This is a genomic window from Methanoregula sp. (genome assembly GCF_023227875.1).
Classification (GTDB): Archaea; Halobacteriota; Methanomicrobia; order Methanomicrobiales; family Methanospirillaceae; genus Methanoregula.
Genome location: NZ_JALOCH010000002.1, coordinates 53,747 through 109,826 on the forward strand (window position 1 = coordinate 53,747; position 56,080 = coordinate 109,826).

The 56,080-nt window shown below is 54.8% G+C and carries 58 protein-coding genes (2 of these 58 cut by a window edge); 20 read left to right on the top strand and 38 right to left on the bottom strand.

The genetic code is table 11. The features are described 5' to 3' along the window. Positions 1–392, top strand: the 3' portion of a protein-coding gene (locus M0R30_RS02585) for an isocitrate/isopropylmalate family dehydrogenase (protein ID WP_292542941.1). Its footprint begins 730 nt before the window's first position; only the last 392 of its 1,122 coding nucleotides appear in the window; its start codon lies off the left edge, out of view; its stop codon occupies positions 390–392. A 26-nt stretch (positions 393–418) separates the two neighbouring features. On the opposite strand, the gene M0R30_RS02590 is transcribed toward M0R30_RS02585, so the two are convergent. From M0R30_RS02590 to cfbC, 6 genes are all read right to left on the bottom strand, one after another. After that, on the bottom strand, positions 419–1,048 hold the full coding sequence (locus M0R30_RS02590) for a TMEM175 family protein (RefSeq protein WP_292542942.1): 630 nt from the start codon (positions 1,046–1,048) through the stop codon (positions 419–421). A gap of 85 nt (positions 1,049–1,133) precedes the next feature. Next, positions 1,134–2,072, bottom strand: coding sequence for a PAS domain-containing protein (locus tag M0R30_RS02595; RefSeq protein ID WP_292542945.1), 939 nt, complete (start codon positions 2,070–2,072; stop codon positions 1,134–1,136). 183 nt (positions 2,073–2,255) lie between these two features. Then, positions 2,256–2,666 (bottom strand): hypothetical protein, encoded by a 411-nt coding sequence (locus tag M0R30_RS02600; protein WP_292542947.1) that lies wholly within the window; start codon positions 2,664–2,666, stop codon positions 2,256–2,258. A 120-nt stretch (positions 2,667–2,786) separates the two neighbouring features. After that, positions 2,787–3,908, bottom strand: a complete 1,122-nt coding sequence (locus M0R30_RS02605) for a nitrogenase component 1 (protein WP_292542949.1) — start codon at positions 3,906–3,908, stop codon at positions 2,787–2,789. Beyond that, positions 3,901–4,968 carry a nitrogenase component 1 gene (locus M0R30_RS02610; protein ID WP_292542951.1) on the bottom strand — a complete coding sequence of 356 codons (1,068 nt, stop codon included), beginning with the start codon at positions 4,966–4,968 and terminating at the stop codon, positions 3,901–3,903. The genes M0R30_RS02605 and M0R30_RS02610 overlap by 8 nt, the downstream gene beginning before the upstream one ends. Next, positions 4,955–5,767 (bottom strand): Ni-sirohydrochlorin a,c-diamide reductive cyclase ATP-dependent reductase subunit, encoded by an 813-nt coding sequence (cfbC, locus tag M0R30_RS02615; RefSeq protein WP_292542953.1) that lies wholly within the window; start codon positions 5,765–5,767, stop codon positions 4,955–4,957. Before cfbC ends, M0R30_RS02610 begins: the two co-directional genes overlap by 14 nt. 161 nt (positions 5,768–5,928) lie before the next feature. Between cfbC and M0R30_RS02620 the strand changes: the two genes are divergently transcribed. After that, the gene (locus tag M0R30_RS02620; protein WP_292542956.1) at positions 5,929–6,216 is read left to right on the top strand and encodes a DUF3147 family protein; all 288 of its coding nucleotides are present in this window, start codon (positions 5,929–5,931) and stop codon (positions 6,214–6,216) included. Positions 6,217–6,300: 84 nt separating this feature from the next. Here M0R30_RS02620 and M0R30_RS02625 read toward each other — a convergent pair whose 3' ends face one another. The 10 genes from M0R30_RS02625 to M0R30_RS02670 all read right to left on the bottom strand — a co-directional run bounded on the left by M0R30_RS02625 (position 6,301) and on the right by M0R30_RS02670 (position 16,078). Then, on the bottom strand, positions 6,301–7,758 hold the full coding sequence (locus tag M0R30_RS02625; protein WP_292542958.1) for a potassium transporter TrkG: 1,458 nt from the start codon (positions 7,756–7,758) through the stop codon (positions 6,301–6,303). 80 nt (positions 7,759–7,838) lie between these two features. Then, the gene (locus M0R30_RS02630) at positions 7,839–8,210 is read right to left on the bottom strand and encodes a desulfoferrodoxin (RefSeq protein WP_292542960.1); all 372 of its coding nucleotides are present in this window, start codon (positions 8,208–8,210) and stop codon (positions 7,839–7,841) included. 24 nt (positions 8,211–8,234) lie between these two features. Next, complete coding sequence (locus tag M0R30_RS02635; RefSeq protein WP_292542962.1) at positions 8,235–9,419, bottom strand: FprA family A-type flavoprotein; 1,185 nt, start codon at positions 9,417–9,419, stop codon at positions 8,235–8,237. Positions 9,420–9,425: 6 nt separating this feature from the next. Beyond that, positions 9,426–9,584 (bottom strand): rubredoxin, encoded by a 159-nt coding sequence (locus tag M0R30_RS02640; RefSeq protein ID WP_292542963.1) that lies wholly within the window; start codon positions 9,582–9,584, stop codon positions 9,426–9,428. 406 nt (positions 9,585–9,990) lie between these two features. Beyond that, positions 9,991–10,530, bottom strand: coding sequence for a hypothetical protein (locus M0R30_RS02645; protein ID WP_292542965.1), 540 nt, complete (start codon positions 10,528–10,530; stop codon positions 9,991–9,993). Continuing rightward, positions 10,531–11,796, bottom strand: a complete 1,266-nt coding sequence (locus M0R30_RS02650; RefSeq protein WP_292542967.1) for an AAA family ATPase — start codon at positions 11,794–11,796, stop codon at positions 10,531–10,533. It lies immediately after the preceding gene. A 120-nt stretch (positions 11,797–11,916) separates the two neighbouring features. Continuing rightward, positions 11,917–12,516, bottom strand: coding sequence for a DUF2179 domain-containing protein (locus M0R30_RS02655; protein WP_292542969.1), 600 nt, complete (start codon positions 12,514–12,516; stop codon positions 11,917–11,919). Between the two features lie 129 nt (positions 12,517–12,645). After that, on the bottom strand, positions 12,646–13,482 hold the full coding sequence (locus M0R30_RS02660; protein ID WP_292542973.1) for a hypothetical protein: 837 nt from the start codon (positions 13,480–13,482) through the stop codon (positions 12,646–12,648). A gap of 86 nt (positions 13,483–13,568) precedes the next feature. Next, positions 13,569–14,420, bottom strand: coding sequence for a thiamine pyrophosphate-dependent enzyme (locus M0R30_RS02665; RefSeq protein WP_292542976.1), 852 nt, complete (start codon positions 14,418–14,420; stop codon positions 13,569–13,571). After that, a complete protein-coding gene (locus M0R30_RS02670) occupies positions 14,417–16,078 on the bottom strand; it encodes a 2-oxoacid:acceptor oxidoreductase subunit alpha (RefSeq protein WP_292542979.1) in 1,662 nt (553 codons plus the stop codon). Before M0R30_RS02670 ends, M0R30_RS02665 begins: the two co-directional genes overlap by 4 nt. Before the next feature lie 264 nt (positions 16,079–16,342). On the opposite strand from M0R30_RS02670, the gene M0R30_RS02675 reads away from it, so the two are divergent. Further along, on the top strand, positions 16,343–17,269 hold the full coding sequence (locus M0R30_RS02675) for a HEAT repeat domain-containing protein (protein WP_292542981.1): 927 nt from the start codon (positions 16,343–16,345) through the stop codon (positions 17,267–17,269). 14 nt (positions 17,270–17,283) lie between these two features. On the opposite strand, the gene M0R30_RS02680 is transcribed toward M0R30_RS02675, so the two are convergent. The 5 genes from M0R30_RS02680 to cutA all read right to left on the bottom strand — a co-directional run bounded on the left by M0R30_RS02680 (position 17,284) and on the right by cutA (position 19,719). Then, on the bottom strand, positions 17,284–17,667 hold the full coding sequence (locus M0R30_RS02680) for a response regulator (protein WP_292542983.1): 384 nt from the start codon (positions 17,665–17,667) through the stop codon (positions 17,284–17,286). Positions 17,668–17,819: 152 nt separating this feature from the next. Then, positions 17,820–18,107 (bottom strand): DUF1894 domain-containing protein, encoded by a 288-nt coding sequence (locus M0R30_RS02685; protein WP_292542986.1) that lies wholly within the window; start codon positions 18,105–18,107, stop codon positions 17,820–17,822. Beyond that, positions 18,095–18,568 carry a DUF1890 domain-containing protein gene (locus tag M0R30_RS02690; RefSeq protein WP_292542988.1) on the bottom strand — a complete coding sequence of 158 codons (474 nt, stop codon included), beginning with the start codon at positions 18,566–18,568 and terminating at the stop codon, positions 18,095–18,097. Before M0R30_RS02690 ends, M0R30_RS02685 begins: the two co-directional genes overlap by 13 nt. A gap of 75 nt (positions 18,569–18,643) precedes the next feature. Next, a complete protein-coding gene (fdhD, locus tag M0R30_RS02695) occupies positions 18,644–19,381 on the bottom strand; it encodes a formate dehydrogenase accessory sulfurtransferase FdhD (protein ID WP_292542990.1) in 738 nt (245 codons plus the stop codon). Beyond that, entirely contained in the window at positions 19,378–19,719 is a 342-nt protein-coding gene (gene cutA, locus M0R30_RS02700) for a divalent-cation tolerance protein CutA (RefSeq protein WP_292542994.1), read from the bottom strand. Before cutA ends, fdhD begins: the two co-directional genes overlap by 4 nt. 118 nt (positions 19,720–19,837) lie before the next feature. Here cutA and M0R30_RS02705 point away from each other — a divergent pair, with 118 nt between their 5' ends. From M0R30_RS02705 to M0R30_RS02725, 5 genes are all read left to right on the top strand, one after another. Beyond that, entirely contained in the window at positions 19,838–20,986 is a 1,149-nt protein-coding gene (locus M0R30_RS02705) for an LL-diaminopimelate aminotransferase (RefSeq protein ID WP_292542996.1), read from the top strand. Continuing rightward, on the top strand, positions 20,983–22,275 hold the full coding sequence (gene lysA, locus M0R30_RS02710; protein WP_292542998.1) for a diaminopimelate decarboxylase: 1,293 nt from the start codon (positions 20,983–20,985) through the stop codon (positions 22,273–22,275). Before M0R30_RS02705 ends, lysA begins: the two co-directional genes overlap by 4 nt. Positions 22,276–22,290: 15 nt before the next feature. Beyond that, positions 22,291–23,595 (top strand): nucleic acid-binding protein, encoded by a 1,305-nt coding sequence (locus M0R30_RS02715; protein WP_292543000.1) that lies wholly within the window; start codon positions 22,291–22,293, stop codon positions 23,593–23,595. Positions 23,596–23,677: 82 nt separating this feature from the next. Next, a complete protein-coding gene (gene radA / locus M0R30_RS02720; protein ID WP_292543002.1) occupies positions 23,678–24,655 on the top strand; it encodes a DNA repair and recombination protein RadA in 978 nt (325 codons plus the stop codon). Continuing rightward, positions 24,649–25,347 (top strand): phosphoglycolate phosphatase, encoded by a 699-nt coding sequence (locus M0R30_RS02725; protein WP_292543004.1) that lies wholly within the window; start codon positions 24,649–24,651, stop codon positions 25,345–25,347. Before radA ends, M0R30_RS02725 begins: the two co-directional genes overlap by 7 nt. Here M0R30_RS02725 and M0R30_RS02730 read toward each other — a convergent pair. The 3 genes from M0R30_RS02730 to M0R30_RS02740 form a co-directional block, all read right to left on the bottom strand. Beyond that, a complete protein-coding gene (locus tag M0R30_RS02730; protein ID WP_292543007.1) occupies positions 25,329–25,583 on the bottom strand; it encodes a PRC-barrel domain-containing protein in 255 nt (84 codons plus the stop codon). The two genes, M0R30_RS02725 and M0R30_RS02730, sit on opposite strands and share 19 nt — an antisense overlap. 84 nt (positions 25,584–25,667) lie before the next feature. Then, the gene (locus tag M0R30_RS02735; RefSeq protein WP_292543011.1) at positions 25,668–25,877 is read right to left on the bottom strand and encodes a histone; all 210 of its coding nucleotides are present in this window, start codon (positions 25,875–25,877) and stop codon (positions 25,668–25,670) included. A gap of 53 nt (positions 25,878–25,930) precedes the next feature. After that, complete coding sequence (locus M0R30_RS02740; protein WP_292543014.1) at positions 25,931–26,809, bottom strand: CBS domain-containing protein; 879 nt, start codon at positions 26,807–26,809, stop codon at positions 25,931–25,933. A 65-nt stretch (positions 26,810–26,874) separates the two neighbouring features. Between M0R30_RS02740 and M0R30_RS02745 the strand changes: the two genes are divergently transcribed. The 3 genes from M0R30_RS02745 (at position 26,875) to M0R30_RS02755 (ending at position 30,588) form a co-directional block, all read left to right on the top strand. Beyond that, complete coding sequence (locus M0R30_RS02745; RefSeq protein WP_292543017.1) at positions 26,875–27,945, top strand: GTPase; 1,071 nt, start codon at positions 26,875–26,877, stop codon at positions 27,943–27,945. Positions 27,946–28,370: 425 nt separating this feature from the next. After that, complete coding sequence (locus tag M0R30_RS02750) at positions 28,371–28,874, top strand: hypothetical protein (RefSeq protein WP_292543020.1); 504 nt, start codon at positions 28,371–28,373, stop codon at positions 28,872–28,874. Positions 28,875–30,009: 1,135 nt separating this feature from the next. Continuing rightward, positions 30,010–30,588: a hypothetical protein gene (locus tag M0R30_RS02755; protein WP_292543022.1), complete on the top strand. Its 579-nt coding sequence runs from the start codon at positions 30,010–30,012 to the stop codon at positions 30,586–30,588. Between the two features lie 296 nt (positions 30,589–30,884). Here M0R30_RS02755 and M0R30_RS02760 read toward each other — a convergent pair whose 3' ends face one another. The 5 genes from M0R30_RS02760 to M0R30_RS02780 all read right to left on the bottom strand — a co-directional run bounded on the left by M0R30_RS02760 (position 30,885) and on the right by M0R30_RS02780 (position 38,133). Beyond that, positions 30,885–32,093, bottom strand: a complete 1,209-nt coding sequence (locus M0R30_RS02760; protein ID WP_292543024.1) for a hypothetical protein — start codon at positions 32,091–32,093, stop codon at positions 30,885–30,887. A 5-nt stretch (positions 32,094–32,098) separates the two neighbouring features. Continuing rightward, positions 32,099–32,221 carry a hypothetical protein gene (locus tag M0R30_RS02765; protein ID WP_292543026.1) on the bottom strand — a complete coding sequence of 41 codons (123 nt, stop codon included), beginning with the start codon at positions 32,219–32,221 and terminating at the stop codon, positions 32,099–32,101. A gap of 50 nt (positions 32,222–32,271) precedes the next feature. After that, entirely contained in the window at positions 32,272–32,979 is a 708-nt protein-coding gene (locus M0R30_RS02770; RefSeq protein ID WP_292543028.1) for a hypothetical protein, read from the bottom strand. A gap of 112 nt (positions 32,980–33,091) precedes the next feature. Continuing rightward, positions 33,092–33,799 carry a hypothetical protein gene (locus tag M0R30_RS02775; RefSeq protein ID WP_292543031.1) on the bottom strand — a complete coding sequence of 236 codons (708 nt, stop codon included), beginning with the start codon at positions 33,797–33,799 and terminating at the stop codon, positions 33,092–33,094. 86 nt (positions 33,800–33,885) lie between these two features. Next, positions 33,886–38,133, bottom strand: coding sequence for an RHS repeat-associated core domain-containing protein (locus M0R30_RS02780; protein WP_366513089.1), 4,248 nt, complete (start codon positions 38,131–38,133; stop codon positions 33,886–33,888). A 179-nt stretch (positions 38,134–38,312) separates the two neighbouring features. On the opposite strand from M0R30_RS02780, the gene M0R30_RS02785 reads away from it, so the two are divergent. Next, the gene (locus tag M0R30_RS02785) at positions 38,313–40,121 is read left to right on the top strand and encodes an ABC transporter ATP-binding protein (protein WP_292543035.1); all 1,809 of its coding nucleotides are present in this window, start codon (positions 38,313–38,315) and stop codon (positions 40,119–40,121) included. 1,175 nt (positions 40,122–41,296) lie between these two features. Here M0R30_RS02785 and M0R30_RS02790 read toward each other — a convergent pair. Then, positions 41,297–42,190, bottom strand: a complete 894-nt coding sequence (locus M0R30_RS02790) for a presenilin family intramembrane aspartyl protease PSH (protein ID WP_292543037.1) — start codon at positions 42,188–42,190, stop codon at positions 41,297–41,299. Between the two features lie 71 nt (positions 42,191–42,261). On the opposite strand from M0R30_RS02790, the gene M0R30_RS02795 reads away from it, so the two are divergent. Both M0R30_RS02795 and fen read left to right on the top strand, forming a co-directional pair. Next, entirely contained in the window at positions 42,262–42,576 is a 315-nt protein-coding gene (locus tag M0R30_RS02795) for a hypothetical protein (RefSeq protein WP_292543040.1), read from the top strand. Between the two features lie 24 nt (positions 42,577–42,600). Continuing rightward, positions 42,601–43,602 (top strand): flap endonuclease-1, encoded by a 1,002-nt coding sequence (fen, locus tag M0R30_RS02800; protein WP_292543042.1) that lies wholly within the window; start codon positions 42,601–42,603, stop codon positions 43,600–43,602. A gap of 45 nt (positions 43,603–43,647) precedes the next feature. On the opposite strand, the gene M0R30_RS02805 is transcribed toward fen, so the two are convergent. Further along, on the bottom strand, positions 43,648–44,037 hold the full coding sequence (locus M0R30_RS02805) for a hypothetical protein (protein WP_292543044.1): 390 nt from the start codon (positions 44,035–44,037) through the stop codon (positions 43,648–43,650). A gap of 224 nt (positions 44,038–44,261) precedes the next feature. Here M0R30_RS02805 and M0R30_RS02810 point away from each other — a divergent pair, with 224 nt between their 5' ends. Together M0R30_RS02810 and M0R30_RS02815 are read left to right on the top strand one after the other, a co-directional pair. After that, on the top strand, positions 44,262–45,473 hold the full coding sequence (locus M0R30_RS02810; protein ID WP_292543047.1) for a YcaO-related McrA-glycine thioamidation protein: 1,212 nt from the start codon (positions 44,262–44,264) through the stop codon (positions 45,471–45,473). After that, on the top strand, positions 45,436–46,077 hold the full coding sequence (locus tag M0R30_RS02815; protein ID WP_292543050.1) for a TfuA-related McrA-glycine thioamidation protein: 642 nt from the start codon (positions 45,436–45,438) through the stop codon (positions 46,075–46,077). The genes M0R30_RS02810 and M0R30_RS02815 overlap by 38 nt, the downstream gene beginning before the upstream one ends. Positions 46,078–46,112: 35 nt before the next feature. Here M0R30_RS02815 and M0R30_RS02820 read toward each other — a convergent pair whose 3' ends face one another. The 6 genes from M0R30_RS02820 to M0R30_RS02845 are packed head-to-tail and all read right to left on the bottom strand — an operon-like array spanning position 46,113 to position 51,924. Continuing rightward, complete coding sequence (locus M0R30_RS02820; RefSeq protein ID WP_292543053.1) at positions 46,113–46,709, bottom strand: CDP-alcohol phosphatidyltransferase family protein; 597 nt, start codon at positions 46,707–46,709, stop codon at positions 46,113–46,115. After that, entirely contained in the window at positions 46,709–47,218 is a 510-nt protein-coding gene (locus M0R30_RS02825) for an adenylate kinase family protein (protein ID WP_292543055.1), read from the bottom strand. Before M0R30_RS02825 ends, M0R30_RS02820 begins: the two co-directional genes overlap by 1 nt. Further along, entirely contained in the window at positions 47,215–48,273 is a 1,059-nt protein-coding gene (hisC, locus tag M0R30_RS02830) for a histidinol-phosphate transaminase (RefSeq protein WP_292543058.1), read from the bottom strand. Before hisC ends, M0R30_RS02825 begins: the two co-directional genes overlap by 4 nt. Continuing rightward, positions 48,257–49,387 carry an acetylornithine/succinylornithine family transaminase gene (locus M0R30_RS02835; RefSeq protein WP_292543062.1) on the bottom strand — a complete coding sequence of 377 codons (1,131 nt, stop codon included), beginning with the start codon at positions 49,385–49,387 and terminating at the stop codon, positions 48,257–48,259. Before M0R30_RS02835 ends, hisC begins: the two co-directional genes overlap by 17 nt. Positions 49,388–49,412: 25 nt before the next feature. Next, positions 49,413–50,330, bottom strand: a complete 918-nt coding sequence (guaA, locus tag M0R30_RS02840) for a glutamine-hydrolyzing GMP synthase (RefSeq protein ID WP_292543064.1) — start codon at positions 50,328–50,330, stop codon at positions 49,413–49,415. 13 nt (positions 50,331–50,343) lie between these two features. Continuing rightward, positions 50,344–51,924, bottom strand: coding sequence for a CTP synthase (locus M0R30_RS02845; protein ID WP_292543066.1), 1,581 nt, complete (start codon positions 51,922–51,924; stop codon positions 50,344–50,346). A gap of 181 nt (positions 51,925–52,105) precedes the next feature. Between M0R30_RS02845 and M0R30_RS02850 the strand changes: the two genes are divergently transcribed. Beyond that, a complete protein-coding gene (locus tag M0R30_RS02850; protein ID WP_292543069.1) occupies positions 52,106–52,816 on the top strand; it encodes a tetratricopeptide repeat protein in 711 nt (236 codons plus the stop codon). 4 nt (positions 52,817–52,820) lie between these two features. On the opposite strand, the gene M0R30_RS02855 is transcribed toward M0R30_RS02850, so the two are convergent. Then, positions 52,821–53,237 carry a PaaI family thioesterase gene (locus M0R30_RS02855; RefSeq protein ID WP_292543072.1) on the bottom strand — a complete coding sequence of 139 codons (417 nt, stop codon included), beginning with the start codon at positions 53,235–53,237 and terminating at the stop codon, positions 52,821–52,823. Between the two features lie 84 nt (positions 53,238–53,321). Between M0R30_RS02855 and M0R30_RS02860 the strand changes: the two genes are divergently transcribed. The 3 genes from M0R30_RS02860 to M0R30_RS02870 form a co-directional block, all read left to right on the top strand. Then, positions 53,322–53,552, top strand: a complete 231-nt coding sequence (locus M0R30_RS02860; RefSeq protein WP_292543074.1) for a hypothetical protein — start codon at positions 53,322–53,324, stop codon at positions 53,550–53,552. Positions 53,553–53,694: 142 nt separating this feature from the next. After that, a complete protein-coding gene (locus M0R30_RS02865; protein WP_292543076.1) occupies positions 53,695–54,402 on the top strand; it encodes a dolichyl-phosphate beta-glucosyltransferase in 708 nt (235 codons plus the stop codon). Next, positions 54,399–56,080, top strand: the 5' portion of a protein-coding gene (locus tag M0R30_RS02870) for a hypothetical protein (protein ID WP_292543078.1). Its footprint extends 136 nt past the window's final position; only the first 1,682 of its 1,818 coding nucleotides appear in the window; the start codon lies at positions 54,399–54,401; its stop codon lies off the right edge, out of view. The genes M0R30_RS02865 and M0R30_RS02870 overlap by 4 nt, the downstream gene beginning before the upstream one ends.

The window sequence follows — 56,080 nt, forward strand, 5'->3', positions numbered from 1 at the left end:
TGTGGTTTGTCAAGAACCCTGAGTGGTTCGATGTCGTGGTCACGCCCAACATGTTCGGGGACATCATCACCGACCTCGGCGCCATGATCCAGGGCGGGCTCGGCCTTGCCCCGGGGGGCAATATCAACCCGAAAGGCACCTCGATGTTCGAACCGATCCACGGCTCCGCCCCGAAGTATAAGGGTATGGGCGTGGCAAACCCCATCGCCACCATCTGGGCCGGATCGCTCCTGCTCGACCACATCGGGGAACACGAGGCTGCGGATGCAGTTGTCCGGGCCATCGAGAGGAGCATCAAAGACGGCGTTGTAACAAAGGACCTTGGCGGAAAGGCCGTCAGCACATCAAAGGCCGGCTCATATATCGCCGACTGCGTGAAGAAAGGAAAATAATTCTTTTTTATCCCGTTTCCCGGTCGTTACCGGATAATACGTTCCACGCTGAAAAAGACAACGGGGAGCGTCATGTAGATCGCCGTACTCCAGGTGCTGCCTGCAAGTGCGAGAAGGATCCCGGCAAGAGATACCGCAGGGACGACAAGGTTCCGGGAACTGATTTTCCTGATATATGCCGGTTTCAGCGTGGGTTCAGTGAGCCGGTGATCGCCCGTTGCGTACCACCACTGGGCGGACAGTCCTATACCGATTGCCAGGAGGTTTGCCTCAAACACCATGGCACCGACCGGCACATTGGAAAAATCACCGGAGAACGAGGTTGAAAACGGGAGCAGGGCAACAAACATGAGGGTCACAAGATTGATCCAGGTGAAGACGGTATCAAGGGTCTTTACCGAGTGGAACTGCATATGCTGGCTGAGCCAGAATGCCCCGAGGATCAGGAACGCAAGAACATAGTGAAGGAAATCGGAATGGAGGGCAAGGAGCGTCTGTAGTGCATAGGCATTTGATGAGACCAGGGTTGTCTTATCCGGCAGGTCCAGGCCGATGACAAGGAGTGTCATCGCAAACGCAAAGATGCCGTCGGAAAGCGCTTCCAGCCTGCCTTTCGTGAGATGGGATTCGTTACTCCTCTCCGTTTCTTCAGTCATGTTATCCTTCTCCGTAACTGGATTCTCCCGATCATCCTGCTCGTGTCCTTATCCGGCCCCGTATCGTCCCGGCAGGCCGGGATCGTTATTTTACGTTTTCCGACGCCACCGATGATTCATACTGATCGTCATCCCCGTTCAGGGACTTCGATATGATGGACCGGAAATACCCAAAGGGCCCCTTTGCCTGCCGTCCGCCGACACGTGCCCGGTATTCACTGACCGTCTGGTCGCCGGAAACATCCGTGATGAGGAATTCTGCCTCGGCCTGGCCTTCCTCGACAGCCATCCTGTCGGTGACATCCGTCATCGACCCGACAATCGCGATGGTCTTCCCGTTCTTCACTACCGGCACCTCGTTCACTTCCACCCAGCACTTCTTGCCGCCGCGGGCTGCCATTTCCAGGCGGTAGGGGGGCTCTCTCTTACCGGAGGCAACCGCCCGGATCGTCCGTTCAAGGCCGGATGCATTCAGGGGATGATCGGTGAGGTAATCGGTCCAGGTCCGTTTCCCTTCTCCCGGACGGCAGCCGAGCAGGGTGCGGATCCTCGGGCTGACAAAGACCATTACGTGTTCTGTCGTATGGGAGTAATACATCGGGGCACCGCTTTCAAGGACGAGCATCAGTTCCTGGTCGCGCTTCCGTATCGCTTTCTGCTCGTTCTTGATCGGCGTGATGTCCCTGCCGGTTGCGACAACAGAAACGACCTTTTTGTCATCCTCAAGAACGGACTTCGCCGACCAGCTGATGCAGCGCATCCCTTTATTTGTCTGCAGCCACTGTTCGACAACACAGGCATACGGGGGGCGGAACAGTTTGGTCATCTGCGTAGCGATGACATCAGCGTAACGTTCATCGGTCACCGGCATAAAGATGCTGCCGGACAATTCTTCCCGGGTTTTACCGATAATCTCGCAATAGGCCTTGTTGACGAAAAGGAGACGGCCTTCAAGGTTAAACCTGACGATAAGATCCTGCTGGTTCTCCACAAGATCCCGGTATTCCATATCCGAGGTATCCATTTCTGACCGCCATTACCAGTGCCGGTTCACTCCTGTAGTATGATAGTATAAGGGGGAGTGTGCTCTGCTTATGATCATCTGTTTTGGAACTATTAATGTTGCACGATACTGACGAAAAAAGAGGGATCGGGACCTGCCTTGTGAGGGGAGGGGCAGGTGAGGGAAAGTGCAATAGCCACGGGTTCAGACAGCCGCACTGATCGTCTGCTGGCCTTCTGCTGCCCTGCGGAACCTGGCTGCAGGGGTCTCCGGTATCTTTACAATCGCAACGGAACGCTCCTTTCCGTAGATCACGGCACGGAGCAGGGAGAGGGAGAGGGTGAAATTCCCGGCCTCGAACAGGTCGATATTCAGGGCTTTTCCTGACGCAGAGACATGGGCAAGGCCCCGGGTCAGGCCGAGGTACTCATTCCAGTTACGGGTGAGTTCCTCGACCTGCACGTACATACGTCCCGAGACCGCTTTCACGAGATCGGATTTCCGGATCGCATACCGGTTGCCGAGAATATGCAGTTCAACAATATCATGCAATACGCCCTCGCCGTCAAGGGCCTGTGCCCTTGTCTGCTGGAGATATCCTGCTTTTTCCATCATACACGACCACCTTCTGTCGTATACTGGCGTTGCCGCAGAGAGTATATAATCCCGGGGCGTGGGCGGGGTGAAAGTGATAGACCCGCAGGTATGGGAGTAATTACTGGCAGAATGACCGTATCAGGGCCGTTTGTCGATACAAGCGTTCAGGACATGTTCTACAAAGGAGAGCGTGCCATTGATGCCGGCAAGCGGTGTCGGGTAGAGCCGGACCTGACCACGCAGGGGAGGGATGAGACCCACAAACGCAGCATTGCCAGCTACCGAACGTTCAAACGATGAGCCCACAACCAGATCGGGGTTGTGGGTATGGATGAGATCCTGTACCTTCGAAAGACTCGTTGCTTCGATCATAGGGACGGGAGAATCCCCCGCCACATTACGGGTACCGATACAACAGATCTCGGCATCCAGATAGCGCGTGAGGGTCTCTGCAGCAAACCGGGCATAGGAACTACCGGCAAAGATTGCGGTGGACGGCGGATCGTACCGGTGCAGGAATTTGTCACACGCCTGTACAACCCGCTCCTCCTGTGCATCCAGTTCCGTAAAGACCGGCCTGCAATCCGATCCTTCTATTACCTCATCGATTCGTGTGAACGAAGAGCGGATCTGGTCAAACCCCAGCATTCCCCCGAGGGATTGCCCGACACCGGAAGAGAAATCCTCATTGGTCCCAAGGGTATATGCCGCCGCATGATGCACGCGTTCGAGCCGGTCCTTTGAGAAGATGGTTCCTACCGGGACAGAAGCCATTGCACAGAGTCGTTGTGTCTCCAGTACATTCCCGCAATAAAACGGGTCGAACCGGCAGACGCCATCGATGTTCACACCGGACGTTGCAGGATCCACTGAAGGGGCAAGCATCGCAAGAGCCTTTCTGTACCCGGTCTCGATATCACCGGAAAACCCCGGGCTGTCCACGAGCAGGACATCGTGCTCCTCAAGCATGGACCGGATATCCTCTCCAAGAATGGCAGGAACACAGGTGGTGATCACGGCTATTCTCTTTCCGCTGCCGGAGAGGTTGCCAATCACTTCCCGGAGCCGGTCCTCCGATCCGAAGATGATCTCCTTTTCGAGGATGAACGTTCCCTCTAACGGGGCATGAAGCAGTGTGGTGGGATAATAATAGCACCCGCTGGACCCATGGATCACAACCGTAATACCGTCAAACCCGGCGAGACAGGAAGCCGCACCGGTCATGGCACAGGGCCAGAGCGGATTGTCACACTCAGGCATGGATCGCCCGCCTCCAGCGGTGGAGCATCCGCCGCGTCCCGGCAGTCCCGATTGCGGACCCGACCGGAAGGCTGATACCATTCCCATCAGAACTGACAGGAAGACGCAGTCTCGCGGCCAGTTCTCCGGCAGCCTGGATCTCCTCCACACGATCCAGAACCGCGGCCAGTTCCTCGGTAGCCGGGATCTCCTTAACACAAGGCAGGGTGTGGTCAAGTGAGACCGGCTTGTTCGAAAGGTCAGAAAAGCCGGCAATCATCTCTTCCTGCCGCACGCATTCCCCGGAAACGGCCTCCTGCCCGTCAATACCGCAGGCACCGGCAACTGTCCTGATAAACGAGAGCGTGCCGGAAAGCCCATGGGGGAACGATGGGATATAGGGGGTGCCGAACTGTTCCTTCAGCACCTCTCCGACCGGCACAAGCGAAGGGCTCCGGAGAATATTGAGCCGGGCCGCCCCAAGCAGGGAGAGCTGGCTGAATGTGGTATCGTGGACAAAATGCAGGTTCACATTCAGCCCAAGCAGGGAAAGCAGGCGGGAGATCTCCGCAGAGTTCTCACGGACTTCATATTCAAGGTTCATCTCCCCAATGAGATTGATCCCTCCGGTCGCGGGGCATGGCTCTGCTATGCCCGCAAGGGCAATGAGGGCATTATTCATCCCGTCCTGAAATGACCCCCCGAGAAAACCCGCGGTTGGGATGGGAATAACCGGAACACCGTATTCTTCCGCACAAATCCAACAGGTATCATCTCCGATGGTGTCCACGATACAGGTAGAGAGCACAAAAATGGCACTGACATCCCGTCCCGCTGCATGACGGATGGTTGAACGGAGTGCCTCTTCCCCGCCGAAAATAATCTCGCTCTCCCCGAGGGCTGTTGAGATCAGGGACGGCATGACCATCCGATCGTCATCCAGGCAGATCGCATGCAGCAAAGATGCGTTATGATGACTACACCCTTTGGGGCCGTGCACAACCGTGACCGTGTCGCGGATATGGGAGGTCACCGATATGGCCCCGGTAAGGGTACAGCCTCCGAGCCTAGAAGAATTCACGGGCAAGGGATTCAAGCTCATCGATCTCAAGGGGGGTGGGGATGGTCAGCCGGGTATTTTCCATGATGCGCTCTGCAAGGGAGCGGTAGTGGTCCGCCTGGACCGAGTCCGGGCGGTATTCGATCACGGTCTGCCGGTTCACCTCGGCTTCCTGCACGATATGGTCGCGGGGGATATACTTCACCATGGCACTGTTCACCCGGCGGGCGAACTCGGTCACCAGTTCTTCTTCACGCGGCTGGCCTTTTGCATTGCAGATCACACCGGCAAGCCGGCACTTGCTCTTCACCCGGGACGAGAGCCGCTGGACAGCCTTGCAGATATTGTTGGCTGCGTACAGGGACATCAGTTCCCCGGACGTGACAAGGTAGATCTCCTGTGCATAGCCTTCCCGCATAGGCATTGCAAACCCGCCGCAGACCACGTCCCCGAGCACATCGTAGACAATGACGTCGCCTTCAAGGGCCCCGAACTTTTCGAGCAGCTGGAAGGTAGCGATGATACCGCGTCCCGCACAGCCGACACCGGGCTCGGGCCCTCCCGCTTCCACGCAGCGGACACCGTTGTAACCGGTAAAGACTACATCAGAGAGTGAGACTCCCTCATTGCCACGTTCCCGTACAAGATCCATGACGGTCGGGATGAACCGGCCCTGCATCAGCATCCGGGTGCTGTCCCGCTTGGGGTCGCAGCCGATCTGCATGACCGAGATTCCCCTGCCGGAGAGTGCGGCCGAGAGGTTGGCCGAAGTGGTGGACTTCCCGATCCCGCCTTTCCCGTACAGGGCGATCTGCTTCATTGTCGTACTATGGGGCGGCAATTTATATTAGACCTCCTGATGTTAACAAAAGTACACTTGCGTTGGACCGGCATATCACGGCAGGACAATGAACGGACCGCCTCCATAACCGGAAAAATCAGAGGATATTTAGCGGGAGCAGGGACAATGATCGCAGAACCATGGAATACCTGCAGACGCTCTTCAGATTCATTGCAGGAGGGAGCATCATTGTCGGGGTAACGTACCTGGCACAGCAGGTGAACCCGAAATACGGGGGCATCCTTGCAGCGGCACCCATCATCACCACCATTGCACTTCTCTTCACCTATAATGAAGTCGGAAGGACCGCCACACAGCAGCTGGTCCTCGGGACATTCTTCTTCGCCATCCCTTCGGTTATCTTCATCATATCCCTGTACCTCCTCACGAACCGGCTGTGCTTTCTGGAAAGCCCCGGCGGGGCATAGGGCATCTGGATCATGTCTGTGGTTCTCATCAGCCGGTCCATACCCGTCGTATAACAGGGTGTTCGGACGAGAGGACGAGAGAGATTATTCAGGGCCACGGATCAGGGCCAAGAACAGGATCACGACCGGGATCACTTCCAGCCTCCCGATCCACATCACCAGGATAAAGATCCATTTCGAGATAACGGGCATATCCGGGGAGACATACCCGGTGTTAATACCGCAGGTGGCGAATGCGGAGACCACCTGGAAGACAATTTCTGTCAGGGAGAACGTTGTCAGGTGGTACTGGAGAACCGCAAGGGATGCGATAAAGACGATGACAACCGAAAGGAGGATCACGAGCATGTTCTTTGCGGTCTCCAGCTCCGCGGTCGCCTTCGGGATCACCTTTCCCGCGATCCTGAACGGTACCAGGACCTTCCCGCTTACGTACAACCGCTGGAACCACCACACGAGAGCCCGGATCGCAAAGGCGACCCGGTCAAGTTTGATCCCCCCGGCCGTGCTTCCTGTCGCGCCGCCGACGAAGGTAAGCATGGCAAGGAAGAGCAGGGTGACACCGGCCCATGTCTGGAGATCCACGATCTGGAAGCCGGTGCTTGTCAGGGCTGATACCGCCATGAAGAGCCCCTGCCATAAGGCCTGTGCCGTGTCGAGATCAGAGAAAAAGATCAGGTCATAGGCCAGCACCGCAGTCCCCGCGGCAAGGAACAGGAAGAACAGTTTCACCTGCTTGTCACCAAAGAAGCTCCAGCGGCGATGCTCCAGGATCAGGAAATAGAGTTTGAACGGCAGGGCACCGGCAATCATGATGGGGATAAGCATAATCTCCAGTGCAATGCTGTCGTAGTAGAGGACACCCCCTTCGTGCAGCGTGAACCCCCCGGTCGAGATCGCCGTGAGGGCGAGGTTAACCGATTCCCAGAGTGACAACCCGGTGAACAGTATGAGCCCGATGGCACAGAACGTAAGGACCGCGTAAATCTTCCAGAGAGCCCGGCCAGCAGCAACGATACCGGGCATCAGGGGTTCATCCCGGCTCTCGTTCCGGAATATCTTTGACCGGAAGAGCCCCGTATTGCTGGCAAGGGCAACCGTGAATGCAATAATACCGATACCGCCAACCCACTGCATATAGGAACGCCAGAAGAGGAGCGTGAAGGGGGCGGTGTCAAGCGAGCGGATCATGGAGAATGCGGTGCCGGTCCAGCCGGCCATGCCTTCGAAGACCGCATCGGTGAAATTCATGTTCAGGCCCAGCATGAACGGGATGCCGCTCACCATAGCACAGGCAAACCAGAACAGTGCCACCGAGCACATGGCCGTTGAGAGCCGGTTCCCCTTACCGCTGCGGGGAAGCTTTTTAAGGGCAATACCAGCAATAAAAAAGATGGCCGGCACGGTTGCCATGGGCATAAGCATATGCCACTCGGAGAAGAGTACCGCAATGATCAGGGGAACGCAGGTAACGGGGGCGATGAAGGTGAAGATATCACCGAGATCCGCAATGATCGTGGAGAGATACCCGAGCCGGCCCATCACTATTGGGTTGCCGCTCGTGCTCTATTAGTGTTTGCCCGGTGGACAGAAGAAAAATAGATGGGAAGGAAACGGCACGCTTATGCCTTGTCGGTCCAGAGCCCGTGCACATTGCAGTATGCCCGCACTTTCAGACGGCCATCCGGCACGATGAACTCCGCTTCAGGTTTCTGCCCGGGTTTCAGTCCCTGTACAAAAAGAGAGTCGCCGGAGATTACCTCGATCCACTGGATATAGTGTTTCTCCTCCATCGGGTGGGGGATTGCCCCGAGTTTCACCCGGATCCCCTGTGAGGTCTTTTCAACAACGGGTACATGCTTCTCCTTTCCCGTATCCTCCGTTTTCTCCTTCTGGAGGTTCATGGGTTGGCCGCAGCAGACCAGGGTACCACCGGAAGGGCTGACCACCATGGTTATGTTCCCGCATACTTCACACTTATAGACTTCAAGCATTTTCGTCATATCATGCCTCATAGGTTATAAAATACCGATTTCCTTATGTTTCTTTGCAATATCATCGGCAAGCCGGTTGAGTGCCACGAGAGCCGCTTCATCCGGCAGTCCCTTGATGACCACCGGTTCAAGGACCTCGACTTTCACATGGTCCAGCATCTTTACGATTGTCTCGGCAGCTTTTCCCCCCCATCCGAAGGAACCGATCACCGAGGCAAACCGGACCTTGGGTTTCAGGACATTTGCCAGGTACGTTGCATAGACGATCTGAGGATGGGGCCCGAAGAGCACGGTCGGCGTTGCAACAACGACCGTTGCTGCATCCACGAGGGAATATGCCAGTTCGCCGATATCGGTATGCGTGAGGTTGAAGGGCTTGACATCCACGCCCCGCTGGATGAGCGCTCCGGTGAGGTGGTCGACCATCTTCTGCGTGCTCCCGTGCATGGAGATATACGGCAGGACGACCACGTTCTTCACGTCATCCGAGACCCACTCCGCATAGGCATCGAGGATGAATTTCGGGTTCTTGTTGACCGGGCCATGGCTCGGTGCAATCATGGCAGGGTCCAGATCCCTGACCTTCTGGATATACCCCCTGATGCTGTTCCGGAACGGCATCATGATCTCGGCGTAATACCGTTTTGCCGACCGGTAGGCATCGGCCTCGTTTGTTATGTACAGCTCGCTTGTGGCCTGGTGGAACCCGAAGAGGTCGCAGGGAAAGAGGATCTTATCCTCGACAAGGAACGTGATCTGCGTCTCCGGCCAGTGAGTCCACGGGGTCAGGAAGAACCGGAGGGTCCGGTCTCCAAGCGAGAGTGTATCCCCGTCCTTTACCACCATCACGGATTCCGGAGCAATCTGCAGGAGCGCGACGAGAAGGTCACGGCACTTCTCGTTCGTCACCACCTTTGCCCGGGGGTACATCTCGAGGACCATGGGCAGGGAGCCCGCATGGTCCTGCTCGGCATGGTTGATAACGATGTAATCGATCTGCTCGATACCGAGTTTGATGAGGTTGACGATCAGCTCCTCTTCCTTCTTCGGGTCGACGGTGTCGATCAGGGCGGTTTTTTCACTTCCCCGAACAAGATAGGAATTGTAACTCGTCCCTTCCGGGAGCGGGATCAGCTCGTCAAACAGGCGCCGGTCAAAATCCAGCGCCCCGACCCAGAAAATCCCTTTTGCGATTTCACGTGCAACCATCGTTCCTCACGCCTTTACAAATTTACTCTTGTCGGCAAAACAGACCGGGCATTGCCAGTCATTCTGAAGCTCTTCGAATGCCTTTCCCGGTGGAAGATCTAAACGCGGTTCTCCTTTCTCCGGGTCATACACATGCCCGCTTATCGTACAAACATACCTGTCCATGATTTACCTCTGGTCTTCGGATATTACAGAATTGCGCCCCATATCAAAAATGGTTTCGATAATGCCATTGTGATTCTCTCGCAATGTCGCGGGTGTTGGGGATGTGCGACAAGGACTGTGTCATATCCCGAAATAATTACCCAAAATAATCACGAATATGAGCAAGCCCACCCCCTTCGGGGGTCGCTCGGCCGCCTCGTCGGGGCCTCGCTGGGCAAGATTGTTATTTGAAAACTTTCGAGATTACAAAGGGGGTCAAGGGGGTGCACCCCTTGGGCTGCCTCCCCCTCTGGGGGAGAGAGGGGGTCACCCTCATAATACGAAAAAAACGGGGTACCCGATGAGATTATACCTGGAAGCATTTTTGTGAAATAAATTCGGGATACCACAGTGTGACAGGGACTGTTTATCTGTCCGGATTACCGGCAAGGTAGTAACGGTTGACAAAAAAGTGGAACGACTGGTTCTTCCGTGCCGCCGTTTCAAGGGAGAAGGACTTGAGGATCTCGAACATGAAGTCGATCCGGGAATCGAATTTTTTTGGGATACGGGCATTGAAGTCCTCCTTTGTCAGGTCATCCGTGGACGCCATACCCGTGATGCGCAGTTCGTGCTCCAGGGATCCGGATATCCCGGCATAATACCAGCTCTCGATCTCCCGGATCACGATCACGACACTGTTCCCGTCAAGGTTGCTGAACCGGTAATAGAGGATCTGCTTCTTGTCCCGTACCGAGTGCTCAAAATCGATATCGGCAACGAAAATATAGTCGTTCTTCATCAGGCTGACGCTTTTGAGGAACTTATTCACCTTGTCGCGCTTGATGCAGGCATACGGAACGATCTCGACCGAATCATACCGGGGGGCAAGCAGGGGTTTGATGATACGGCCGAAGAACCGGACATCGTCCTCTCCCTCGACCATGATGAACAGGCGTTTCTTCATTCACATACCCAGCAGGTTCTGGAGGTAGAGTTCCTCAATACCGATCTCGTTTTCAAGAAATGTCCTGACCTCCTCCTTGTCGGCAGGTCGGGAGACCACAGAATACCCCCCGCTGTCGCGGGAGATCAGGAGGATATCGTCAAGGGAGGCATGCTTGACAACTTCCGCACTGTGGGTAGTGACCATGATCTGTTTTTTCGCCGAGGCTTCTTTCATCATGCCCATGATCCGGGCAACAAGGAACGGGTGGATATGGCCCACCGGTTCCTCGATGATGATGAAGGGCTTGTCCTCGAAATAGAGGGCGATGATCAGGGCAAAGATGATGATCGTGCCGTCCGAAAGGGAAGATGCAGGCAGGTCCCGGCTCTTCGCATAGCGTTCGCGGAGGGTAAGGATGAGCGAGACATCCATGAACTTCTGCACCGAGAACTCCTCCACAAAGGGGAGGGTGTCGCGGAGCAGGTTCGAGAACTTGCGTTTCTTCTCCGGGTCATCGATGATCTTCTTCAGGACGAGCGCGAGGTTTCCACCATCGCTTTCAAGCTCCCGTTTCCCCGTTATCACCGCCCCTTTCTTCGGCAGTTTCGGATCGATATCGTACACGGCGATCCGGTCAAAAAACCGGTCGAGGTGAGGGAGCGGGAACCCGAAAACCGTCTCGAGAATGAGGGTCTTCCCGGGAAGGTGAGTGTTGCGGAAGAAGATCGGTATGATCTCATCCTGCGTGAGCGGGCAGCCTTCAGGGACCTGGACCGCATAGTGAACTGCGCCGTTCTCGTTCGAGACCTCGATCTCTCCCCTGCCGATCGGGTTGTCCTCGACAACCGATGCTCCCTCACGCCGGCAGGACGAGACCTCGCAGCCGATCCGGAGCCGGTCCCGGGTGATCGTAAATTCATCCGCCTGCCCGCTGAACCGGAGGGCAAATTCATACGAGGACTCGCAGGCCTTCATCCCAAGGAGGGACGGTGCACCGGGACTGGTCTCGACAACGTCCATCGCGGTGTCCGGAATGTAACTGACCCTGATGACGAGGTCCCGGGTGGTACCGATCTGTGCATTCACGAGGTACTCCGCACCTCCCTGCATCGCAATGGCGTTTACGACCCCGTATGAAGCGATGTCACGCAGGAACCGGAAGATGCTGATGAAATTGGATTTTCCCGCAGCATTCGACCCGATCACGACATTGAACCGGGCAAGGTTAACATCGAGCTCGGAAAAGCTCTTGAAATTTTCCACATGGATCTGCTGGATCGGCATACACATTCCTTACGTCATCGTCACCCTTGTACCCAAAGAAGGTATTGGTCTGGACAGGGAGGACGTACTCGCGGCCATAAAAGCGGGTTTTGCATCGCCAGGGAAACACCAAAACGGACCTCATTTTCCTTTTGGCCGGTAACCCAGTGAATTGATCCAGCGGAAGAAAGCGTGTGAATTTCTTACGGGAAATACCCCTTCAGCAACCGATTTCACATCTTCAACAGAATAGAAAGCGCCGGGATTGAAAGCCTTGATGATATGCACGACATCCGGGAGGTCCTGCCGTTTGATGATGGTAAAGATGACCTTCACTCTGCCTTTGCCGCCTTCTGCATCGATACTTGTCACGCCATATTCGTGAGAGCGAAGGATCCGGAGAAGTCCAGCCGGATCCTCCTTGGTAATGATCCGGACGATTGCGAGGCCCAGGGAGAGTCTCTCTTCAATGGCCATGCCGACAATCGTCCCGGTGGCAAAACCCGCGCCATAGGCGATGTAACAGACGACATTGGTCAGGTTGTTCATCACCTGCCCTATTGCGACCAGCCAGATGATCACTTCGAAAAAACCGATGATCGCAGGGAGGTACTGGATCCCTTTCGACATGAAAATGACCCGGATCGTATCGAGGCTCATGTCGCAGACACGGGCAAGGAAGATCAGGACCGGGACGATGACAAAGGCAAAAACGTCCGGGGTTATGACGGTGTCCAGCATGGATACCTGATATTTTATCCCGTGAGTTAATAGTTTGCGGTGAGGTATTCCGGTACTGTTCTGCCCACTACCGGACGCAGAATCGTAAGGGCCGGATTACAATCCGCGGTTACGGGGAATATCTCGCGATCAGGCAACCGGCACAGGGATCGTTACGTAATGCCGGGAAAGGTACCAGTGGACCAGGGCCAGTACACCGATGGTGAGGAGGGATGCGAGTAAGATAACGGGAAAGGACTGCTGGAGAAGGGAGGGATCCAGCCACCCTGCTGCAAGATATACAAGGCACCCGGTCACGGCCACCGATGCAGCCCAGACATCCCGTACCGCAAAGAAGAAGACTGCCAGAAGGATCCCCGAACAAATATACCAGAACAGCGTGTCCGGTGTGCCGGCATCCGGGAACTGGGCACGGGAGGTCAGCCCGAAGAGGATACCGGTAACAACCACCCCGACCGAAATGGACGGGAGCACCCCGCCATCCCGGACAAGGGCCTGGATATGTGTCCCGGCAACCACCCAGCAGATCATGACGGATGCAATCCCGGTGGGAAGGAGGATGAGAAATGCCATGGCAAAGGCAGACCGGTCCGTACCGAACGGGTTTGCCAGGGCAACCGCTGCCCCGAGGATGAACGCCGTCAGGACAACCGCAAGGCCCGTACGGTGCAGGGTCCGGAACCCCAGATGGAACATGGTGACATCCCCGCCAACGAATGCCCTTCGCATAAGCAGGACCGGAACCACCAGCCCGGCAAGGATACAGGTCGTTACCGTATAGAGGATGATCCCTGCGGGATCAGGACGCAGGAAGAGCTGTACACGGCCCTCAAACAGGAAGATTTCCAGGACCCAGGTAAGGTACACGAGGACCGGGATCAGCAGGAGACGGATCACCATATTCCGGGATAGCGACACGTATGTCCTTCCGGTTCCGTCGGGGGATTGTTCCCGGGTCTTCTTCATGGGATCACTGTTCGTTCAGGAAACGTGCACCTGCGTAGCAGCTGCTACTGGCCGGGCCGTATTGTATACCCGTATGATACCCGGGATTATATCCGTGATGCCAGGATCTGCCGGACGGCCTCTTCGCGTTCCCCAGCGGTCACCCCTTTCGTTGCCATCCGTTCACCAAAACACGGGAACGTTGCTGTGTACAATACGCCAAGGGGGATCCGTGCATCCGAGTTGTAATCCCATTCACGGGCCAGTACACAGGCGTGATCGAAACTGGTGGGATCATGGTCCGCAGGATCGTATACCCGGGGCGTGTAATAGTCCGCTGCCGGGAAGAACGTGGCACAGATCTGGAGCACGTCGATGAACGAGAACCCCCGGTGGGCAATTCCACCCTGCAGGAGTGCCCTGAGCTGGTCCATCTTCTTCGTGTAACCCCGTGCGATATATGTTGCCCCGCTCGCAAGCATCAGTTCCAGGGGGTTGAGGGGGAATTCTGCAGTTCCCGAGGGCGTGGACTTGCCCCGGAATCCCAGCGGGGACGTAGGGGTATACTGCCCGGTCGTAAGCCCGTACACACGGTTGTTGTGGACGATGACCGTGATATCGACGTTCCGTTTCGCGGCAAAGATCAGGTGGTCCAGCCCTTCCGCATAACAGTCCCCGTCGCCACAGCAGCAGATGACCGTGAGGTCAGGGTTGGCAAGCTTGATGCCGGTCGCCACCGGTATCGTCCTCCCGTGGAGGGAGTAAAACGTGTTGATATTCAGGTAATCGGCGATCTTCGCATGGCACCCGATACCGGACACGAGGACGACATCGTCAAGCGATCGGCCCGCAGTCTCCATCTCCGCAAGGATCTTCTTAAGCGTATGCTGGATGGTGAAGTTGCCACAGCCCGGGCACCAGGTGTTCTGGACGTCCGTGATCAGTTCCCGCCCGGTCATGGGATGACCTCCTTCAGCCTGGCACACAGGCTCTCATACGTGAACGGGCGCCCGTCGTAGCGCAGGACCTTCGCATCAGGGATGATCCCGTGCTGCCGTGCAAGTGCAGCAAGCTGGGCGGTCGCATTTTCCTCCACGCAGATGATCGTTTTGGTTTCTGCAAGCGCCTCTTTCAATGGGGTTACCGGGAACGGGGCGATTACCACGGGCTGGACAACCCGGAGCCCGAGTTTCACCCCGGCCTCACTGCAGACACCCTTTGTGGAGCCCCAGCAGAGGATCGCAACCGGTGCTTCGGCAGACCCGTGGACATTGACCTGTGGATACCCGTTCATCCCGGTAATCAGCTCCTCATCCTTGCGCAGGCGTTTGTCGGTCATCAGGGTGACCATACCGGCTTCTTCGGTGGTGTAACCGGATGCATCGTGGGCATAACTGTTCACCTTCACGACCGCATCCTTTGCACCGGGGAATGCAAGGGGTGAAACCCCGGAGGGGGTGTCAGCATAGCGGCGGTAAGGGGGCTTTTTGTCCCAGAAAGGAGCCGCCTTCGTTACGGGGACCGTGATCCCGCCAGTATCCACGCTGTACGTACCTTCCGAAAGGGTCTTGTCAGGAAGGATAAAGGCGGGGACCTGGAACTTCCATGCAATGTCCATCGCGATCGCCGACCAGAACAGCGCTTCCTGTGCATCGCCCGGTGCGACAACGAGCCGGGGGTACTCTCCCTGTCCCGCATGCAGGACAAACTGGAGCTCGGACTGCCCGGTATACGTGGGAAGACCGGTCGAGGGCCCGGTACGCTGCGATACCACCAGCACAAGGGGGATCTCTGCCATGCCGGCAAGGGAGAGCCCTTCGGTCATGAGACAGAACCCCCCGCCGGACGTACCGACTGCGGCACGCTTCCCGCCATAGGCGAAGCCGAGTGCCATCAGGATTACAGCGATCTCGTTCTCCGGGTGCACGACCATGATCCCGAGCTTCTCGTTCTCCCCGGCAAGGAAATGGAGCAGGCCCGATGAGGGGGTCATCGGGTACGAGACATAGGCCTCAAGCCCGCCCCTGACCAGGCCAAGGCCGATTGCCTCGTTCCCGTTCAGGAGGGGGAGGGGCGGATTATTGCACGGCTCGATCCGGCGGACTACGGTAAGCTGGTCGTATGCACGCCGGGCAACGCTCAGGTTCAGGTCCATCCCTTTGGGGATATGGCGCCGGAATACCGTTTCAACGATCACCCATTCGATCCCGGCCGCCTTCGCAAAGCCACCAATGATCGCCGAATTCCCCATGATCTCCGGCGCTTTCTCGCTCGTGAGGATGTTTTTTATGGAGATTCCCTGCCCGTCGGACCTGGCCAGGTCCGCGTTGAATATGATCGCCGTACCCGCATGCACCTGGTCGCGGTGCCGGTCAACGGTCTCCTGGTTCAGGGCCAGGATAAAATCGAGTTTCTCCCTGCAGGTCCCGACCTCGTGTTCGGATCCCCGGATGATGGCAAAATTATGTCCCCCCCGGATCAGCGATGGGTAATCGAAATCGAGGTAAATCCGGTAACCAAGGTGGTTGAGCAGCTGGGCCACCAGTGCACCGGCACTGTTGATGCCATCACCGGCTCTCCCGCCGATGAGGACTGATACTTCTTGTATTTCTGTCATACATGCCCCGCATGATACGGTAATGCAGGTGCGGGCATATACATTGTCATGATGCCAACCACCGGGACCACCGCAGCAGGGCTGGATTTCCGACGTTACGTTTCTGACGTTATATTCAAATAGGCCGGAATCAATCTTCATCACTATAGAGCGTATCTCCCTGTCCTCTGAAGAGATACATCATCCGGTCCGGGCACGTCAGGATACCGCAATTATTTCCATCAGGACAAACGGAGCTGACAGTGTCATACCGATACAAGGGTAATGGAGCAAAAGAGAGTGAATGTACCTGGCACGGGGTCGGACAAGAAAGCCTATTCGATCCACACGACAAGCGGCATGGACATGGACGGCCTGATCAAGGCGATCCGCCATCGCAATCTCGGGATACGCTGGAGGGCAGCGCTTGCCCTCGGGGATATCGGGGAACCGGCGATCAAGCCCCTGATCCGGGCGCTCAGGGAAGACGACCAGGATATCCGTTGGCTGGCGGGCCTTGCCCTTGGCCGTATCGGCGAGATGGCAATCCCCCAGCTGATACGGGCATTATCCGAAGAGGACCATGATGTGCGCTGGCATGCCACCCGCGTCCTTGCCGGGATGGGCAGACCGGCAATCGAACACCTCATTGCAAGCATGAGGCATGAGGACAGCGATGTCCAGTGGCGGAGCGCGTATGCCCTCTCCCTTATCGGGGAACCGGCGGTCGAACCGCTGATCCTTGCACTGAAAGACAAGCTCTGGTGGGTCCGGGTCAGGGCAGTCTGGGCGCTTGGCGAGATCCACGACACGCGTGCCGTGGAACCATTGATCCAGTCAGTAAATGACATGGACTGGTATGTCCGCTGGACCGCTGCCGATGCGCTGGGGAAGATCGGTGACAAGAGGGCCGCGATGTGCCTGGGGAAGGCCCTCAAGGAGCCGGACTCGTTTGTCCAGGTACCGGCAACATGGGCGCTGGGGAAGATCGGCAGCGACGCACCGGTCGACTCCCTGATCGAGTGCCTGAAAAGTTCCGACTGGTATGTGCGCTGGGGTGCGGCGGATGCCCTCGGCAATATCGGGGACTCAAGGGCACTTGAACCGCTTCAAAAACTGCTGGATGACAAGGACGAGTATGTCCGCCGGGCCGCACATGAGGCAACCGGTAAGATCAAAAAGAAGAATGCAGCCACCGGAAGTGCGGGATAACCAGCGGTTCCTTATTATTTCATCAGCGTTTCCAGGATCGCTTTCATATCATTGATCTTGTACGGTTTTGAGAGACTGCCGGAGAAACCATATCCTGCATAATCCATGACCACCGGGTCATTGGAATACCCGCTGGAAACAATAGCCTTAACGGACGGATCGAATTCGCGGAGCCTGCGAATGGTCTCTTCCCCGCCCATACCATCCGGGATGGTGAGATCGAGGATGACTACATCAAACGGGGCATTGGCAGCCTTCTCCTGCTTGTACAGGTCGATTGCCGCGGAACCGTCCTTTGCAAACATCACGTCATAGTCAAGGAATTTCAGGACTTCGAGGGTTACATCGAGTATGATCTGCTCGTCGTCCATCAGCAGTATTTTTCCCTTGCCGGCCATGCATACACCCCTGATCAATTCCTGATTTACATCTAATTACAGACCCATCTGCTATATAGTTATACAGTCTGCGCTGCACACGGTCCTGCCGTTGGTCGGTTCCACCGTGACAAACTGCCAAAAATCGATCAGGAGTATAGGGGGGTCCACGGTCAGGCGCGACTCACTTTTTTTAGTGCACGGAGCCGTACCGCCTCTTCCCTGTCTTCAACGCGGAGGAGGAACGTGCCATGGCAGGGCTTCGTGTACGGGAAGATGACAAAATCGCCATCGAGCCCGATCGCGATCGGGGGCAGGCCGATCACGTGGACATCGAAGACCTTGAACCCGGGCTGCACATCGATGGACTCCTTGAAATTACTCCGGACATACTCGCGGGACTCCCTGAAGGTGGCATCCCGCAGGACAATCTCATAGTTCATCGATTCTACGCAGCCCATGGTGCCACCTCGTCAATCGCCTTTTTCAGGGGCAGGGGATTATGCACGGCCTTTGCCGCAATGACCGTGCAGGGAAAGTCGATCTTCTTTGCCTGTTCTTCGAAGTGCTCGCCATACACCAGCGCATACAGTTTCGCGCCGGAGATCGCTCCCATCGTTGCCGCGTAGGTGACACCCGCATCGTTGTGGACGAAGACGAAGCACCGGTCGAAGTCACGTTTCTTGTCGCTGATAAGGCCTACGGCACGGTCAAGGTCGATCACTTCACCGACGTAATGGCGGTCCGGGTCCGAGACCACGAGCAGGGTGTTTGCCGCCTTGTTGCCGGCAACGACCGGTGTGAGGCCGGCCTTCTTAAGCCGGTTGATGAGGTACAATGCGATACCGGTCTGTACCGGTACCTGCGGACACCCGAGCACGAGGAGCGCTGTTGAGGTCTTTGCTGTCGGTTCGTCTGCCACTATGATCCATCCCGGACTACTGGTACTTTCTTTACTCGGCCACAGGAAATAACCTTACGCATCACGACCACCGGTTTACATCGTGCCAGCGAGTTCGACCCGTTCGGGATGGGTATAGACCGTGAACCGGTCCCCCCGGGAGAACCCGATAAGCGTGATGCCTGCCGCTTCTGCTGCAGCGATCCCCTTGTCGGTCGATGCAGCACGGGAGATGATGATGGGGATCCCGGCATGGGCTGATTTCCGGACCATGCCGGCCGGCTGCCGGCCGGTGCAGCCGATGACACAGCGGGAGAGATCGATGCCATTCAGGGCAGCGTACCCCACGAGCTTGTCGACCGTGTTGTGCCGGCCGACATCGCTGCTCTTGCAGATAAGCTTCCCGTCCCGGAACAGGACCGAGCAGTGGACACCCCCGGTCTTCCGCCAGAGTTCGGTCTCGATCTCCTTCGTGATCGCGATCACATCATCCGGCGTTATGTGGATATCCGACACGGTCTCTGGTGCCGGCGAGAGGAAACTGAGCCCCCCGGAAGAACCGGTCTCACATTTCACCTGTTTCAGGTCGCAGCCGGTATCCGCGCAGACAAGGATGCGGTCCCCGTCAAGGTTCACCTTGTCCACGCAACGGACCAGCCCTTCGCAGATCACGTATCCCGCGCCGAGTTCCCGCAGCTGGTCGCGGCTTGCAACTATGGACGTTACCCGCCGGTCATTCAGCAGGAGCTCGAACCGGTCCTCGATGACGATGGCATCGTCCGTCTCCCTCGCCCCGCCCGCGACCACCTGTATCCCGTGGTGGGTGTAGATCATGGTCCACGCGTCTCCGAGTACACCCAGTCAAGATAAGGCAGGTGGCCCGCGATGACCGGCAGGGTAATAACCTCCGGCACATCATACGGGTGCATTTCTTTCAGGGCCCGGATTACCGTGTCGGCAAGGTCCTTCCGGGTCTTGATGATGAGCAGGTGCTCCCCGTCATCGCAGGACTCGCCCTTCCAGCGGTAGAGTGACCGGACCGGTATGATATTGACACACGCAACGATCTTTTTCTCAAGAAGGCGCTGTGCCAGATCCGTTGAGCGGGACGGAGGTACGGTGGAGTACATGACGCAGATCTCCTTCCCGTCTCCCGCGTTCTTCTTCTCCATGACGCTGATGTTATCGCTGCCGGCAGATAAGCATAGTTTTTCGCGCCGCCGCGGGAGGAAGTGCCATTCCATGAAGGGAGTTAGATTCTATAGCGCCCAGCGCCAAAAGTAAGTACATATGTACGCATCACGCATGAGCAACCTCCCGCCGTACCTTTTTGCACGGATCGACGCGATGAAAGCCGAACAACGGAAGAAAGGCGTTGACCTCATCGATCTCGGTGTCGGTGACCCGGACCTTGCAACACCACCCCATATCGTGGATGCCCTGATTGCGGCAGCAAAGGACTCAAAGAACCACCACTACCCGGACTATGCCGGCATGCCGGCCTACCGGAGCGCAGTTGCCGGGTGGTACAAGAAGCGGTTCGGTGTCACGCTTGATGCCGACAAAGAAGTGATTGCCCTCATGGGCTCCAAGGACGGTATCGCCCACATCGCCGAGGCGTTCGTGAACCCCGGCGACTATGTCCTCTCCCCGAGCCCCGGCTACCCGGTATACCGGACCGGCACGCTCTTTGCCGAGGGGAAGGTGCACGACATGCCGCTCCTGCGGGAAAATAATTTTCTTCCCGTGCTCTCCGACATCCCGAAGAACGTGGCAAAGGCAGCAAAGATCCTGTACATCAACTACCCGAACAACCCGACGGGAGCCATAGCACCGGAGGGATTCTACAAGGAGGTCGTGGACTTTGCCCGCGACAATGAGATCATCGTGGTCTCGGACAATGCGTACTCCGAGATCTCCTTTGACGGGTACCGCGCCCCCTCGTTCCTTGAAACAAAGGGAGCCATGGAGGTAGGTATCGAGATGCACTCACTCTCCAAGACCTACAACATGACCGGCTGGAGAATAGGGATGGCAGTCGGTAACGCGGAGGTCATCGCCGGGCTCGGCAGGGTCAAGACCAACGTAGACTCCGGTGTCTTCGATGCCGTACAGTACGCTGCCATCACGGCCCTCTCCGGTTCGCAGGACTGTGTTACGGATGCCTGCAGGACCTACAAGGAGCGCCGCGACGTGCTCGTCAGGGGCCTGCAGGGGCTCGGCTTCGATGTACCGTTACCGAAGGCAACATTCTATGTCTGGATGCCGGTCAAGGACTGCATGACATTCTCCGGGCGGCTCCTGACCGAAGCCGGTATCGTTGCAACGCCAGGTGTCGGTTTCGGTGCCAGCGGAGAAGGCTACGTGCGGTTTGCGATCACCCGGCCGGTTGCCCGGATACAGGAAGCGATCGAACGGATGCGGAAGATGAACCTATGAAACTCCCTCACCACCTTACCATAAAAAACGGCCACCTGCTCATTAACGGGCAGGACTGCGTGGCCCTTGCGGAAAAATACGGGACGCCGCTCTACGTGACGAGCGAGGACCGGGTCGTGGAACAGTTTGAGAGTTACAAAAAAGCCCTCGGCGCCCGTTATCCGAAGGTGCAGGTGCTCTTTGCGGCAAAAGCAAACGGCAACCTTGCCCTGATACGGGCGCTGGCGGCAAAAGGCGCCGGGGCAGATGTCTTCTCTTCAGGAGAACTCCAGCTTGCTCTTGACGCCGGCATGGCACCGGAGAAACTCCTCTTCAACGGGAGCTCCAAGACTCCCGCCGACCTGAAACTTGCGGTGGAGAAAGGCGTCACGGTCTCGCTCGACTCCCTGGACGAACTCCACCAGCTCGATGCAGTAGCAACAGAAGCCGGCAAAACGGTGAAGGTCTCGTTCCGCGTCAACCCGGCACTCGAAGTGCCCACCCACCCGAAGATTGCGACCGGCCTTGCCACGAGCAAGTTCGGCATCCCGCACAAGGAGATCCCTGCCGCGTACAAAGAGGCCCTGGCCTGCACAAGCATCCTGCCGGTCGGCATCCACTGTCACATCGGCTCGCAGATCCTCGACGTCGAACCCTTTGCCCGTGCTGCCGAAGTGATGGTCCGCATCGCTAAGGAACTCACCGAGATGGGCGTGAAACTCGAGTTCATCGATCTTGGCGGCGGCCTTGGCATCCCCTACCACCACGACACCGACCCGGCACCGACACCGGAGGACTATGCAGCAAAGGTAGTCCCGGTCTTCAAAGCCGGCATGGAAGCCTGCGGGATCACACCCGAACTCTGGGTCGAGCCGGGCCGGTCGCTCGTAGCAGATTCGACCGTGCTCCTGACGCGGGTCAACTCTACCAAGAAAGCCCACAAACGGTTTGCGAACGTTGACGCAGGGTTCAACCTCCTGATCCGGCCTGCGATGTACGACTCCTACCACGAGGTTATCGTGGCAAACAGGGCCGACGCTCCCCTTACAACGGAATACACGGTCACCGGGCCCATCTGTGAGACCGGTGACATCCTTGCACCTGACCGGAAACTCCCCGAAGTCACGGCGGGCGATATCATCGCGGTGCTCGATGCCGGGGCGTACGGGTATGCCATGTCATCCCAGTACAACAGCCGCCCGCGGTGTCCTGAAGTTCTCCTTCACGGCACCGAGGTCGCCCTCATGCGCCGGGCTGAATCGGTTGGCGATATCACCGGTACCATGGAACGCCCACCCTGGCAGAAATAGGCGGAGGCCTGTTCCGTGCTCTTCCACTATGCGCTGGTCGATGACCTCATCACAAAAGAGGAGTTCGAACGACGCGTAGACGCGAAGATCGATGAATGCGGCGACCTGGTCGACGAACCGACTGCCGCGATGATGGTAGTCGGCGAGCTGGGCCGCGAACACGTGAAGATCAAGGGGCTCTCGGCCAAGTCCAGCCTCTTCTCTTTTTTCGGGAAGATTATCGACAAGACAGAACCAAAGGAGTTCGACCGTGCTGATGGCGAGAAGGGATGGGTAGCCACAATCCTCCTCGGGGACGAGACCGGGACCACCCGGGTCGTGCTCTGGGACGAGAAAGCAGGGGCTGTGCTCGACACCGAGATCGGCGAAGTCCTTGAAGTGATCGGCCGCCACCCGGGGAAGAGCACCCGGGAGATCTATGCACTTGCCCTCCGGAAGGCCAGCTGCGAGATCCGGTGCGATATGCAAAAGAACGGTACCGGTGCAGGAAACCTCTCGGACGAACCGGTGGATCTTGACACGGTCCTGATCGCCCGGGGGGAACCGCGTTCCTATACCCGGCGGGATGGGACCACCGGGGAGATGGTGGACGCGATCATCGGTGATGCTGCAGGCTCGGCACGCATGGTCGCATGGGCCCCGGACCTGCTCCTTGCTGTCCCGGCGGGTGCCTCCCTTCACATTACCGGCGCAAAACCCAGCCAGCGGGACGATGGGCGGAGTTACAGCCTTGATGAGAAGAGCACCGTCACCATTACCGATCAGGTCATCTCCATCCCGTTCACTCCCCTGGGTTCAGTAGCCGATCAGGGAGTTTACAGCGTCCAGGGCACCATCAGGCAGCTGCAGCAGCCACGCTCTTTTACCACGCGGAACGGCACTCCCTCATGGGTCAGGAACGTGACGATCACGGATGGCAAGGACGACCAGAAAATTGTACTCTGGGGGGAGAACGCACTCGTCCCGCTGGCTGCGGGGGACTCTGTCGAGGTCTACCACGCAACCGCAAAACCCGGGCGGTTCGGGGATATCGAGCTCGCGGTCGGGAGGGGGAGCGCTCTGCGGGTGCCAAAGGAACCGGAAGCTCCCGTCCCGATCGTCTTCTCGGGCACCATTATCGCAGGGCAGGGTTGCACATTCATCGATAACGGTAAGGATCGCTACCTTATCGAAGGAAATTTTCCGGAAGGCAGCGAGGTTGAGGTAACCGGGACCCTCTCAGGCAGCCGTATCATCCCGGGAGAGGTCGTGCCGGTGGTGATCAGTACTGAAACGGTACTGGCACACGTGAAAGCACTGATGGACACTATAAACCGGTAAAACCTCACTTTCACCCCGCGCAATCCGGGAGTATATATGCCAGCTTTTAACATCTTGTTGTGCCATAGGAGTGTTACAAGAAATGGCTGAAGGACCATTGGAAATTGAAGATTTACCGGGTGTAGGCCCGAGCACTGCAGAAAAACTCCGGGAAGCCGGTTACCTCTCTGTTGAGAGCATTGCAACGGCAGCACCTGCCGAACTCTCTGAGGTCTCAGAGATCTCAGAGTCCACTGCGAAGAAGATCATCAAGGCTGCCCGCGAAGTCGCCGATGTCGGCGGGTTCAAGACCGGCAAGGACATCTTCGAAGCACGCAAGGACATCAGGAAACTCTCGTTCCGGGTGCCGGAACTGGATACCCTGCTCGGCGGGGGAATGGAGACCCAGGCGATCACCGAGATGTACGGTGAGTTCGGTTCCGGTAAGAGCCAGATCGTCCACCAGATGGCGGTCAATGTCCAGCTTCCCGAGGAAGACGGGGGTCTTGGGGGCAGCGTCATCTATATCGATACAGAAAATACCTTCCGACCAGAACGTATCGAGCAGATGGTGAACGGCCTCGGCCTGGATAATGTGCCGGACGTGCAGGAGTTCCTTGACAATATCCATATCGCCCGGGCCCACACGTCCGATCACCAGATGCTGTTGATCGACAATTCCCGTGAACTGGCAACCGAGTTAAAAGAGGAAGGGAAACCGGTCAAGCTCTTCATTATCGACTCGCTCACGGCCCACTTCCGGGCAGAATATGCCGGCCGCGGGACGCTTGCCGCCCGCCAGCAGAAACTGAACCGCCACATGCACGAGCTCTTCAAGCTCATCGACGAGCATAATGCCGTGGGCCTCGTCACCAACCAGGTCATGTCCAACCCCGCCGTATTCTTCGGCGACCCGACAAAACCGATCGGCGGAAACATTGTCGGCCACACGGCAACATTCCGTCTCTACCTCCGCAAGAGCAAGGGCGGCAAACGCATTGCACGTCTCGTGGACAGCCCGAACCTGCCCGAAGGCGAGGCACCATTCATTGTAGAAGAGGCTGGTCTCAAATCGTGTTAAAAGCGCTCCTCACGGATATCGACGGGACGATCACCCGTCCCGACCGCAGGATACACACCGGTGCTATCGAGACCATCCGGTCGCTGGTCGACCAGGGGGTCGAGGTAGTGCTGGCAAGCGGGAATACGTCCTGCTTCATGGAGACGCTCTGCAAGATGATCGGGACCCAGGGGTCGTTCATCGCAGAGAACGGGGGGGTGTTCCGGGCAGGATATACCGGTCCCCTCCGGATTACCGGTGACCAGGGTGCCTGCAGGAAAGCGCTTGAGACCCTGCAGGCTCATTACCGCACTCAGGGAAAGGAACTGGAACTCTTCAGCCCGACCTACCGGTTCGCAGACCTGGCATTTGCCCGGACGGTACCGGTCGATGAGGTAAAGGAATTCCTCCGGGATCATCCGGTACAGGTAATCGATACCGGATATGCCATTCACCTCCAGTCACTGGGCATCAACAAGGGCACAACACTCGTAACGCTCGCTGGAACGATGGGTCTTGTCCCGGAGGATTTTTGTGCAATCGGGGATTCCATCAACGACATCCAGATGCTCAGGACTGCCGGCACCGGCATTGCCGTTGCCAATGCCCATCCCGACACCAAGGCAGCAGCGGAATATGTTACAGAAAAAGCGTACGGCGACGGGTTTGTGGAAGGGATAAAAAAATATTCTTCTTATTTCCGGGCAAGGTAACGGTCAACGACAATATAGTCCTTGATATCCTTCACCGCTTCAAACGGTACAATGAGCAGCTTGTCATCCTCGAGGTTGTAGCCATCCGTGGCAAAGGACTGGTCCGGGTGGATGATCATCTCCTGCACCTGGCCGGAATCGAAGTCAACACGGATATTTTTCAGGGTCCCGATGAGCTTCCCGTCGTTGGTCATGATCTTTTTTCTCGACAGGCTGCGGGCAAATACACGAGTCATGAAAAAATTGACGATGTATAAATATTTAAATTGTTCTAAACTGGCGGGAAAAATGAGTTTTTCGGGATTTATACCAGAAGAAGGTTATTTGAACATTTCTGCGGCCATTCTGACATCGGTTCCCCGCAGGGTCTTCCTGCCGGCATGGTCCGACATCTTCTTTGCTTCCTTTGCAAGGAAGGTGCCATATTCCTCCATCAGTTCGGCAAGCGTTTCCGTGGCGTCGGCACTGACACGCTCGGCACCGGCCTTCTTGATGATCCGTTCAACTGCAGCCTGGGATAATTCTGTCATAAAATGTTGATCCTCCCATAGCATTTGGCGCGGAATATCTAAAGATATTCTATTTACAGCGCGGGAAAGACCCGGATAATATCCGACTGGGTGATGATGCCAACCGGCTTTCCGTCTTCTATGACGATCAACCGCCCGATCTTATGCTCCTTGAACTGCCGGATCACTTCGAACAGTTTGATGTGTGACGGTGCTTCTACGACATCCGAGGTCATGCATGCTGAGACCTTTGTCGAGAGCGGAAGCTCCTTCTCCACCGCTTTTGCAATATCGCTCATGGTAATGATACCGGAAAGTTTCCCATCGTCTACTACCGCTACGCCATGGATTCGGTCGCGGTTGAAAAGTGAGAGGGCATCTTTTAAGGTGTTGGTGCTCTTGAGGGTGATTAAGGGGGATGACATGTAGTGTTTGATCGATTTCTTCGGAAGGGAGATCATCTCTGACGTGGAGATGAGGAGGGCCTGTTTTGCCTCGTCCTTGCCGAACACCTCGCCCCGGATCAGCAGCTTGTTGACCGGGGTCGGGCCGATCGTGATCTGGTCGCCGATCTGGAAGAGTTTCGCACTGCCGACCAGCTTGATCACCGCGTGGCAGACATCCGGGTGGCAGAGCGTGGTGAAATCGACTTCCTTGACATTTGCCCCGTTGACCTCTTCCCCGTTCCGGCTAATCCTCACATCATAATCGCCCTCAGCAATGTTCAGGTTGAGTTCCTTATAGGCCAGCTCGGTAGGAATATACCCGCCCTTCGGGCCGGGCACCCCATCAACGAGCCCTACAGCCTTGAGGGACTGCATCTGGTTGCGCACGGTCCCCGGGTTGCGCTGGATCATATCGGCAATCTCTTCCCCCTTGATGGAGTGCGACTGCTGGTGGTAGAGGGTGATTAAGGTGATGAGGATATCCTTCTGGATAAGGGACAAGTCCATAACGATAAACCGTTTGACGTTCTATAAATAAATAGATAGGCAGGCAGTTTGTGGAATTCGAGAAGATGCCAACGGTGCCAACTGCGGATGAGATCCTTGACCGGAGTTTCCGCCGTGCGGCAAAGAAGATGAAGGAAAAGGACAACAAGGAGCGGGCAAACCAGGAGTTTGTCCGGGCCGTGGGGGCGGCGGTCCACGACCGGCTGGTCTATATCATCCGCGGGTTCCCCGAATTCGACGAGATCCCCCCGTTCTACCGCGAGATGGCGGACATCCTCTTCGGGATCGAGAAGATCAAGCAGTCTCTTGGTGCCGTGGGCTGGGCAGCAAAACATACCAAGATGATCGGGAACCAGCTGGCACTCCAGTCACGGAAAGCGGAGGACACGCTTGTTGTCCGGAAACGGGCGGTGGCCCGGCTTGCCTCCATGGTCCACCAGATCGACAAGGACCTGATCTTCTTAAACGAGGTGAGAAATGTCCTGCGCCAGCTCCCGCACGTGGAGGAGACCTTCACTATCGTCATCGCAGGGTACCCGAACGTGGGGAAGTCCTCGTTCATCCGCAGGGTCTCGTCCGCTGCGCCGGAAGTTGCTTCGTACCCGTTCACCACGAAGGGGATCATCGTTGGCCACCTCGTGATGGGACGGGAGAAGGTCCAGTTTGTCGACACGCCCGGTATTCTCGACCGCCCCGCGGAGGAGCGGAACCAGATCGAGAAGCAGGCGCTCTCTGCGATCATGAACGTTGCCGATGTCATCCTCTTCATCACCGACCCTTCGGAGCACTGCGGTTACCCGATGGGTGTGCAGCTGAGCCTGCTTGATGAAGTGAAAGGAATGGTATCGGTCCCGGTGATGGTAGTGGCAAACAAATCGGACCTCGGGGTTGCTGAAGGCTATATCACGATGTCGACTGCGGACGGGACGGGTGTCGATGATGTGCTCGCAGAACTCCTCACCCACAAGCCGGAACCGGAAGCAAGGAAACGGGCTGCTGATATCCGGTCTGCCATTCCGCAGGAGTCCGAAGAGTCAGAAACGGATGCTGGGGCAGGCATGCTCGGGGAAGACGCACCACGACGGAAACGGGTGCGCAGGCCCCGCAAGCCCCGGACGAAACCGGTAAGTTCCTGAACGGATCACAGCATCCTGCCGGAGGATGGACCGTAAGGAGCCTGCTTTTTTCCAGCAAGAAAAGTACACCACCCGACCCCCGTCACCCGCCAGACCATGAAAATTCCCCCCACGGGCCCTCTTTTCTGTCGTAAAAATCAGGGGTACCCGGCCGGATACCACCCCGGGCAACGGTTCTCCAAAGGGGGGTCGGGCGGTGTACTTTGCTGTTGACCGGCCGGCCGGTCCATAGCACGGGAACGGAAAAACGCGACCCGGCTGCATACGATTACGCCGGAATCGCGGCTTTCATGCCGGGACTGCGGGCGTAGCAGGACCAGTCTTGCACCGGTCAAAGTACACCGCCCGACCCCCCCAACCGACCACCAAGATTTTCTCTTTCCCACAAAAAAGATCCGGGTAATACAAGGCAGCCGTGATATACAATGGCCCATTTTAACCAGAGACCCGGAACAAAGAGTGCCGTCCACAAACTGAAACAGCCCTTCCCGGACCTGACAGCATTCGATGCTGTTGTCCGGTCATTCGTCATGAAGAACCCGCTCGGATGCACGCCCTATTACCGCGGGAGAAAGAACCATCCCCCGGTCGAGAAGGTACGTGAGATGTATACCGCGAAATTTGTCTATGAGGACGCTCACGGGAAGCGGGTCGGGACCGGGCAGGAGACGTACAATTCCATTGAAGGATACCAGTACGGGGTAGCAGCAGTCCTCTCCCACATGGCAAATTTTGCCGCCCACTACGGGAAGGCCCGGCATATCCCGGATTCAGATCTCTTTTCGGTTATCCTGAAATGCCATGACCCGGGCGGGGAACTCTGTTTCCTTGTCATCTCCCGCGACCGTGTGACCGTGGCCTCGTATGAAGATGATGCGATAAAGGATAAGGTCGGGGCGTGGACGGACTGTGTGCCAGCTCTGGCATAAAAACTGCTTATCCGGGAGGTTATTGTTTTTTAAATGGCATTCATCAAATGAGTTAAAATAACTGCTCAATAGTGATCATTCAGAAATATCTGGCGCTCTTGAGGGCTTCTCCCGCGCCACTGGGGTACAGCGAAGAAGGTCTAAAGGCTTTCTTCTCGGGTTCCTTTATCACTTAGTGGAAGGTATTTCAGATCTTTCCCGGCCCCTCATCGATTTTATTGATGAAGGCATCCCCTAGTTGTGATAGTGGTGTATTACCTGTATACAAAAGTGTAGAAATTTTCTGTTCGGTAATAACGGGGCATCGCAAGAGGGGACGATCATAGCAGTAAAAAATACGATACGGTATGGTTTAATGGGAAAATCTGCTGGTGAGAAACAGCTGGCGAAAGGCGGGTAAGGGCCGGGGCGCAGGTAAGGTAGTTAACTCCATGATTTTTCCTACCCAACGTCATTGTCCCATCTCCAGTGAATAATAATATCCTAAAATAGGAATAAATAGTAAAAAATCATTTCAAAAGTATTAATAGTACCGTGATTAATAAAATAAATTAACAAAAGTAATTTGTTAAGTACTTCTAAAGATTGGGATCGATTCATGATAAAAATTACAGCGATTATTCTGGCCTGCTTGGCCTGTATCCTTGTGATGGCAGCTGGTTGTACAGGCACGTCCAGTACCGCTACCCCTGCTGTTACGGTAACAGCAGTAACACCCGCCTCTGCTGCCTCAGACTCTTGGTCCGGGACTTGGGATACCGCGGGGAGTACAACGATTGCCTACCAGACATACGGGGTTCTAACTCTTACCCGGACCGGCCCATCGGTGACGGGGACCTTCAGCAACAACGACCAAGGCAAAGGTAGCGTCAACGGCACCATTATGGGAAACCAGCTTGCCGGCACATGGACCACGGATTACCCCCTCAAGTCCGATTCCGGGTCGTTTGTATTTGTGCTGTCCGATGACAAAACTCATTCACCGATCGGTGGGTCTCTATATCCGCTACGGAACATACCCTCAGCACTTCCACGGAATCCTGGGACGGAGTTAGGAGATAATCATGAACAAGAACGGAATGACTGAATCTAGCGGGGCATTTCCCGTCGTTAGAGAATTTGAAGAGACAACACTATGATTAAGAACGAAAAGAACAACAAAGGATCTGCACCCGGCATACGGATACTGGGCATGCTCGTGATAGTCTGCTTGTGTTGTATTGCATTGTTTCCCGCTGTTGCGGCGCTACCTAACAAATGGCTCACCGACAACCGTACCGTGTTAGCGAATAACAGTTATTATGGCACAATCGATGACGTTGATTTCACAAATGATTACTTCTTCGCGATTATAGGAAATTCACATTTTAATACAACCGCACCGGCCTGGAACTGGACCGGGGACGCAAACCCAAATTACTATAACCGGTATTATTTAAGACAACTAAAAATCGGGAACACGTGGTATCCACCTTCCTTGAAAAGCGGCGACTATCAGTGGGTGATTGTCGATAAACTCGATATCGATCGAAATGTCTACAAGTGGGGTCTTGCCACATATGTCGAACCCCCCAATGGCACGTACTATCTCTGGTTTGGTAACAGAACAGCCGCTTATATTTATCACCCCCCCTATAAGCACTGGCTCTGCCCGACCTATGAGAATGCAACGTATGTTGTAGCCTTACCTGTAGAGTGGGTATATGAGGAATAACGGATTGGTTTCAAATGTTTGGTATTCCGGCAACTCTCAAATTTTTATTTTTTTCTGAATAATCATGTGCCAGCGCATGTGAAAAATAATTCCGGCTGACTCATCCGAAAGAAATTTTCCGGGGTTTCAGATCAATTGCATAATCCGGCAATTTGCCCTGCCATGTTTTAGAGAGGTCATGTGGTGGGGAGCACTCGTAATAGTCTCATTACCAATATTCGATATCGAATTATGCCTATCCCATCAGCGCCTCGTCTCCATCTCCATGATTTAACAGGATCTTTTTAAAAAGAGAGTTATTCATTTCTTCTTAGCAATACCGCAGCCCCGAGTCCTGCAAACAGCCCGACCACCGGGACGTGGGCATTCTGCGTGGAAGTCTTCTGTGCCGGCTCTTTACCTGCAAAAATAACCGCCCCGCCCTTAAGGGGGATGGCCCGGGCATACTCAAATGTACCATAACCCGTGCCGAAAAGAAATGTGGTTCCAGCAGGCTTTTTAAGAGATGTCCCTTCAGAAATGCCAAGGGTCCGGCCGACCGGAATTTCAACGGTCCTGTCAGCAATAAGTAATGCATTTTGTGTAAGGACTGCATTTTCGCGGAGTGTAAAATTTCCTCCCGTGGATGTGAAAACCACCGCATTGCCGCCGGAGATTGTGGTAATGTTGGTGTTGTAGGGATAGTTTTGCTGGGCACCGCTTTCATCCTCATAAATAATTATGACAGAGTTTCCGGATATCCTGACCGTGCTGGACCTGGAATCAATACCAATATTCCTCTCCACACCTCCGGTTGAAAGGACAGCCACGTCTCCACCGGATATGATTACGCCGCCACCCGATTTTTCAGATCCCCCACCGCCCCCATCGAGACCAAAAGTATTGGATCCACCGTGTTGACTTGTAACTATCCAACCGCCGGTAACGATGATGGATCGTGAGGCGGAGATCCCTTTATTTTTATGGGCGGTTGTATTAACGTTTGTATTAATCGATCCCCCGGAGATTGTGACATTGCCTGATCCTGCACAGATGCCAACGGCAGTAGTATCCTCTCTCTTGTTCTTGCCGTTCACCGTGATATAAAGGAGTCCGCTCTCTACAGAAACAGAAGGTGCTTTGATACCGTAGAGCATCGCCGAGTCATTGTCTACGATAATAGTAAGCATATTGTTTGCAGGAGATCTGATCGTTACCGGAGCCGCAGATTCAATACCGGCATTGCTGTTACTCTGGATAGTGGCGTCATCTTCGATTACGAGGATGAGTTTATCCTCGCCGGTATAGTGGATGCCATTTTTGTATTGTTCAATGGAGGTGGAGTTGAGAACATATTCTGTCGCGGATGCAGCAGAGGTAAAAAGGAGGGTACATAGCAATATGAGAATCATTATTTTGGAAATATGTAAGGTGAAACACGGACAGGCCGGTTCTCCGGATTGGAACATCGCATCTCTGGATTTTCGTGAAATTTCATCTCGATGTGGCTCTTGGAATCTGTACATCAAAATCATTCCTCTATCATGAAATCATCGGATGCAACCAGCAGGTCCTTACTGTCATAAATATCAAGTTTGCCGGTTTTCCCGATAAACTCCCGATACGGCTGCATGTACTCCGGGCCAATTTTCATGGCCACACCCCATATCACGGTTTGCAAATGGTGGAAAGTAAAAGGATAAATTATTGTAATGTTACATTCTCCCCCAGTTTTTCCTTGAATCGTAAATAGATTTTCGCGATTATATCGCTATTATAAAAAACCAATCCATATGCTTGTGTTGTTCCATTCGAGGTTATCAACATCCGATGCCTGGAGTCAACCCCATACATATTATTTTTAATCTCCGCATCAGGACTCACTGACGTGATATCCGTATATCTGAAAATTGTTTTCCTGTCAATGCCAAAGAGGTAAGACAGATGTGATTTGATGTGCACCGAATCCTCTGCAAAGATGAAAACAGGCACCGTATACCAAAGCCAGATCAAAAATACCATGAATCCGAGTATAACAATAATTAAACCAAAATTCACTTCATGATTTCTGAATTGGAAGATAATAGCAGTTACAGACATAAATATAAAAAACAGAAAAAAAATTGATACTCCGATTGTTGGTTTAAACAGCAACTGTTTCCTCTCTTTTTGATCAGCCTTCTTGATCTCTTCTTCCTTTATCTCCTGCGTCAGTGGTTTTCCATAGGTTTGATAAACCAGATAAAGAACCATGGCAGTTATCAGAACAAAACCCGCGCTGTGCTGAAATTCACCAGCTGCTCCGAGAAGACCCGGATCTTTTATGCCAAAAACAGAAGCCCATGGAATAATGAAAATTACGAAAACGCAGATAATGATCAATACATTCTTTATAATTTCCTTTCTCTCCATCATCTTCAACCGACCCTCATTTTAAAATACATTTTTATTATTGCCATATTTGCGCTGATCCACCTTGCACGGAAAAAATAATTTTGCAAATAACGGAAAGTAAAAGGATACATTATTCTAATGTTACCTTATCCCCCAGTTTTTCTTTAAAGCGCAAATAGATTTTTGCGATTATTTCGGAATTAAACCCAATCAAGCTAAATGATTGTGTTGCTCCATTGGTTGATATCACAATCCGATACCTGCGGTCCACCCCATAAAAATCACCCTTAATCCTCGCATCAGGACTCACGGATGTGATGTCAGCATATCGGATAACAGTTTTCCAGTCAATGCCAAAGAGGTAAACCAGATGTGGTTTGATATGAACCGAATCCTTGGTAAAGATGAAAACCGTCACCGTATACCAAAGCCAGATCCAAAATACCATGAATCCGATTATCAGACCAATTGACCCAAAATCTACGTTATGATCCCTGAATTGAAAGAAAATAGCAAGTACAGATAAAAATAGAAAAAACATAAACATAACTGATAATCCGACAGACGGTTTAAACAGCAACCGTTTCTCGTCTTTTTGTTCAGCCTCCCTGATCTCTTCTTCCTCCATCTCCTTCGTCAGGGATTTTCCTAAGGTTTGGTAAACCAGGTGAAGAGCTATGGCGGTTAGGATAACGACGCCTGCACTGCGCTGAAATATTCCTCCTCCTTCGAGAAGAGCCGGATCCTGTATGCCAAAAACAGATGCCCAAGGAATACCAAAAAGTATGAAAACACCGGCAATTATCAATAAATTCCTTAAAATTTCCTTTCTCTCCATCATCTTCAACAGTCCCTAATTTTTAAAAAATTTTGATCTTCAGTTTCCCATTCATAGAATCCATCCGATAACCCTATCACGGTTTGTTACTTACCCGGGAGCTTGAGCGACCCGTCACCAGGCAAACGAATTGGAGGCCCTTGGTTAGACATGGCAAAGTTAGAGTAACTCCCGAAAGCCCAACCACTGCCTCGGGAAATACCGCTTCGTGCATATTTTTCTACAGCTGTATTCATGGGGGAGTAAGGAACTGCCATGTAAGAAACCGGACCCGCAACTACGCCACCTCCCAAAGCAATTCCAGCACCTTCCAAAGAGTAACCTTCCTTTGTTCCAGGTACTCCTAGTCCGTAAAGCACAGGTTGGGTTATTACTCTATCAACAGTATACGAAGTTCCACTCGCTGCGGCACCAGCAACAAAGGGGTTACCATATGAGGCAGTGAATGCTCCTGCTCCCGCTGCTCCACCAGCAAATCCCCCTGCTGCACGGCCTCCGAGTGTAACAAAACTGAACTGATTATGACCGGTTGTATACTGGATAGCAGCCTGCTCCCCAATATACCATCCTGTATTAGCACAAGAGCCGTAGAGACCTGCAAGTCCAATCGCCACTAACGGGTTTTTCCCGCTCGGATCAGCATACACGACAGGATTATTTTGAACGTATGGGTACCTGTTAAGGCTTTGTGTGACAGTATCAGAACCGGTGAACGGATCTTTTGAAATAAACCGTCCGGTTTCCGGATCATAATACCGTGCCCGGAGATAGATCAATCCGGTTTCGGAATCCATCTGTTCCCCGGTGAAAAGGAAATCATTATCCCCATTACCTGTTGTAAGCAGAGGCTCGCCAAAGGCATCGTACGAATACGTGGTTCCGGTGTTTCCGCTGCTGTCACTCAGGCTGCGTACGCTTCCCAACCCGTCGTATTGGTAATACATCAGTCCACCTGACGAATTGGTCATCGAGATCCGTTGCAGGCCATAGAGGGAAAGAGCTGTACCCTGCGCGTCCGTTTCCGTAAGAACCTGGGGCAGGCCGCCATTGACATCCCAGACATACTCGGAAAATTCTGTGGCATTACCACTGGCGACGGCTTTGCTGATACGGTTGCCATCTCCGTCATATGCAAAGATAAGTGAGGTACCTCCCTGCACTGATACATCGACCAATCTGTTGGCAGCATCAAACTCATACGACGTTGTCCCTGCGGTTTCATTCTTTTCAATCCGGTTACCGTTGTTGTCGTAGGCGAAGGTAGTGCTGCCTGCGCTCAGCAATTGATCGCCGGCATCGTACGTGTAGGTAATTGTTGAGCTCGCGTTACCGGCATTCGTAGCCATGTTCAGCCGGTTTCCCATGGGATCGTACGTGTAGGTCACCGTTGTACCGGGGTACGTCACCGTGTGCAGGCGGTTAAGGACATCATACCCGTATGTGGTCACGAGGGTTGAGTTGCCCGGCCCGGTTTCGGTGACCTGCTGGCGATTCCCGTTGGCGTCCAGCGTGTACGCGTAACTGGTGACAACATTCGCTCCCTGCTTGTTGACCAGGTTGATCAACCGGTTGCCGTTATCGTACGTGTATGCCGTCCCTATCCCGTTGGGATACGTCATGTTCGCCAGGTTGCTGTTCGCGTCGTAACCATAACTGGTCGTGTTGCCGGTCCAGTCGGTCACGTTACTCAGCCGGTTATCGCTGTCATAGGCGTACGAGACCGTCTTACTATCAGGATACGTCATCCGGATCCTGTTGCCGACCGGGTCATAGCTGTAGGTTACGGTCTGGCCACTGGAACCGGTAACGCTTGTCAGCCGGTTGAGCCCGTCATATGCGTAACTCGTTGTCCCGGAACCGTCAGTCATCGCCAGCCTGTTACCAACCGCGTCATAAGTATAACTCACCGAGGTCTGGTCGTGATACGATACTCCGGTCAGCCGGTTCAGCGAATCATACGTGAGGGAGGTCATGTCCCCGTTACTGTCCGTGAAACTGATCTTATTGCCCGCTGCATCATAGCTGGAGTTCGAGGTGTGTCCCAAGGGATCCGTAACAGCGGTCAGGCGGTTCACGGGATCATACGCATACTGCATGGTGTGGCCATTCGCGTCGGTCATGGAAACAAGGTTATCCACCGTGTCATAGGTGTAACTCACCGTTCCGCCCAGGGGATCCGTGACGTTCGCAAGCTGGTTGAGGGGATCATAGGAGTAATGTGTCGTGCTCCCCATGGCATCGGTAGAACTGATCCGGTTCCCGTTACCATCATAGCTGGTGGTCGCGCTATGGCCTAATGGATCGGTAACACTGACAAGCCGATCGAGTGCATCGTAACTGAATGTACTGGTTCTGCCTTTGGCATCAGTTGCACTAACCTGGCGCCCGACAAGATCATAGGAGAATGTTGCGGTATTCCCCGCGGCATCGGTGATGTCAACCGGATTGCCATAGTTGTCGTAGGTATGGGAGGTACCATGCCCGTTGGCATCCTGAGCTTGTATCACCTGTCCGTACTGGTCATACGTAAAAGTTGTAACATTTCCGAGCGCATTGGTAATCTGAACCGGATTGCTGTTTGTGTCGTAATTGAATGTTACCTGGCGTCCCAATGCATCCGTGCTGCTCACGGGATTATTTTTTGAATCATAGGTCTGGGCGGTGCTGTGACCCGATGGATCGATAACCTGAATGATGTTCCCGTTCGCATCATAGGAGGATGTAGTAGTATGGCCATTCGCATCGGTTGCGCTGATCCTGTTCCCATTCCCGTCATACGCGTAAGAAATGGTATTGCCAAGTGCATCAGTCTCGCTGAGCTCCCAGAAGTGGTCGTTATAAGTGTAGTGGGTACTCCGGCCTAACGGGTCAGTTTCGGTCGTTATCCGATTATTGGTATCATAACTGAAATTGGTTACCACATCCAGAGCATTGCTTTGGCTGATAACTCGCCCATCGCCATCATACGTATTGGTCACGATCCGGATTCCCCGGGGATTTGTTATTGAGGTCATCCGGTGGTTCCCATCGTATGTATAATCGAATTGTCCGCCAATAGGATCGGCATATTGAACCAGATTATCATTCGCATCATAGGTATAGCTCAAAATCCTGCCCAGGGGATCAGTGATTGAAATGATTCGTCCTGCTGCATCATAGGTGAAGGTCAGTCCTCTCCCGGAATAATCTGTCACGTGCGTAAGATTATTGCCGGTATAGGTAAGATTTATTGTATTTCCATTGTTATCCGCGATATTGTTCAGTTGACCTATTGAGGTAAAGTGATACGTTATGTGATCTTTCCTTTCAAGTGTGTAGGAACCATCTGCATTCCTGGTCAGTTTATCGAAGATCCCCGGGGGTGGAGAATAGGTGCCGTTGGAACTGACATTATAGATATCGGTGCGACCGTCTTCCCTTACCACCAGTACAATTTCACTGCTGTTGATTCCTGCCAGTTTCACGTTGTAATTAAATGTCCAGCTGGAACCGAAAGGCCCGCTCATGGGATTCAGAGAATTGTAAGTACGGGTAATTGCCAGGGATAGTCCGCGCCCCGGAATGAAGAGATCCTGATACTGGTAAACATAATTCCCGTTTGCGAGATTTACCGGCTCATAGGAAAAAGGAACATATGGATTGGATCCTGGAGTGCCAGAAGTGGCCATATTTTGCAGGGAACACCCATAACAGGTGAGATTCTCTAATATTGGATTAGTCGGTTCAGGTGTTGGTGTAGGTGTTTGGCACAGTGCATTGCAATATGTCGCACCGTTGCACGCGACACAGGCATCATAGGATGCAGTATTTGGAATATCACTGCATTGATCGTAGCCGCAGTGTGCCGGTTGTTGTGGGGGTAGACAAAGAGAGAGACAGTATGCATGACCGTTACACGCGACACACGCATCATAGGATTCAGCATCTGCAATTTCTGAACATTGATCGTATCCGCAATGTCCCGGCGGAGGTGGCGGGGGTCCTGTTGGGCAAAGACTACTGCAATACGGCGCACCGTTACACGCGACACAGGCATTATAGGACGTAATATCAGAAATTTGGGAACATTGATCGTATCCGCAATGTCCCGGCGGAGGTGACGGCGGTCCTGATGAGCAAAGATCATTGCAATACGCCGCACCGTTGTAAGCAACACAGTCATTATAGGCTGGAATATCTGGTATATCGTCGCATGTATAGTATTTGTAAAAAAAAGGATAATCACCACAAGCACTAGCGGACATGGTTAAAAGGACGAGACTCAATACAATTCCCACAATCCTCACAAAATTCCGAGTGGATCTGGTATCCCGTGTAAAAAATTCCAATCGCATGTTTCAGTCCCCCGGATTAACAGGGCCTCTTTTTCTCGCCATCAATCAATAGATGCACAAATATATTCATATATTTTAGTTAACAAATCAAGTTTATTAATTTTTTTAATTTACCTTTTATAACAAAATGGCGATGCTAAAATACCACTACGGATACCCCTCACAACCGGACAACCACCATGTTCAACAACTGGATAACAAATAATCTGCAGAAATTCCATGAGGATATACAAATCCTGCGTTTTTACAGTGTCGGGGTCGGGCACCTGCTTATCGCCCTGCTCATCCTGAGCGTCCTGCTCGGATTCCTGGAAACCTTCCAGATCGTGCTGCTGTACCCGATTATGAATGCCACGATCGATTTCCAGGGCACGGAGATCGCACTGTTCGAACCATTCTATACGATCGTGCGGAGTTTTTCAATCCTGCCGGATATCGTGCTCTTCTCGCTCCTGTTTATCCTGCTGGTAATCCTGACATTCCTCGTATCCCTAACGTATAATATCGTATCCTTGTACCTTACGAAAAAAGTGGTACTCAAAACAAAACAGGGAATTTTTGACCGGCTTATCAGGAACGATTATCAGTATTATGTCGAGAACAAACGGGGGGATATCCTCTATAATGTCGTTACCGCTCCCTCAAACATCAGCCATTTCCTAGAAACAGGGACATTCCTGTTTTCTGAAGCGGTTATTATCCTCACGGTTGGTATCACCCTCTTCTTCGTCTCAGTAACCTCGGTCTCAGTCCTCCTTGGTTGTTGTCTCATTTTTCTTCTGGTTATCAGGGAGATCGGGAAAAAAATCTCGATCCGCCTTGGCCGGTTCCAAATGCAGTCCATGCAACGGGAAAACGAGGTGGTCAGCAATTATATTACTGGTCTGCGGCAGATCCGATCCGTGAACGGGGACACGTACTGGAGCGAGAAGTACACGGTTGCCCTGAATACATACTGGGACAAATACATCCGACTCAGTTTTTTCCGGCAACTGCCCGGTGCGATGCTCCCGTTTCTCTTTTTTATCGGGATTGCCGTGGGGGTGATCTCTCTGTATTATCTCTACCAGGAACGGTTTTTGTTTATCATACCTCTGATGGGAATATTTATTTTTTCAGCCTTGAAAGTGATCCCCCGGCTTGCCAACATCAGCGACCAGTACATGGTGATCATGAACCACTGGCCCAACCTTGAATCGGTGTACCAGCTCCTGAGCGATCCCCGTTACCAGAGATTAAGAAACGGCACGCGGATCTTCTCCACACTCTCGTCGGATATCGTGTTCGATAACGTCGTGTTCTCATATTATCCTTATCAGAACCTGTTGGAAGGGATCAGCCTGATAATAAAACGAAAGAATGTTACTGCCCTTGTCGGCCATTCAGGTTCCGGGAAATCCACTGTTGTGTCCCTGCTCCTCCGGTATTATGATGTTGACGCCGGCTCTATTCGGGTCAACGGGTATGACCTGCGCGAATACGACCGGGCAAGTCTCCTGCAGAAAGTGGGATACGTGAGCCAGGATACCTTCGTGTATAATGTGACCGTCAGGGAAAACATTGCGTTTGGCGGCACTTATTCCAATGCGGAGATCATCGAAGCGGCAAAGAAAGCAAATATCCACTCCTTTATCGAAAACCTCCCGAAAAAGTATGACAGCATCGCAGGTGATCATGGGATTAAATTATCCGGAGGAGAGAAACAGAGGTTTGCCATCGCCCGGGCCCTTGTCCGGAACCCGGAGATCCTGTTACTCGATGAGGCAACAAGTAACCTGGACAATGAATCGGAGGCCATAGTCCAGGATTCGATCAACCGTATCTCCGAGAATATTACCACATTCATCATCGCGCACCGGCTCTCAACTATCCGGAAAGCCGATGCGATCTATGTCATGAGTGCCGGGAAAATTGTCGAGACCGGTACCCATGAGGAACTAATGGAGAAGCGCGGCGCCTATTTTGAATTGTACGAGTCCGAGGGATGAGTTCGTCAGACTGGATACGGATCAACTCATGAAGCAGTTCACCCCGCACAAGGTATCTTCCTTTTTTCAGAATGTTATCTATCTACCGATGGCTTACTGAAGTAAAGGTGTCCGCAAAAGAATATTTAATCGCTTTCGGGATTCCTTCGTCATTATTGCTATCCATAGCGATCAATGCATTGTGGATGCATGAGATATCTCTGGTGGATTCCTTATCATCCCCCTTTGAATTACTGTTTTTTCAACCGCACAATGATAATGACCGGAAATTCCTTGTCATCATCCAGTTCTTCAAAAAAGCCGTTGATCAAAAACCTGGCAGTAAAATTTTGATGGAAAACTCCTGCAATGACCATTGATAACATAAATCTGATACGGCTGTCTACCGATACCTTCTTCTTTGTGAACGCAAGCAATTCGTTAATCCTACAGTTTTATAAATCAAGAGTGATGGGTTAAAAAGACAAATATCCCGCCGGGCTCCAACATTTCACCAACCGCCCGGAATAACGATTCTGGCAACAGATTTATCAGAAGATCCACTTTATTTCAGGGTCATGAGCTGTGCAATGTTAGTGGCGTCACATACATGAAAGAATATTTTTATACAGATATGCAAAACGGCGTCGTTTTATGAGGGCAATCTGGTTTTCGCTGAAGTCAAATACCACAGCGCGAGCCCCTTTTTCCGCAAGTCTCTGTTTAAAAGAATGTGAATTGAATGTCAAAATATTATTCTTCGATTTGAAGAAAACGAAAACGTTGAGATTACTATCCTGTCAACGTTATCACTGCCCATCCCGCCAGGAACCCGAGGATCGTCCCCTTGCCATTTCCCCGGCCAGCCTTTTCCACAGAATATCAGCTCCCTGATTATCCAAAAGGCAACAATTAGACGATTTTTGGAGCCAGAAATGATATCCAAATGCACAAAATAACGTCAATTCAGCCGTGGTTCCAAAACCACACGCTGTAATTCGCCAAAAAACGCGAGTATCCGGAAACCGGTTTTTCAAAACGGGCTCCGATCGTCAAAATAAGCCCAAATTAAAGAGAGAGTTTTACTGTGCGATTACTCTCTGAAAGAGAGTAAGAGCTTGAGAAGAACGATGTTCTTCGAGCATTTCGTAGCTGTCGGCCGTTCCTCAGATCAGGAGGAGCGCCCCCGGGCCCCCTCACACCCATCCCATCGCTGCCCAACCCACCAGGAACCCGAGGATCGTTCCCCCGCAGATCGGCGGCAGTCCTGCCTGCGGCTTACCCGACATGACGAAGTGCAGGAGCACGGCAAGCCCGGCAACCGACCCGATGATCGCCCCGAGTGCCGGGAGATTGAGGATACCGCCGAGTCGCGAGCCCTGTAGGAAGACATTGGCCGAGACCACGAGGATCGCGGGCATGATCATATCGCCCATACCGATGATGAACGCAGCCCGCTCGCCCCCGTCATCCAGCTTCCCGATCCCTTCTTTAATGAACGAGTAGTCCTTCCGCTTGGGGATGACGAAAAGGATCGGCGTCTTCTGGTCGATCACACCCTCCGCCAGCGTGATCATGTGCTTTGTCTTATAGACAGAGATCGCATCGTAGGCCGCGAGGAGGACGAGGAGGATCAGGACCGGGAGGACCTCAAGCGAGGCCCCGAAGATCGCAGCAACGCCGGCGCCTATCAGGATTCCAAGGCCATCGATGATGTACCATTCCGGGTACTTGTAGAGCAGGACGGTTGCAAGGATCGCGATGACGAGCGCAATAATGGTTGCAAGATCGGTTGCCCCCAGGGCAGCGTACATGATGGCGGCAAAGATGTAGCAGAACGTGAGGAAGAGCGAGAGCCCGATGACGACGCCAATGATCCGCTTCAGGTCATATTTTATCAGCACCAGCAAAAATGCCGTGAAGACCAGCAGGATCGCAATGAAATACACCGGGTTTGCCATATCCCCCGGGTCTTCGAAGGCAACGATGCCCGAGGCCTGCACGGGAAGCGAGAGGAGGACGGCGCCGATCTCGACCGCGAGGAGCAGGAGCGGCATCGCGAGGAGGGGGATGAGATTCTTGGTATCCATGGGTGATCTCCGTTGGGGTAGTCAGCTTGATGTTCGTTAGATTAATTAGTGTGCTCTCATCATCTAAAAGCATGGAGATACGCGATTACTTACCCGACATTATGCTTACTGTCATCATGGTGGTTTCCACCCTCGTACTGATCCTCCGTTTCTGGCAGGACCTGATGATCGCTGTTGCCGCAGCCCTGATGATGCTCTCGATCGGGGGACTCTTCCTCTCGCTCGAGGTCAAGATGCGCCGGCTCGAACAGAGCGTGATCACCCGCGAGCGGATGCTGCGGACAAACCTCGAGGAGATCTCCAACCGCATGGTGGAGAAATACGATATGGCGATCACCCATCTCGACGAGCACGTTGCCGAACTCTCGCACCGGGCATACAAGTAAGCAGACAGAATGGCAGGCTGAACAATGGGCGTTGCACTACGGGATATCATCGCAGATTATAAGACGCCGGTCACGTGGGAGGCGCTCTCGGGCATCGCGGCAATCGATGCGAACAATGCCCTGTACCAGTTCCTCACCATCATCCGGCAGCCGGACGGGACGCCGCTGATGGACCGGCAGGGCCGGGTCACGTCCCACCTCTCCGGCATCCTCTTCCGTATCGCGAATTTCATGGAGAAGGGGATAAAACCGGTCTTTGTCTTTGACGGGAAACCAACGGAGCTGAAGCAGGCGACCATTGACGAGCGCCGGAAGCTCCGCGATACTGCCGGGATTAAATGGAAGGAAGCGGTGGAGCGGGGCGACGAGGCCGAGGCATACAAGCAGGCCCGGTCATCGACACGGGTCGACGCAACGATCATCGCGACCTCCAAGGAACTGCTGGGGCTGATGGGGATCCCGTTTGTCCAGGCGCCGGGCGAGGGCGAGGCACAGGCATCGTACATGGTGGTAAAGGGGGATGCCCGGTACGTTGTTTCGCAGGACTACGATACGCTCCTTTTCGGTGCCCCGATGCTTGTCCGTAACCTGACGGTATCGGGTAAGAGGAAGATCCGGGGCCGGCAGATCACGGTTAGTCCCGAGCGGATCGTGCTCGCGGACACCCTTGCCGGCCTGAAACTGACCCGCGAACAGCTGATCGAGATCGGTATCCTTGTGGGGACCGACTTCAACCCGGGGGTCGAAGGGGTTGGCGCAAAGACCGGGCTGAAGATCGTGCAGAAAGGCGAGTTTGCGGCAAAACTTGCGGAGAAGCAGCCGGACTTTGACCCGTCGCCGGTGATGGATATGTTCCTCCACCCGCCGGTAACGGACGATTACTCCCTTGCGGCGGGACATCCCGATGCTGAGGGAATCAGGAAGATGCTTTGCGATGGCTATGACTTTTCTCCGGAGAGGGTGGACAAGGCAATGGAAGGGTTCACGGTGAAAGCCGGGCAGAAAACGCTGGAGAGCTGGTTCTGAACCGGATTATGGGATCCCCTTTTTAAAAAAGAGACCTGATCCCGCTCAGCACTTCGCTTCGCATTCAAAGACCATGGCCGGGTCAACGGTTTCCGATTTTATTGCCTCACATCGTTCCACGCAGGACTTGCAGGAATCAAACTCCGGGGACGTGACCAGCGTGCAACTCCCGCCGCTGGAATCGCAGCGGGCGTACTGCCGGCATTTGTCGCCGACACGGTAAGACATATCGCAGACCTCGGGAGCATTCGTCCCGCACGCAAGATCGAGGCCATGGCAGGTGGTGAACCCGCACGAGGACTGGCCGGGTGTGACAGCCGGTGTAACCGGGGATGTGTCCTTCGTGCTGCCGGGCGAGGCAGAGGTGCAGCCGGCAGCAAACAGGACTACAACGATGAGTACCATGCAGGCTGATAGAGGGTCAGGGCGTTTCATGAGATCACTTCTTTCCAGTACGAAGTACATCGCGTTGACATTTATGGATTTATTTGATTATGGAAATATTCGCAGTTACCGGAGAGAACCGGGAATAATATGGACCGATCCCGGACAAGGAAGAATCACTTATGGGCATGTATAAACCCCGGAAGCGAACACCCTAATATACAGAGCATTCCAGGACCCTGTCCGGCGTGCCATCAACACCTCCGGTGAACCCAATGCAGATCAGATCGTGCAAAAAGGCCTATAATAACGAGACGCAGCGTGCAGTTCCCCTGCAGGAGACCCTGGCCCGGATCGAGCCCAAGGTACCTGCTGCGGGGATCACACGGGTCGCAGATATCACAAACCTGGACCGGATCGGGATCCCGGTCTTCTCCTGCATACGGCCAACCGCAATGGACGGGGCCATCACCGTGTATAACGGGAAAGGCGCGACCGTTGAGGAATCGAGGATCTCGGCGATCATGGAGGGCATCGAGCGGTACTCGGCCGAGGTGCACGACCGGGACCTCCGGGTCGCACTGTACGATGAGATGCATGCCAGCGGTCCCGTGCTCGACCCCAGAGACCTGATCCTGCCGGAAGGTGCGGAAACGGACCGGTTCACGTCATGGTGCGAGGGATATGATATTGTAAGTAACAGGACACTGTGGGTCCCTGCTTACGCGGTATTCCACCCCCTTCCCCCGAAGTACCGGGGGCCCTGCCGCACGAACACCAACGGCCTTGCCTCGGGAAATACCCTTGAAGAGGCGGTCTTCCACGCCCTCTCAGAAGTGATCGAACGGGATGCATGGTCCCTTGTTGAAACGACACGGAACACGGGGCCCGCCGTTGTGGAGATCGATGACCCGGTGATCCGGGACATGCAGAAGAAATTTGCCGATGCACAGGTCGAGGTCACGATACGGGATATCACGAGCGACATCGGCATCCCCACGATTGCCGCGGTGGCAGACGATGTGCTCTTAAAAGATCCCAGCCTCCTCACCATCGGCATCGGCACCCACACGAGCGCACGGATCGCCGTGATGCGGGCGCTTACCGAGGTGGCCCAGAGCCGGCTCACCCAGATCCACGGGGCCCGCGAGGACACCACCCTCGCCGAGATGCGCAAGAAGATGGGCTACGAGCGGGCGAAGCGGATCAACGGGTACTGGTACCGGGACAACGGGACCGAGGATTACGCGGCCATCACGTCATCGGACACCGATGATTTCGCTAAGGATATCCGGAATGTCATTGATGCACTGAAAAAACAGGGACTTGACCGGGTCATTGTCGTGGACCTGACCCGCGAGGAGATCGGTATTCCGGTCGTCAGGGTAATCGTGCCGGGTCTCGAAATGTTCGCCATGGACCCTGAACGGAAGGGCGAACGGGTGAAGCATGCACAGGATCATCGTCTTTCTCGGCCCAAGCCTTGACCTGAACTCAGCGGAGAAGATCCTCGCTGCGGAATACCGGCCTCCCGCAAAAAGGGGCGACCTCCTCCGGGCCGTTGAGGACGGGGCTGACATCATCGGCCTGATCGATGGTGTCTTCCACCAGGAATCGGCAGTAGCACACCGGGAGATCCTCGCTGCCGTGAAAAAAAGTGTGAAGGTTGTCGGGGCGTCCAGCATGGGTGCCCTGCGGGCTGCCGAGATGGACACGCTGGGAATGACCGGCATCGGGGAGGTATACCGGATGTACAAGAGTGGCGAACTCATCTCGGACGACGAGGTCGCGCTCGTCTTCGACCCCGAGACCGGGTTCTCCCTTTCTGAACCGCTCATCAACATCCGCTTCACGCTCCGTGATGCGGAAAAGCAGGGGATTATTACCCCAAAGGATCATGCAGCCCTCCTCTCCGCTGCGCAGTCCATATTTTATCCCCAACGTACCTACCCGAGAATCGTCTTATCGGCAATGGATGCAGTAGATTCTGGAACGCAGGAGCGGTTCCTTGCATGGGTCAGGACCCATGCCTGCGACCAGAAGAGGGTGGATGCGGTTGCAGCGCTGGAGTATATCAGGACATTGTCCTGAATGACTCCTGAAAAAGGGAGATATTACTGACTGTTTTATTCAACCTTCGCCCAGACATAGGCAAACCGCTGGAGCGCAGTGATATGCCCGAAGATACCAAAGAGGAGAAGCATCCAGCCAAAGAGCGAGAGGCTGTAGAAGCTTAAGGGGACAAGCAGGTCGATGATCCCGACAACCAGGATCATCACAAGACGGTCCGCACGGCCAAGCAGCCCGCCATAATACCGCCCGACACCAACCGCCTGAGCCTGGGTCCCGAGATACGATGACATCAGGACACCGGTCAGGGCGAAGACACCGATCTGCCATGGGACCATGCCCCCGGCAAAGATGCCGGTAATGATGAAAATATCCGCGTACCGGTCCACAGCATGGTCAAGGAAATCCCCGCGTTTGCTCTGGGCATTCGTTGCCCGGGCAACAGCCCCGTCCATCGCGTCGCAGAAGGCATTGAGCGCAACGGCAACGATCGCAAAGAACTCCATCCGGAAGAAGAACAGGACACCCGCAGCGGCCGATGCCAGGAGGGCGGCGATGGTGAAGAAATTCGGTGTCAGACGGCACCGTATTGCAATGGAGACCAGCGGGTCGAAGTATACGTTTACATGGGAGCGGTACTGGTCGAGGGTCATTATCCCACCTCAATGAACGAGGTCCAGTCAATATGACCGAAGTCCGCGGGTATCTCTCCCCCGGTGAACTGCTCGATCCTATCAGCACAGTACGGGGCGTCCCGCCCGGTTGTGTCGAGCTCGAATATGTGGGAGGGGTCGTGCTCTTCCACGGTCTCGATAAGGCAGGAGTCGAGCGCCTCTGCCTCCGCGTTCTCCCGGATCTTCGCCTCCCGGTACTTGCGCCGGGCAAGCCGGGCCTTCAGCTCGTCAGGGCGGCAGCGGAGGACCACCACCCGGTCACAGGGGAGCAGGTGGGCAAAGTGTCCCTCGACAAACCCGTCAACAGGGACAAACTCCGCGGCCCAGCGGTCGACATCGATCACCTGCACATCGCGCTTCTCGTCATCACCGTCAACATAGGGCCCGACGGTATCGGTAATGTGGACTACCGTGTGGCCACGGCGTGCCAGCTCATCTGCTATCATCGATTTGCCGGTCCCGGGTGTGCCGGTGATGCCGCACATCATAAGGTGTTGATCACCTTCACGAATTGTTCGTTCTCCCAGTCTTCGCCAATGCTGACCCGTACATAATGATCTTCAAGCCCGGTGAAACTCCGGCAGGAGCGGACGACCACACCCTTCCGCGCCAGTTCCTCTACCATCTCGTCGCTCTTGTGCGGGGAGACATCGATCATGACGAAGTTCGCGTCGGAAGGAAGAACAGGATAGTTCACCTCATCCGCGAACCGTTTTCTCCAGCGTTTCACCTGCGCAATATAGCGCTCTGCATGCCCGACGTCACCGAGCGCTGCTGCTGCTGCGACCATCGAGACCGCGTTGACCGTAAACGGTGTGCCTGCCCGCTGGTACCAGGGAGGCAGCCAGCGGGGGGTAAAGGCATACCCGATCCGGAGCCCGGCCAGCGAGTGGACTTTCGACATGGTCCGGCCGAGCACCAGGTTCTCGTGCCGCTTCATCAGCGGGAGATAATCGATCCCCGAGAACTCCACGTAGGCATTGTCCAGAAAGAGCAGGCCTTCGATCCCTTCGAGCACCTCTTCTACAACGGGGATGGGTGTTGCATTCCCGGTCGGGTTGTTGGGCGAGCAGAGGACTGTGACTTTTGCGTCCTTTGCTTCCTTTATGAGCTTCTTCGGGTCTACCGAGAAGTCCGCTTCACGCGGAATTGTGACGACCTCTGCACCCTGTCCCATTGCGGCAAGGGCATAGAACGAGAAGGTTGGGGTCGAGACCGCCACCTTCTCCCCAGGTTCAACGAGGGTACGGATGATTGTCTCGATGACCCCGTCCATCCCGACCCCGGTCACGAAGTGTTCGTGTGCATAGGTGGCCCGGAGGGCGCTCATCAGTACGTTGGCCTTCTCATCCGGGTAGCGGTTGACTGTTTTCAGGGCATCTTCCGCTGCGGCAAGCGCTGCCGGTGAGAGCGGCTCGGGGTTTTCGTTGCTCGCGAGCCGGGCTATGCGGGTCATGCCGTACTCGCGTGCGATATCCTCCGCTTTCTTTGCGAAGACGTACCCGCTCTTCTTCTTGTAGCAGGACCTAACCAAGCGTTCCATTGAGAACCTTCACTACCGTGTCGATCTCGGCATTGCTGATGGTGAGCGGGGGCACGAGACGGAGGTTGCCGTCCGCTGCGCAGTTGACAAGGACACCCTGCTCTGCGCATTTCTTCTGGACCTCCGGGCATTTGTCGCCGATTGTCATGCCGATCATGAGTCCCCGTACACGGGGGTTGTATTTTGCAAGCCCCTTCCGGAAACGCTCCCCCTTGACTGCCACTTCCGGCAGGATCTTCTCAATCACGCCGATCGTGGCCATTGCTGCGGCACAGGCAAGCGGCCCGCCGGCAAAGGTGCTCCCGTGCTCACTCTTCTTGAACTCAAGCCCTTCGCGGGCAACAAGCGCTCCCATCGGGAACCCGCTTGCGATCCCCTTTGCCAGGGTGACGATATCCGGCTGTACTTTCGTGTGCTGCATGGCCAGCCACTTGCCCGTGCGTCCCATGCCGGTCTGCACCTCGTCAACGATCATGAGAGCCCCGGTCTTGTCGCAGGCCTCACGGATCCCTTCAAAGAAACTGTCGGGGGGGATGATGACGCCGGCCTCTCCCTGGATAGGCTCCACGATGACCCCTGCGGTATCGTTGTCGACAACTTTTTTCAGTCCTTCGAGATCGCCATAGTCGACAAAGGTCCGGGCCATCCCGAGCGGTTCGAACGGCTCGCGGATACCGGGTTTGTGGGTCACCGCAAGCGACCCGATGGTACGCCCGTGGAACCCGTGGGTGAAGGCAACGAATTTCTTCTTGCCGGTCCTGACACGGGCAAGCTTGAGCGCCCCGTCGGTTGCTTCCGCCCCCGAATTGGAGAAGAACGCCTTGTGCATCCCGGTAATCTCAACAGCTTTCTTTGCAAGATCCCCCTGGTGCGGGATATAGTAGAGGTTCGAGCAGTGGATCAGCTGGTGTGCCTGGTCGCAGATCGCCTTCACCACCGCCGGGTGGCAGTGGCCGGTACTGCAGACCGCAATGCCTGCCACGCAGTCGATGTATTCCTTCCCTTCCGCATCCCACACCTTTGAGCCTTCGCCTTTGACAAGGGCGATCTCGCGTGAGAACGCGGGCATATAAAAGCGCTCGTCGAGCTCTTTCATCTGGCTTGTTGTTTCCATTCCAATCACGTTTAACATTTCACGATTATTCATATTCGATCGTTGCCGGGGGTTTTGCCGTAATATCGTAGACAACCCGGGCAACACTCGGGATGTCTGCGGTGATCCTCGACCCGATTCTCGTGAGGTGGTCGAAGGGGATATTGATCGGATCTGCGGTCATCCCGTCCCGGGAATTGACCGCTCTCACCGCCACGATCCACCCGTGGATCCGGTTGTCGCCCTTGACGCCGGTCCCAAGACCGATGAGTGCGGCAAAGCACTGCCAGGGGTGGTATGTCTCCACCAGCTCGTCCTCAACGATCCAGTTCGCCTCGCGGATGACAGCAACCTTCTCTCTCGTCACCTCACCCAGCACTCTCACCGCGAGCCCGGGGCCCGGGAACGGCATCCGGTGCTGGATCTCTTTTGGCAGGCCAAGTGCTCCTGCAACCTCACGCACTTCATCCTTGTAAAGGTCGCGGATCGGTTCGATCACTTTCGTGAACTCCATGTGGAGCGGCATGCCTCCTACGTTGTGGTGGCTCTTGATCCCGCCCTCGCTCTCGATCCGGTCGGGATAGATGGTGCCCTGTAACAGGCACTTTGCACCCTGTTTCCGGGCTTCCCGCTCAAAGACACGGATAAACCGTTCCCCGATTGCCTTCCTCTTCGCTTCCGGGTCCGTGATACCCGTGAGTGCATTCAGGAACTCATCCTCGGCATGCACAATACTCAGGCTGATGGTGGAGAAGATGGTCCGGATCCGCTCGGTCTCACCCTTCCGCATCAGGCCGGTGTCGATATAGATCGGAATGAGGTTATCACCGATAGCGCGGGCTGCTAGGGCTGCACAGACAGAGCTGTCGACCCCGCCGGAAAGAGCCATGACGACTTTCTCCGATCCCGCGGAGGTTTTGATCTCCTCAATTGCTTTTGCAATGAACTTTTCCGTATTGACCATGGTTATGCTCCAGTTATTTTGTCCGCTTGTTCGCCCTGCATGCCTCGACAAATCCCAGGTAGGGCGGTGACGGCCGGGTGGGCCGTGACTTGAATTCCGGGTGGAACTGGGTGGCAAAGAAGAACGGGTGCCCGGGCAGTTCCAGGCACTCCATCCGGTTCCTGTTCGTTGCCGAGAAGACCAGCCCTGCTTTCTCCAGCTTCGCGATGTACTCCGGGTTCACTTCGTACCGGTGACGGTGCCGCTCAACTACCTGTTTCTCGCCATACAGTTTATGGGCAAGGGTGTTATCGATGATATCGGCGGTATAGTTCCCGAGCCGCATCGTCCCGCCCAGTTCATGGAGCCCTTCCTGTTCAGGCAGAAGGGCGATTACGTGGGTCCCTGCATCAAACTCCTCGCTCGTTGCATCGGCAATATCAGCCTTGTTCCGGGCGTATTCGACCGTTGCCAGCTGGAACCCGAGACAGAGTCCGAGGAACGGGATGTTGTTCTCCCGGGCAAATCTGATCGCCTCGATCTTCCCCTCGACCCCCCGCTTGCCAAAGCCACCCGGGATCAGGATACCATCGTAGTCCTTCAGCGAAGACCGCTCGTACCGTTCTGCGTCCAGCCATGCGATCTTCACCTCGGTGGAGAGTGCCCGTCCGGCATGCTTGAGCGATTCCTTGATACTGATATACACGTCCTCAATGCCGTACTTGCTGACGATCGCAACGGTCACCCGGTTCGTGTACTCCTTGTTCACCACCCGGTACCACGAGGTGTCCGCTTCCTTTCGGTCGAGCCCGAGATGGGCGGAGAGCACATCGGCGATACCCTCCTTCTCCATCTCCATCGGGACGGCATAGGTATCCGGGGCTGTCGCCGCAGAGATGACCGCACTCTGGGGGAGGTCACAGAACGCCGAGATCTTGCGCTTGGTGTTGGCACTCATCGGGTGCTCGCTCCTGCCAACAATGATCTCCGCGTGGAGGCCCAGTTCCCGCAGGGCTTTCACTGAGTGCTGGGTGGGCTTCGTCTTCATGTCGCCCATCGTATCCTCAGGTATGAGGGTCACGTGGATCAGGATGTAATCCTGCGGCGGGAGTTCACCCCGCATCTGCCGGATCGCCTCGAGGAATGGCATGCTCTCGATGTCACCCACGGTGCCACCTACCTCGACAAGGCAGATCTCTGCCTTCGTCCCGTCCGGGAACTCTTCCTCGGCCGCCTGCCGGATGCAGGTCTTGATCTGGTCCGTGATATGGGGGATGATCTGCACGGTCTCGCCAAGGAAATCGCCGCGGCGCTCCTTGTCGATCACCGTGCGGTATACCTTGCCGGTCGTGATGTTATGGGAGGCGGTGAGTTCGATCTCAAGGAACCGTTCATAATTGCCGAGGTCGAGGTCAACCTCGCTCCCATCCTTGAGCACGAAAACCTCGCCATGCTGGGCGGGGTTCATTGTCCCTGCATCGATGTTCAGGTACGGGTCGATCTTGACCGCGGTGACGCGGTATCCCCGGTTCTTCAGGATCCTTCCTACGGATGCCGCTGTGATTCCCTTGCCCAGACCACTCATCACACCGCCGGTTACAATGATGTATTTCACTGGAGATCTCCCCGATTGCTGTATATTTTGCTCACAATCCGTATTAGTGTTATCTTACGGTAATTCCAGGTAAACCCGGAGTGAGGGGGCATACCGGAGAATCGGTTTTCAGCCTTATCAGACATGGAGGCCCATAAGATTAAAGCAAAATTAATTTGTGCACAGGTGAACATGTGTAACCATGAAATGCCGGGATATTGTGAACATTCTTGCACTGTGCGCATTGTGCATCTGTATCATCCAGCCGGTCACTGCCGGTACTGAGCAGATCCGGGATAATGCAACAGATTATTACAACCTTGCGGAAACATTCCTCGTCAAGGGAAGTTACCAGGAAGCAATTGACACGTTCGACAAAGCACTTGCCGAAAATACTACGTTGATCAAGGCCTCCGACGGTCTTCTCTACACGTACCGCGACAAGGCGTATGCACAGATCCAGCTCGGGAAATACAGCGATGCCGTTGCATCCCTTGACCAGGGTATTGCACTGTACCCGAAGGACCAGATGCTCTGGAACAACAAGGGCTATGCCCTCTTCAAACTCGACAAATACCAGGATGCCCTTTCCGCCTATGACAAGGCAATCTCCCTTGAACAGAACTACACGATCGCCCTGATCAACAAGGGAGACGCCCTCTCCCAAATGGGAAGATACGACGAAGCGATCACTGCCTACAACAAGGCCATTGAATCCGATCCCGGTAACCGCGATGCAACAGCAGGACTTGCCGCTGCACAGAAAAACGCAGCATCTGCACTGCCCATGACAACCATTGTCCTTGTCATCGTTGTTATCGCTGCGGTCGGCATAGTTATCTGGCATGTAAAGTTCCGCACACCGGAAGCAAAAGAGTCGTCAGATAAGAAATCGAAAGAGAATAAAAAATAATCTTTTATTTTTCCCGTGTCACCGCAAACGCGGCGGTGGTCCGGGAGAGCAGGGCCTTTTCACCGTTCTGCGTCCAGACTTCTCCTTCGCAGAACGCCACCCTCCGCCCTTTCCTGATCACGCGTCCCTCTGCATACACAACGCCATCCCGGACGCCCCTGATAAAACTGGTGGACTCGGAGATCGTCGCAATCCCCTCCCCGTCCGAGAGCTGCGTATAGATCGCAAGTGCCATCGCCTCGTCCGCAAGCGCAGCAAGCATCCCACCCTGGAGCCAGCCTACGCCATTGTGCATGTCCGGCCGCACCTGCATCTTCAGTACTGCCTTCCCGGCCTCTGCACTTTCAATTTCGATCCCCATCAGGCAAAAGAAGGGATTGGCCATGCTGCCATCCTTTTTTATCTTATCAAGATAGTTCATTCTGCTCCCATGAGGTTATACCGGAGAAGGATTAAAAGTGTCCGTCCCCAGCCTTAATATCCCGGGAGAGTTGACCTTTTCTGCATGCAGGATAAGGAAACCAGGGAGATGCTCGCAGACATGGTCTGGCTGAATGCCGTCATTGCCACGGAGCTGATCCAGATAACCGAGAACACTTCGGCAATTCTCAGGAAATCCGCCCCACCGGCCAGCTGCCTTGCAGAACACCACGCCCTCCGCGAGACCGCGCTCGCGATGGCGGAGAAATACCGGCCCGGCACCATGCTCGCCCAGCACCTTGGGAAACACCAGTAACGTTATTGGCAATCTCCGCCTATAATTATTGTAATAATCACGCCAGTACGTATGCCAGGTACGCGTACGGCAGGATGTAATCACCTCCAGGACACAGACAGGTGTTACAGCGTTCAGATACATGCAGGTTGTTCCGCACACCATGACGACAGATCCCGAATTATCCTACAGCCTTGTGATCCCTGCGTATAACGAGGAGTTCCGGATCTCGCCACTCCTTCTGGGGATCGATCGGTTCGAAGGGGAACTTATCGTTGTCTGTGACGGTACAGACAGGACGGCAGATGTTGTCGAGAGCATTGCCATCAGGAGAGCGGATCTCCGTATCCGCTGCCTCCGGTTTGACCACCGTCTCGGGAAAGGCGGGGGGGTGCTTGCAGGTCTCGCTGCTGCACAGGCACCGTTTGTCGGGTATTTCGATGCCGACGGCTCGACAACGATCGGGGAGATGCTTCGTCTCTTCACCATCCTCAGCTCCACGGATTGTGCGATTGGATCCCGCTGGGCTCCCGGATCGAAACTTATGGTCAGGCAGGGGCTGATGCGCCGGATGGAGAGCCGGGGGTTCAACCTCATCATCCGGATCCTCTTCGGACTTACGTTTCACGACACACAGTGCGGGGCCAAGGTTTTCAGGAAAACTGCTGTTGACAGCGTCCTGCCATCAATGATCTCGCGGGGCTTCGAATTCGATGTCGAACTGCTCTGGAGACTCCGGTCTGCCGGGTTTACGATCACGGAAGTCCCCATAGAATGGCAGAACAAGGGCGACTCGCGGGTCAGGAAGCGCGACATGATCAACATGCTCGCCGGTCTTTTTACTATCCGGTTCCACAAGGGCCGGCCATGATCCCCCTGCCACCCGAAGAGCAGAAACGAGAGGCGTTCCGGCTCTTCGAAGACGGGCGGTACCAGGAATCGCTCCTAGTCTGCAACCAGATGCTGGAGTCCGGCCGGGACCCGGCGCTCGAGATCCTCGCAGCAACCAACCTCTACTATACCGGTCGTCACGAGGATGCGGAGGTCTTTTTCCGCGACCTTGCCGTGCGGATGCCGGACTCCTCATATGTCCACAGCTACCTCGCAAAGGTGATGGAAGCCCGGGGGGATGAAGGGGCAATCGCAGAATATGCCGCAGCCCTTCACCTTGACCCGACCAACCAGGACGCCGTGCGGAGCTACGCGGAGTATCTCCTCTCCCGCAAGGATTACCGCGGGGCCCTGCCGGTCTTCCGTCACCTCGTCACACTCGCAAAGAAGCCCGGTGACATCAGGAACCTGATGCGGGCGCTTATCGGGATCGGGGAGGCTAAAGAAGCACTCACCATCCATGCCCGCTATGCAGGGGAGACGGGAAAATCGCAGGAATATATCGATGCACTGGTAAAAACCCGGAATTTCCAGGCTGCTGCCGATGCTGCGTTGGCGATCTGGAAAGAGACACACGACCCCGCAACGCTCCGGACCTACCTTGACGCGCTCGCCCGGTATGATCCCAGAGGATCTCTTGAGGTCTATGCCACCCACCTGAAGGACCACCCGGATTGTGCAATCCTGTTCGATTATGTTCTCTTCCTGAAATCCAGTGGCAACCTGGTGCAGGCACAGAAAACTGCTGGAGAACTCCTGTCACTCTGTCCCGATGAACCGGTCTACCGACTCGTTGAATGCGATCTACTTGCCGCAACAGGCGATGAAAAGAGAGCCCTTGCCCGGTATGAAGCGCTGGTCCGGGACGAACTTACATCAAAGAACGACATGGACACGCTGGGCCTTGTCATCGGGAAATACCGCCAGTACCTCAATATTCACCTTCCTGCTGACGAGGCCGCACGCCGATTCCTGGAGCACGTCTCCCGGGACATGAACGTTGTCAGCCTGCTCGAAACCGCACGGTTTTACGATGATTGTGGCAATACGAGCGAGGCGCGGTCGTGGTATTACCGGGCGTACCGGGCAGACTTCCTTGCCGGGGGGCAGGACTATGCCCGGTTCCTTGCAGAGAACGGGGAAGAGCGCGAATGCGAGAAAGTGATGCTCTATATCCTTGCCAATGTCAGGAAAGGGGCGGACCTGACCAGGGTCGCATCCATCATCGTCAACGAGAAGGGCCGGATGCGCTCCATGAAACGGTTGACGGGGCAACTCATACAAAAGCTTGAGGAGAGGAGGACTACCCTGAGTACGGAGGGCATGGAGCTGCTGGCCATTGCTTTTTTCATTGCCGCGTCCAATGCTCTGGAAGAGGCCGATTATGCACGCTGCAAGTATCTGTGCCTCTGCGGGATGGACGTGATGCCGGCCCATTCGCAGGCGATCCGGCTCGAGGATTACCTTCTCCTCATCCGGAACTGCAAAGAAAAAACCCTTGCCGATCGCCCGGTCATGCATGACAATCCGGCACCGAAATACCCGGAAACCACACCTCCCACACAAGTTATCACCGACAAGCTCGGTCTCACCGACCAGGAGGAGAAGATCGTCACGTTCCTCCGGTCGCACCGGAAGGCAAGCGAGATGGAACTGCG

What these genes read in the sequence shown, in the direction of transcription:
- M0R30_RS02630 (WP_292542960.1), bottom strand. Translation starts at nt 8,210, where the DNA reads ATGCTTGAAGTCTATAAGTGTGAAGTATGCGGGAACATAACCATGGTG.
- M0R30_RS02680 (WP_292542983.1), bottom strand. Translation starts at nt 17,667, where the DNA reads ATGGCCGGCAAGGGAAAAATACTGCTGATGGACGACGAGCAGATCATA.
- M0R30_RS02645 (WP_292542965.1), bottom strand. Translation starts at nt 10,530, where the DNA reads ATGAAGAAACGCCTGTTCATCATGGTCGAGGGAGAGGACGATGTCCGG.
- M0R30_RS02865 (WP_292543076.1), top strand. Translation starts at nt 53,695, where the DNA reads ATGACGACAGATCCCGAATTATCCTACAGCCTTGTGATCCCTGCGTAT.
- M0R30_RS02775 (WP_292543031.1), bottom strand. Translation starts at nt 33,799, where the DNA reads ATGGAGAGAAAGGAAATTTTAAGGAATTTATTGATAATTGCCGGTGTT.
- cutA (WP_292542994.1), bottom strand. Translation starts at nt 19,719, where the DNA reads ATGGAGAAGAAGAACGCGGGAGACGGGAAGGAGATCTGCGTCATGTAC.
- M0R30_RS02855 (WP_292543072.1), bottom strand. Translation starts at nt 53,237, where the DNA reads ATGAACTATCTTGATAAGATAAAAAAGGATGGCAGCATGGCCAATCCC.
- M0R30_RS02605 (WP_292542949.1), bottom strand. Translation starts at nt 3,908, where the DNA reads ATGCCTGAGTGTGACAATCCGCTCTGGCCCTGTGCCATGACCGGTGCG.
- lysA (WP_292542998.1), top strand. Translation starts at nt 20,983, where the DNA reads ATGAAACTCCCTCACCACCTTACCATAAAAAACGGCCACCTGCTCATT.
- guaA (WP_292543064.1), bottom strand. Translation starts at nt 50,330, where the DNA reads ATGGTCAATACGGAAAAGTTCATTGCAAAAGCAATTGAGGAGATCAAA.
- M0R30_RS02815 (WP_292543050.1), top strand. Translation starts at nt 45,436, where the DNA reads ATGCACAGGATCATCGTCTTTCTCGGCCCAAGCCTTGACCTGAACTCA.
- M0R30_RS02665 (WP_292542976.1), bottom strand. Translation starts at nt 14,420, where the DNA reads ATGACCGGGCGGGAACTGATCACGGACGTCCAGAACACCTGGTGCCCG.
- M0R30_RS02805 (WP_292543044.1), bottom strand. Translation starts at nt 44,037, where the DNA reads ATGAAACGCCCTGACCCTCTATCAGCCTGCATGGTACTCATCGTTGTA.
- M0R30_RS02660 (WP_292542973.1), bottom strand. Translation starts at nt 13,482, where the DNA reads ATGAAGAAGACCCGGGAACAATCCCCCGACGGAACCGGAAGGACATAC.
- hisC (WP_292543058.1), bottom strand. Translation starts at nt 48,273, where the DNA reads ATGGAACGCTTGGTTAGGTCCTGCTACAAGAAGAAGAGCGGGTACGTC.
- M0R30_RS02625 (WP_292542958.1), bottom strand. Translation starts at nt 7,758, where the DNA reads ATGGGCCGGCTCGGGTATCTCTCCACGATCATTGCGGATCTCGGTGAT.
- M0R30_RS02640 (WP_292542963.1), bottom strand. Translation starts at nt 9,584, where the DNA reads ATGGACAGGTATGTTTGTACGATAAGCGGGCATGTGTATGACCCGGAG.
- M0R30_RS02780 (WP_366513089.1), bottom strand. Translation starts at nt 38,133, where the DNA reads ATGCGATTGGAATTTTTTACACGGGATACCAGATCCACTCGGAATTTT.
- M0R30_RS02620 (WP_292542956.1), top strand. Translation starts at nt 5,929, where the DNA reads ATGGAATACCTGCAGACGCTCTTCAGATTCATTGCAGGAGGGAGCATC.
- M0R30_RS02670 (WP_292542979.1), bottom strand. Translation starts at nt 16,078, where the DNA reads ATGACAGAAATACAAGAAGTATCAGTCCTCATCGGCGGGAGAGCCGGT.
- M0R30_RS02740 (WP_292543014.1), bottom strand. Translation starts at nt 26,809, where the DNA reads ATGGACTTGTCCCTTATCCAGAAGGATATCCTCATCACCTTAATCACC.
- M0R30_RS02655 (WP_292542969.1), bottom strand. Translation starts at nt 12,516, where the DNA reads ATGCTGGACACCGTCATAACCCCGGACGTTTTTGCCTTTGTCATCGTC.
- M0R30_RS02820 (WP_292543053.1), bottom strand. Translation starts at nt 46,709, where the DNA reads ATGACCCTCGACCAGTACCGCTCCCATGTAAACGTATACTTCGACCCG.
- M0R30_RS02705 (WP_292542996.1), top strand. Translation starts at nt 19,838, where the DNA reads ATGTACGCATCACGCATGAGCAACCTCCCGCCGTACCTTTTTGCACGG.
- fdhD (WP_292542990.1), bottom strand. Translation starts at nt 19,381, where the DNA reads ATGATCTACACCCACCACGGGATACAGGTGGTCGCGGGCGGGGCGAGG.
- M0R30_RS02600 (WP_292542947.1), bottom strand. Translation starts at nt 2,666, where the DNA reads ATGATGGAAAAAGCAGGATATCTCCAGCAGACAAGGGCACAGGCCCTT.
- M0R30_RS02850 (WP_292543069.1), top strand. Translation starts at nt 52,106, where the DNA reads ATGAAATGCCGGGATATTGTGAACATTCTTGCACTGTGCGCATTGTGC.
- M0R30_RS02835 (WP_292543062.1), bottom strand. Translation starts at nt 49,387, where the DNA reads ATGGAAACAACAAGCCAGATGAAAGAGCTCGACGAGCGCTTTTATATG.
- M0R30_RS02590 (WP_292542942.1), bottom strand. Translation starts at nt 1,048, where the DNA reads ATGACTGAAGAAACGGAGAGGAGTAACGAATCCCATCTCACGAAAGGC.
- M0R30_RS02825 (WP_292543055.1), bottom strand. Translation starts at nt 47,218, where the DNA reads ATGATGTGCGGCATCACCGGCACACCCGGGACCGGCAAATCGATGATA.
- M0R30_RS02635 (WP_292542962.1), bottom strand. Translation starts at nt 9,419, where the DNA reads ATGGTTGCACGTGAAATCGCAAAAGGGATTTTCTGGGTCGGGGCGCTG.
- M0R30_RS02675 (WP_292542981.1), top strand. Translation starts at nt 16,343, where the DNA reads ATGGAGCAAAAGAGAGTGAATGTACCTGGCACGGGGTCGGACAAGAAA.
- M0R30_RS02745 (WP_292543017.1), top strand. Translation starts at nt 26,875, where the DNA reads ATGCCAACGGTGCCAACTGCGGATGAGATCCTTGACCGGAGTTTCCGC.
- M0R30_RS02685 (WP_292542986.1), bottom strand. Translation starts at nt 18,107, where the DNA reads ATGGGCTGCGTAGAATCGATGAACTATGAGATTGTCCTGCGGGATGCC.
- M0R30_RS02595 (WP_292542945.1), bottom strand. Translation starts at nt 2,072, where the DNA reads ATGGATACCTCGGATATGGAATACCGGGATCTTGTGGAGAACCAGCAG.
- cfbC (WP_292542953.1), bottom strand. Translation starts at nt 5,767, where the DNA reads ATGAAGCAGATCGCCCTGTACGGGAAAGGCGGGATCGGGAAGTCCACC.
- M0R30_RS02650 (WP_292542967.1), bottom strand. Translation starts at nt 11,796, where the DNA reads ATGCCGATCCAGCAGATCCATGTGGAAAATTTCAAGAGCTTTTCCGAG.
- M0R30_RS02790 (WP_292543037.1), bottom strand. Translation starts at nt 42,190, where the DNA reads ATGGATACCAAGAATCTCATCCCCCTCCTCGCGATGCCGCTCCTGCTC.
- radA (WP_292543002.1), top strand. Translation starts at nt 23,678, where the DNA reads ATGGCTGAAGGACCATTGGAAATTGAAGATTTACCGGGTGTAGGCCCG.
- M0R30_RS02750 (WP_292543020.1), top strand. Translation starts at nt 28,371, where the DNA reads ATGGCCCATTTTAACCAGAGACCCGGAACAAAGAGTGCCGTCCACAAA.
- M0R30_RS02810 (WP_292543047.1), top strand. Translation starts at nt 44,262, where the DNA reads ATGCAGATCAGATCGTGCAAAAAGGCCTATAATAACGAGACGCAGCGT.
- M0R30_RS02760 (WP_292543024.1), bottom strand. Translation starts at nt 32,093, where the DNA reads ATGTACAGATTCCAAGAGCCACATCGAGATGAAATTTCACGAAAATCC.
- M0R30_RS02860 (WP_292543074.1), top strand. Translation starts at nt 53,322, where the DNA reads ATGCAGGATAAGGAAACCAGGGAGATGCTCGCAGACATGGTCTGGCTG.
- M0R30_RS02795 (WP_292543040.1), top strand. Translation starts at nt 42,262, where the DNA reads ATGGAGATACGCGATTACTTACCCGACATTATGCTTACTGTCATCATG.
- fen (WP_292543042.1), top strand. Translation starts at nt 42,601, where the DNA reads ATGGGCGTTGCACTACGGGATATCATCGCAGATTATAAGACGCCGGTC.
- M0R30_RS02765 (WP_292543026.1), bottom strand. Translation starts at nt 32,221, where the DNA reads ATGAAAATTGGCCCGGAGTACATGCAGCCGTATCGGGAGTTTATCGGG.
- M0R30_RS02735 (WP_292543011.1), bottom strand. Translation starts at nt 25,877, where the DNA reads ATGACAGAATTATCCCAGGCTGCAGTTGAACGGATCATCAAGAAGGCC.
- M0R30_RS02755 (WP_292543022.1), top strand. Translation starts at nt 30,010, where the DNA reads ATGATTAAGAACGAAAAGAACAACAAAGGATCTGCACCCGGCATACGG.
- M0R30_RS02770 (WP_292543028.1), bottom strand. Translation starts at nt 32,979, where the DNA reads ATGGAGAGAAAGGAAATTATAAAGAATGTATTGATCATTATCTGCGTT.
- M0R30_RS02730 (WP_292543007.1), bottom strand. Translation starts at nt 25,583, where the DNA reads ATGACTCGTGTATTTGCCCGCAGCCTGTCGAGAAAAAAGATCATGACC.
- M0R30_RS02785 (WP_292543035.1), top strand. Translation starts at nt 38,313, where the DNA reads ATGTTCAACAACTGGATAACAAATAATCTGCAGAAATTCCATGAGGAT.